The sequence below is a fragment of the Sorangium sp. So ce1153 genome (assembly GCF_051521595.1).
Classification (GTDB): domain Bacteria; phylum Myxococcota_A; class Polyangia; order Polyangiales; family Polyangiaceae; genus Sorangium.
The window spans coordinates 7995345-8050719 of record NZ_CP150361.1 but is presented as its reverse complement, the minus strand read 5'-3'; the positions used below and the strand labels follow the sequence as shown (position 1 = coordinate 8050719).

Genomic DNA, 55375 nt, shown 5'->3' with positions numbered 1-55375 from the left:
GCTGCTGCAGCTCGCGCCGGCGTGGCAGGCGGATCCGCTGCCGGTCCACCTGGTCTATCCGCACGCCCGCTTCTATCCGGCCCGGCTGCGGCGCTTCGTCGAGGCGATGCGGGAGTCCGTGCCGGAGGTGGTCGACGGCGCGGCGGGGCGGGGCGGGTGAACGCCCGGCGCACCGGCCAGGGCTGACCGTCGAGCTGGCGGCGCTTGCGCACAGGTGAACCGCGGGCCTCCAGGCGCGGCGAGATCAGCCCGCGGGGCGACGCGATGTGTGCTCATTCGTTTACAGACCTGCCTGCGAGGTGACACGATCCCTTCAGACGACGGGCTCCGCGGCGGCAGACCCGCGGCGGACCGGTCAGCGGACGCAAGGAGCCGCAGTCCAGCTCGGCGCCGCTTCGGACGGGGCCCATTCGCGCGGGTCTCGCTGCAGAACGCCAGATGCCTCAGGTAAGACAGCATGATCTACACACTCCCGAGCTACATTCCCGGTATTGCGGTTGCCATCGCGGTGATTGCCGTGTTGGTCGGTGCGCTCCTGCTGTGGGGGCGCAAGCCGCTGAGATTCGCCTTGATCGCATTCTTGGTTGCTGCGATAGCGGGTGGCATCTTCGCGCCGATGCTCGCGATGGATCGAGTCGTTCTCGACGACCAGAAGCTGGAGCAGACCACAGGCTTCTGGTTCGCGCCGACCGTGAAGGGATTTCGTCTCGCTGATGTCGCGTTCGTCGCGATTGGCACCGCCCGTGGTAGAAAGAACCGCGTGGTTGAGGTGTGGATCGTGAAGATGAAGAACGGCGAAACGCGAGAGATCGACCCTGGCGACCTCTGGGAGATGAACGGTGAGGACATCGTTCGGCGCCTGAGAGAAAAAGGGATCGAAGTCCGGCGATGAGAGGTGCGTCGGCCGGAGAGGCCTCGCCGCGGTTCGACGGCGGTCCGCCCGCCTCCCCGCCTCCCTGCGTACTCTCTCTTTCCATGTCTCCCGCCCAACAAGCCGCTGCTCGCGGCGGTGCTGCGCGCCGCGGCAGACCGGCAGTACGCTCGGCTGTCTCGAGAACAAAGTCAGCGCTATTCACACCTCGTTCATCCTCGAGCACATATAGTGTGCTACGGAGCTTCGCGAACGAAGGGCAGCGGCCCCTGACTACAACAAGCCGTGCGCGCTTGTCGGGAAAGTGAGCTCATGTCTGATAAGCTATCCGATGAAGAGATTTGCGCCATCGCGGCTGACCATGTTCGTTGCCAGTATGGTCTTTCCCACTTCCCGCTGCCGATTTGGACGCTCACCGTGCCGGACGGCATCTATTTCGATGTTGCGCCCAAAGACTCGTTCGGCGATGGTGGATTTTTCGTGAGCCGAGCCGGTGGAGAGATCTGCCAGTTTGGTTCCGGACATCAGTCATTCCGGGGCATCAAGTATTGGCTTCGTCGCTTCGCGGAAGGGTGGCGACCTGGGTTTTATTATCTCGCCCTCAAGCCCCAAGGAAAGCGGGTGAAGCTCTCGAAGCTGCTCCGCAGGGCGGGCGTGGCGTTCCGCGTTCGGATGGTCCCCGGCGGCAGCATGTGGACCTGGGCGCCGCTGGTCGACGGAACGGAGTTTCTGGCCAAGCTTCAAGAGTCTACCGCCGTGCTGCTTCGCGCCGAAGTCCTGGACGAGCTGCGCTCCGAGCTTCTCGGAGGACTGCTGAAGGGGTGTCGGTTCACCCATCTGGGTGAATTTCGGCTCGTCCCTTTGCCCGAGCGCACCTTCCTGGAACGCGTACACTCGGCCGAAGAGGCCGACGTCGCCACGTACGGGGGCTTCTGGGTTTATCTGCCGACGGAGATGGAACGACGGATCGCGAACCCGGACAGCGAAACCGGATGAGCTCGAGGAGCACGATCATGGCCTCGATCCTCAGTGGAAGCCCGACGGTCTCGTCGCGATGGCGTCCGGCGGACCGCGGCGCAGCGCGCGCTCGGCCGGCTCGCGGCGCAGGCACCGACCCCGCCGGGGCTCCTGGGGGCCACGTCGCGGCTTCTGTCGCGCGCCCGCGATGCCCACCCGCGATGGATGATATACCGGCGCGATGAGCCGCCGGGTCACCAGCGAAGGTACCGGGACCCTCCAGATCCACTTCGCCTTCGACCGCAGGCTGGTGGAGGTCGTGAAGTTGCTCCCCGCCCGCCGCTGGAATCCCGGACAGAAATCCTGGGGGGTCCCGGAGGCGCACGTGGTCGCGGTGGTGGACAGGCTGCACCTCGAGGGGTTCGCCTTCTGCGAGGTGACGCTGCGCCTCTACCGGGAACGCGGCGGCGCCCTCGCGCTCGACGTCCTCGCCGTCGCCGAAGCGCGCGTCACGTCGCTCCGCGCCGCCGAGCCCATCCGAGCCGACGGGCCGCGCGACATGGATGCCCGGCCGCGCTCAGCAGCGCCCGCGTCCGACTTCACCGTCTCGCAGCTCAACGGAAAGGTCCGCGCCGCGCTCGAGGCAGCGTTCCCGGCCCCGATCTGGCTGGTCGGGGAGGTCTGCAGCTACAACCGGTCCGCCCACAAGAGCACCGTCGGCTTCGAGCTCGTCGAGCGCGACGCTCACGGAAAGCCGATCGCCGAGATCAAGGCGACCCTCTTCGAGCGCGCGCGCGGCGAGATCGAGCGGCGGCTCGCCGCGGCGGGCAATCCGTTCCAGCTCGAGGACGAGATCCAGATCCGCGTGCGCGGGCGCGTGGAGCTGTACGTCCCGTGGGGCTCGTACAGGTTCATGATCGAGGAGCTCGACGTGGACTACACGCTCGGGGAGGCCGCCCGGCGGAGGGAGGAGATCCGCCGCCGGCTCGCCGAGGAAGGGCTCCTCGAGCGGAACCGCTCGCTGCCGTTCCCCGCGCTGCCCCTCCGCGTGGGCCTCGTGACCAGCCTGGGCTCGGACGCCTACAACGACGTGCTCGGCACGTTCAAGGAGTCAGGCTTCGCGTTCCGCGTCGTGGCGCACGGGGTGCGGGTCCAGGGACGGCAGACGGAGCCCTCGGTCCTGAACGCCCTCGACTGGTTCCGGGCGCACGCCGCGGATTTCGACGTGGTGCTGATCTGCCGCGGCGGCGGCTCGCGCACCGACCTCGCCTGGTTCGACTCGGAGCCGATCGCCCGGGCCGTCGCCACGTTCCCGCTCCCCGTGGTGGTCGGGATCGGCCACGAGCGAGACCTCTCCGCGCTCGACTTCGTGGGCTGGCGCGAGAAGACCCCGACCGCCGCGGCGGCATCCCTCGTCCAGCGGGTCTCGGAAGCGAGGGATACCGTCGAATCCTCCCTCCTGAGCATCCTCGACCAGAGCCGGCGGGCCCTCCGGTCCGCCTCGTCGGACCTCACCCGCCGGGCGGCCCGGGTCCCGCGCACCGCGTCGCTGCTCATCGCGCGCCGAGCGGGCCAGCTCCAGGAAGCGGTCCGCCAGCTCCGCCAGGGAGCGAGGCGCGACCTCGACGCCGCTTCGCACCACGTCGACGAGATGGCCACGCTCCTCGGCCCGCGCTCCTCCCGGAGGCTCGCGCTCGAATCCGAGCGCGTCACGTCGCGCGAGCGGCGCCTGCGCCTCCTCGACCCGCGCCGCGTGGTCGAGCGTGGATACGCGATCCTGCGCACGCAGGAGGGGACGGTGCTCACCGACGCGGCACGCGCACCCCAGGGGACGACGCTCGTGGCCGAGCTGAAGCGGGGCGTGCTGCGGCTTCGCTCGGACGGGTCGGAGGAGACATAGGGTCATGGCAAAAGCGAAGCGCGTGACGAAGGAGCTGTCCGACGGGGGCACGGCAAGGCCGCAGCCCGCCACGAACGAGCGCTCCTATGGCGAGGCCTCGTCGCGCCTCGAGGAGATCTTGCAGGCCATCGAGGAAGGTCAGGTGGACATCGATGAGCTCTCGGCGCTCGTGAAGGAGGCCGCGGATCTGGTGACGCTCTGCCGCCAGAAGATCCATGCCGCGGAGGTCCAGGTGAAGACCATCACCGAGCAGCTCGAGCGCGAGGCCCCGGTCGCCACAGACGAGGACGACGAGGACGACGAGGACGACGAGGACGACGAGGAAGCGGAGGACGAGTAGACGGGCGCGGGGGACCCCGCGATGGTTTCCGTGGTGACGTCATGCGTCGCTACATGGCCCTCGCCTTGTGACGGGGGGGACGGGCGAAAGCGCGCCAGAGCGCCTCCGCCTCACTCCGTGGTGCAGTCGGGCGCCGAGCTCGGGTCGGCCACCCACGCCGCGAGGCGCGCGGTTCCGGCGTCGCCCCACGCATCGTGCGCGAGCTGGTTGAGCCGGCACCACTCATGACGCGTCTGTCGGACAGCGAGCGACTTCGCCGCGAGGTGCTGCTCCACGCGATCGGTCAAGGAGGTCTTGTCCTTGCTGAGCTCGTCGTGGGTCATCGCCACCGGGGGCGGACAGAAGTCGCCTGACTCGTAGTCGACCGTGCCCGAGACGAGCCCATAGGCGGTCGTCCGCCGCTCGCGCACGGTCACGATCGCGTACTCCGGGTACGGCGCGTCGTCGTCCCGAGTCACCGCCTTCTCCCTGGGCTTGGGGCCCTGCACGACGATGAAGCCCGTCGACCGCACCGCGGAGTACGGCCTGAGCGCGGGGAAGGGCGTGAGCGACTGGTCCACGAGGACGTCGCCGCCGAGCTCGACCCAGTTCGAGTGTGCATAGAAGTCCTGCACCGCATGAATCGAATGGGAGAACGCCAGCATGGCCAGGGCATCTCCGTTCAGCAACGCGACGCGCGGGTCCAGCGCCTTCACGGCCTCGGCTTGCTTCCTGGCGACGAAGGCGGCGCCTCCGCTGAAGTTGCAGTCATCGAAGTGGGCCTCATTGTTGAAGTGGTACGTGGCGTCCGTCGACACGTTGCCGATCGTCAAGGCTTTGATCACTTCAGGCTTCAGGAACGACAGCGCGGTGCCGGTGATCTCTTCGTGGTTCGGCTCGCCCGGCGTCGTCGAAAACGCATCGGCGCTCTCTTCGAGCGCCTCGGCTGTCCCTGTTCCAGGCTCGCCGGCGCAGCCGAGCATCAGCGAGAACCCCATGACTCCCAGTACGAAGGCGGTGTGTCGATGCATGTCTTGCAGCATGTCTTTCACAACTGCAAAGCGCGATCCAGGCGTGCGAGCTGAGCGTCGGTTGCGAGAAACGCGCGCGAGGAGCTCGCGTGAACGCGCTGGCGCGCGTGAACGCGCTGGCGCGCGTGAACGCGCTGGCGCGCGTGAACGCGCTGGCGCGCGTGAACGCGCTGGCGCGCGTGAACGCGCTGGCGCGCGTGAACGCGCTGGCGCGCGTGAACGCGCTGGCGCGTGTGAACGCGCTGGCGCGCGATGCGCGCACCTCATCAACCGACATTCCCTTCCATGCGCGACCTGCACGCGCGCCCCACTGCGGCATTCCGCCACGCGCCTCCGCGAGAACGCGTGTTGGCCAAGGCACCTTCCGGACAGCCTGTCTGGCGCTCTGGCGCTCTGGCGAGAGCGAGCTCCGGGCGAGGCTCGGTGGGGTGCGTACTCGCGCGCACCCGGGGAGTCGATGTCCGGACGTCAGCGGCGGCGGGCCGCGAACCTGACCATGAGCCCTTCAGGCTTCATCGTGAATCCGAGGAGCTCCTTGACGGGCTGCGCCGGGTCGACCAGCGACACATCGAGATCGCGCGCGACCATGGCGCCCACCATGGCGCTCTCGAGCAGCGAGAGCGCGCGCCCGGGGCAGACGCGCGGGCCGCTGCCGAAGGCGAGCGCCGCGCGCGGGTCGTGCTTGCCGGCGCTCGTCGGCCGCGGGGTCAGCCACCGCTCGGGCAGGAACGAGCTCGCGTCGTGGAAGCTCTCGTCCTTCAGGCCGACCTGCCGCGTGAGCAGGATCATCCGCGCCCCCGCGCCGAGCCGGAGCGGGCCGAGCGCCGCCTCCGCGCAGGCCTCGATGAACAGGAGCGGCGCGGCGGACCTCAGGCGGAGCGTCTCGTGCGCGACCGCCCCGATGTACCGCAGCCGCTGCGCGTGCTCCGGGGTCCCGGGCAGGTCCGTGTCGCCGAGCTCGGCGTCGGCCTCGGCCCGCATGCGCGCCTGCACGTCCGGGCGCAGGGCCATGAAGTGGAGCATCCAGGCCATCGTGTCGGCCGTCGTGTCCTCCCCGGCGAGCAGCACCGTGAGCACGTTGCCGAGCACCTCCTGGTCCGACAGCCGCGCCTTCGGGTCCTCCGCGTCGCGCGCCACGAGCATCGCCTCCAGCAGCGAGCGGGGCGCAGCGGCCCGCGCCGGGTCCCGGTCGAGCTCCGCGCGGGCCGTCCGGAGCATGTCCAGCATCCGCTGGCGCACCGCGGAGAGCGCCTGATCGAGGGCCCTGTCGGCGGGCAGCTTGACGTGCCGCCAGTAAGGAAACGGCGCGAAGATGCGGCGGTTGACCGCCGCGAAGATCGTCTCGAGCTGGCGCGACAGGGGGTCCGCTCCGCGCTCGATGAGGTTGATGTCCATGCCGAACGCCACCGCGCTGGTGACATCCACCGTGTAGCGCGCCAGGTCTCGCCGCGCGTCGACAGGCTCTCCCCGCGCGGCCGCCGCGCGCCAGCGCTCCCGCAGCCGGCGGGTGATCGTGGCGAGCGTGCCGTGGCTCTCGCGCAGCTGCGCGGCGGTGAACGCGCTCATCACGAGCCGCCGCTGCCGTGTCCACTGGTCGCCCTCGGCGGAGAAGACGCCACCGAAGCCGAGCTCCTCGACGATCTCCTGAAGCGGGCTCCAGCGCCGGAACTCCTTCGGCCGCTCGCGGAGGATGCGCTGGACGAGCTCGAGGTTGCTGACGACGACGACCGGCGTGCGGCCTATCCAGAACGCGTAGAGATCACCATACTTGCGGCTCCAGTCCTCGAGCGTGAGGTGGAACTGCGTCGGCCGGATCTCGAGGATGTTGCCGAGGAATGGCAGCCTCCGCGGCCCTGGCAGCGTCGACAGGTCGCGCGCGCCCCCTGCCGGGGCGACTTCTGCTCTAACGGTCTCCATGGTCTCCTCTCCAGAGGGCGATGGCGGCCAGCGCTGGCGCCGCCGCGGATCGCGGGGGAAAGGTAGCTCGACTCGGGAGGCCGCGATCGACAGAAGATCGGCGCGCGAGGAGATCGCGGGTCCTCGACGTCTCCCGGTCGCGCGTCGCGCGTCGCGCGTCGCGCGTCGCGCGCCGCGTCCGGGCGACGATCTTGCTTCCACCCGGCCGCGCCGACAGGGGGAATTGCCATGCGAGCACCGCACGCGGGCCGGCGGGTGCTAAACACCTCCCCGTGACCTCACCGCTCCTCTCTCCTTTCTCCTTCCCGAACGGCCTCACCGCCAGGAACCGCGTCTGGCTCGCCCCGCTCACGAACCAGCAGAGCCACGACGACGGCTCCCTGAGCGAGGACGAGCTGCGCTGGCTCTCCTACCGCGCGCGAGGCGGCTTCGGCGTCGTCGAGACCTGCGCCGCACACGTCGCCGAGGAAGGCAAGGCCTGGCCGGGCGAGCTCGGCATCTTCGCCGACCGGCTCTTGCCCGGCCTGCGCCGGCTCGCGGTCGAGCTCGCCACCCCCGGCGCGCTCGGCCTTGTCCAGCTCTTCCACGGCGGCCTCCGGGCCGATCCCAAGCTGTCCGGCGTGCCCACCTGGAGCGCCAGCGCCGTCGCCGAGCCGGACCTCCCCGTCCCGCGCGCCGCCACCGAGCAGGACATTCTCCTCGTCATCGACCGCTTCCGCGACGCCGCGGCGCGGGCGCTCGCCGCCGGCTTCGCGGGCGTCGAGCTGCACGGCGCCCACGGCTACCTCCTCGGCCAGTTCCTTTCCGCCACCCAGAACCGCCGCACGGATCGCTGGGGCGGCGCGTGGGAGAACCGGGCGCGCCTCCTGCGCGAGACCCTGCGGGCCGTCCGCGCCGCGGTGCCCGCTTCCTTCGTCGTCGGCGTGCGCCTGTCGCCCGAGGACTTCGGCCAGGCCCAGGGGCTCGATCTCGACGAGAACCTCGAGCTCGCCCGCTGGCTCGCCGAGGACGGCGCCGACTTCCTCCACCTCTCGCTGTGGAGGTCGAGCAAGCCCTCGCAGAAGCGCCCGGACAAGCACCCGCTGCCGCTGTTCCGCGAGGCGGTGGGGCCGAGCCTGCCGCTCGTCGTCGCCGGCGGCGTCTGGACGCGCGCCGAGGCCGAAGCGCTCCTCGACATGGGCGCCACCGCGGTCGCGCTGGGGCGCGCCGCCATCGCGAACCCCGACTGGCCGCAGCGGATCGCCGACCCCGCCTGGGAGCCGCGGCGGCCGCCGCTCACGCGCGCCGAGCTGTACGAGCGCGGCATCTCGGAGACGTTCGCCGTGTACCTGCGCAGATGGAAAGGCTTCGTGGCCGACTGACGGCCACGCGCCGGCGCACCCCCCCCAGGGCAGCGCTACGGCAAGCCGAAAGCGAACAGCGTGTTGCCCGGCGTGCCGATGCCGAAGCTCTCGTAGCCGCTCCCCCAGTACACCGTGCCGCGCGCCACCGCCGGCCCGGCGCTGACGGAGCCGTCGGCCGGATGGCTCCAGAGGAGGGCGCCCGTCGCGGTGCTCAGCGCGTGTACGTTGCCGCTCATCGAGCCGGCATAGAGCACGCCGTTCGCGACCGTGAGCGGCCCCCGGGCCTGCGCGCCCGGCGTGGGATCGGGCGTCTGCCACACGATGTCGCCCGTGGCCGCGTCGAGCGCGCTCCACGATCCCCACGAGATCACCTGCCCGGAGGGCTCCAGCGTGTACTCGACCTGACCGTTGTTGCCGATCGGCACATAGATCTGGGTGTCGTCCACGGCGACTCCCCACATGATGCCGCCGAGCTCCCCGCCGGGGCCGACCAGCGTGCTCCACACCACGCTCCCGTCGTCCCTGTCGAGCGCCCAGAAGATACCGCTCTTCTGGCCGGCGCCGACCAGATCGCGGCGACCTGCCCCCGCGCCGGCCGTGAACAGCGTGGCGCCCGTGCCGAAGTCGTAGTCCGGGCCCGCCGGATCAGGGCACCAGTTGCCGCCGAAGTAGCAGGCTCCCGTCCAGGCGTCGAAGCCCTGGAGCCGCCGCGCCCACTTCAGCTCGCCTGTGTCCATGTCGAGCGCGAGGACGGCGTCGATGTAGTTGTCCTCCGGGAGGCAGGCCTCGACGGCGAGGGGGTCGTCGCCGGCGGCCTCCACGCACGCGCTCACGGCCGGCGGCACCGTGTAGTTGTTGCCGGTGGTGACGTACACCGTGCGCCGCTTGAGGTCGAGCGCGGGCGCGCCACCCCAGACGGCGCCGCCGGTGTAGCCCTGGGGGACCAGGTAGCGCTGCCAGAGAATCTCCCCGGTCACCGCGTCGAGCGCGACGACGCTGCCGCGGAAGGAGCAGCACGGATACGCGTTGTCCGCCGCGAAGAGCTCCTCGCGCGAGGAGACGCCGACGTACACGCGGCCGCCGTGCACGACGGGAGACTGCGTGATGATCGCCGCGGGGTGCGGGTCGAGCTGCGTCTTCCACAGGAGGGCGCCGGTGCGGCTGTCCACTGCGACCATGTGCGCGCCGGCCTGGGTGCCGACGAACAGCATGTGTCCGTGGAGCGCGGGGCTCGTGCGCGAGACGGCGCCGGCTGTGCCCGTGAGGCCGGAGATCGTTGTCGTCCAGAGCGGGAGCCCGGTGTCGGCGTCGAGCTTGTAGAGGTTGCCGCCCCCGTCCGGAAAGTAGATGGCGCCGCTGTCGACGGCTGGCGTCGCGGGGACGTTGCCGCTCGTCGTGAAGGCCCACTTCACGGACAGCGACGCGACGTTCGCTGGCCCGATGTCGTTCTCGCCGCGCGCGTGGTGCGTGTTGGCGAGATCCCAGCCGTAGACGGTCCAGCGCCCGGCGCCCATGCCCCTGGCCTCGGGGCCCTGGACGGCGTGGAACGCGGCGAGACAAGCGGCGGCCGCGATCGCGGACCGCACCCAGAAAGTGCGCTTCATGATGAATCCTCCTGGGGCATCGAGTGCAGCGGCGATCGGCGACCCGAAACGTCAGCTCCGTTGCGTCTGCGACACGAGGCCCCGAGGATAAATCGCGCGGAATCGAGGAGCGCGTCAACGGGATAGAGGAGCGACCATCGCGGGTCTGGGTCGCGGGCCGACGCTGCGCTGCTGCCGGTGCGAGGCCGACCACCGCACCTCGCCGGCACCGATGGAAGTTCCAGAGCTGGTCACCACATCGAGGTCCGCTCGAGGTCCGCTCCGGGCACCCCGAGCGGTCGGGCACGAGCGCGGGATAGCACCCGGGGCTGGGCGAACGTGGGGAAAAGGAGCATGATGAGGACAACCATGAACGCCATCAAGGTCGAAACCACGATTGACGAAGCCGTGGCCCGCGCGATCCCCGCCCTACGTCCGCTCCTCGGGAAACACGTCGAGCTCATCGCGCTCGATGCTGCGTCCACACCCGCGCCGGAGCACAAGCTGACCGTCGACGAGCTCCTGGCCTCGCGCATCAAGCTGCCGCCGGGGGTCGGCCCGCTTTCCCTGGAGGATATGGAGCGCGCCATCGCTGAGGGAGCGCTCGGGCGATGAAGTCGTTTGACACGAACGTCGTCGTTCGCCTCCTCGTCGAGGACGACCCGGCACAGTGCGAGCGGGCCGGGAGCGCCTTCCGGCAAGCTGTTGCGGAGGGGGGCGTGTTCCTCTCGGCGACGGTCCTGGTCGAGGTTGCCTGGGTCCTTCGGGTCGCCTGCAAGCAAGATCGCGCGACCATCGCGGCAGCGCTTCGCAAGCTCGTTCATGCCGCAGGGGTGACGGTCGAACACGATGCGATCGTCCGTCGAGCGATCGCCGACTTCGAGGGGGGGCCAGCCGATTTCTCTGACTACTTCATCCGTGAGTCGTCCCGCGAAGCGAGCGCTCTCCCGGTGCTGACGTTCGATGAGCGTTTCGCACGCGGTACCGATGTGGAGCTGGTGCCGGATAAGTGATTCGCCGGCGCCACGGTTTGAAGCATGAACCCCGTCATCTCTCAGGCTCCTCTGAGCGGAGAGCCTCGCTCGGCCGCCGCGCGCTATCGTCACGGGCGAGCTGCGCCAGGCCGGGTCGGCGGCCCTCCCTGGAGCGCCGCCTCGACGGTCAGGGCGTGGTTCAGGAGGGCCGCCGCCATCATGCCGGCCGACGACGCGACGATGGCGGCCTGGAGCGGCGTCGCCGCGTCGCCCGCGACGTGGACGCCAGGCATCGAGCTCTGCTTCTGGTCGTCGACGCGCACGAAGCCTTGCTCGTCGAGGGCGAGCCCGAGCCGCTCGACCAGGGGCGCGGGCCGCTGCCGCGGGTGCATGAAGAGCATGCGCCGCGCGAGCCGAGCGCCATCCTCGAGCTCCACCGCTTCGAGCTGCGTCTCGCCGAGGAGGCGCCGGATGCGGCGCGGCTCGACGCGGACCCCGGCCTGCGAGAGGCGACTGATGACGTCGGGCGGCAGGTCCGCGCCCTCGGAGAAGACGACGAGATCGTCGGTCCAGCCCGTGAGCAGCAGGGCCCACTCGGCGAGCTTGGCGGAAGGCGCGAGGACCCCCCACGGGAGCCCGCGGACCTCCCAGCCGTGGCAATAGGGGCACTGGGCGATGCTGTGTCCCCACAGGCCGCGGGCGCCAGGGATGTCGGGCACCTCGTCGACGACGCCGACGGTGAGGAGCACCCGCCGGGTGAGGTGCTCGGCGCCGTCGTCGGTCCGGACGCGCAGGAGCTCTCCTTCCCGTGCTACGTCGACCACGGCCGCGTCGCGCAGCGACACGGAGGGATAGGCGTCGAGCTGCTCGCGGGCGATGCGCCGGAACTCGCGCGGAGGCGTCCCGTCGCGCGTCACGAAGTTATGGACCTGGTCGGCGGCCGCGTTGCGCGGGGCGCCGCTGTCGCAGAGCAGGACTTGCTTGCGGCCCCGTCCGAGGGTGAGCGCCGCGCTGAGCCCCGCGGGGCCACCTCCCACGATCACGACATCCTGGTTCATTCGGTCATTGCTCCGCTCTGGCCATCGCTCCCGCTCACCCGCCGTCGGCCTCCGCTGCCCCATGCAGCCGGTGGCCAGCTGCGCTCCCACGGAGAGAGCGCTCCAGGCCAGAAGGCCTCGGCGAGTGCGGGAGACCGCCGCTACACGCGTCCTCGACACCCCTTCAGGATGGCGACGGGCGAGACGGCGGGGAATGGCGGGGATTTCGATCGGTCTGGCGAGGCTTTCGCCTGGCCACGGACAGCCAGACGTCTGGCCACGGACAGCCAGACGTCTGGCCACGGACAGCCAGACGCCTGGCCACGGACAGCCAGACGTCTGGCCACCGACCGCCGTCACGTCCCGCAGAACGTGTACTGCACGCGCTCTTCCGGCTGCGGGGGCTCGCTCAGGTGAGCGAACTCCGGCTGATCGTCATACGGCCGCGAGAGCACCTGCACGAGCGCCTCGAACGGCCCGAAGTCGTCGCGGAGAACGGCAGCCTGGATGAGCTCTTCAATCCGGTGATTGCGCGGGATGAACGCCGGATTCACGCCCCGCATCGCGCTCGCGCGCGCCTCGGGCGCGACGTCCTCCCGGGCCAGCCGCCGGCGCCACGCCTCGGCCCAGTCGCGGAAGGCGCCGGGCTCCTCGAACAGCGACGCCACCTGCGCGTCCGCCGCGGGGTCGGCCGCGGAGGCGCAGAGCCCGCGAAAGAAGACCGTGTAATCGACGCGGTTCGACCCGAGGCGATCCAGCAGATCGGCGGCGAGGGCGAGGTCCTCGTCCTCCTCGCGCACGAGCCCCAGCTTGGCGCGGAGGACGCGCTCGTGCGCCTCCACGAAAAGGCCGGTGAAGCTCTGCACGCGCTCGGTCGCCACGCGGACAGCCTCCTTCTCGTCGCCGGCCAGGAGCGGCAAGAGCGCCTCGGCGAGCCGCGCCATGTTCCATTGCGCGATGCCCGGCTGGTTCCCGAACGCATAGCGGCCGCCCCGATCGATCGAGCTGAACTTCTTCTCGGGATCGTACTCGTCGAGGAACGCGCAAGGCCCATAGTCGATGGTCTCGCCGGAGATCGACGTGTTGTCGGTGTTCATCACGCCATGCACGAAGCCGACGCCGAGCCAGCGCGCGACGAGGGCCGCCTGCGCCGCGATGACGCGATCGAGCAGCGCCAGCGCGTCGTTCCCGCTCCCCACCGCCTCGGGGTAGTGCCGCGCGAGCGCGTACGAGGCGAGCGTGGCCAGCGCCTCGCGATCGCCCCGCGCGGCGAAGAACTGGAACGTGCCCACGCGGATGTGGCTCGCGGCCACGCGCGTGAGCACCGCGCCCGGGAGCACCTCCTCGCGATAGACCGGCTCGCCCGTCGTCACGGCGGCGAGCGCGCGCGTCGTCGGCACGCCGAGCGCCGCCATCGCCTCGCTCACGACGTACTCGCGCAGCACCGGCCCGAGCGCGGCGCGCCCGTCGCCGCCGCGGGAGAAGGGCGTCCGCCCCGCGCCCTTGAGCTGGATGTCGCGCCGCTTGCCGTCCTTGCCGACGACCTCGCCGAGCAGGATGGCCCGGCCGTCCCCGAGCTGGCTCACGAAGCTGCCGAACTGGTGCCCCGCATACGCGAGCGCGATCGACTCCGCGCCCTCGGGCAGCGTGTTGCCCGCGAGCACCTGCGCCCCGTCCGCCGAGGCGAGCCGATCCGCGTCGAGCCCGAGCAGCTCCGCGAGCGCGCGGTTGACCTTCACGACGCGCGGCTCGCGGACCCTGGCGGGGGAGACGCGCGCGTGGAAGCGGTCCGGGAGCCGGGCATAGGTGTTGTCGAAAGCGAAATTCATCCGTGAACCTCGTGGCGCGGGGGATCCAGCAGCATCGTGCGAGCGGACGTTTTACATCAACATCGCTCCGCGCGCCCGCGCCGCCCGGCAATCGAGAGATCCATCGAACGAGCGCAGCTGCCTCCCGCCCCGGTCACTCGTACCACGTCGGCACGATCGAGCGGACCTCGGGCAGCGCGGCGATGCGGCAGACCTTGTCCCACGCCGCTTCCTCGAGCGCGCCATGGCGCTCGGTACACTCGGCGTCTCCGGTGGGGAAGAGGTAGAGCGTCTCCGCCGGCACATCGCAGCTGGCGCGCCCCCTGCCCGAGCTCGCCTCGACCGTCGGCGCGATGTCGCGCACGCGGGCGAGGAGCGCGTCGTCGCCCGCCGGCAGGCAGAACTCCACGGATCCATCGTTCACGCACCCCGTTTCCCTGGTGAAGGCGAGCTTCTCGCCCGGGCACGACGCCGCGGACGGCAGCGGCCCCTCGACAGAGCCCTCGCCGGGCGTGGACGGCGGCGCGGACGTGCAGCTCGACAGGCACGCTGCCAGTAAACAAGAGATGGAGAATTGTCGCATGGAGCTCCCTCGGGGGCTCCAGCATGCCACGCGCGCGCGGCGCCGGCAGGTGAGTTCGCTGCCTGCCGTGCTCGCTGCCCGCCGGGACAGCGCGTCGCGCCGAGCGCCTGGCCTGGAGCGCGCCGGGCCCACCGCCTCGGCTCGCTCGCAGGACGCGCCCGGCACGCCGCGCGCGGCGAGGCTCGTGAAGGCCCGCCGGCGCGGCGGTCGTCGCCGAGGGCCGGGTGTGTCTGGTAGAGTGCGCGCAGAGGTGCCTGTGCTCAAGCTGCCGAAAGATCTCGTCGCCGATCCGCGCCATGACGCGGTGTCCGACCTCCTCACGAAACACGCAGGTCTGCTGTGGGAGAGCGGTCGGAACCAGGTGGCGACTCTCCCGATGACCGACGCGCTGGCCGCGGAGCTCCGCGGCGCGCTCGCGGCCGAGCACGCCTGTCACGGCCTCGAGCTCATCGCCGAGAGGCTCGCCGGCGAGCAGAAGGGGCTGGACGCCGCGGCCAGGAGGGCCCCGGAGAGCCCGCAGAACGCCCGCGCGTCTCGCATCCTCTTTCTGGCCAACGACGGCAGCACCCGCTTCTATCGCGACTGCGACGCGCTCCTCTCCCGCTACCCGCAGCGCCTCCTCGCCTGCCGGCTCGACATCGCCGGCGAGGCGCTGGGCGAGAAGCTCACGGGGAGCGCGAGGATGATCCGGAGCGTGCTTGTCCTCGACAAGAAGGTCGCCGCCAGGGCGCTGCTCGCCCTGCTCCCGCCGGACTGAAGGGGGCCCCTCCGATCACTCCCGCTGCGCCTGCCCGCGGCCGGTCTTCGCCTGCAGCTCGTCGATGCGCTTCGACGCCTCCGCCTTGGTGAGGCCCGGGTCGAACTCCACGCCTGCCTCCTGAGAGAGCGTCTGGAGATACGAGGCCTGCGCGCCGGTCATCGGCTCGTCGCCCGTCTTCCAGTGCTCCGGGTCCTTGCGCGTGTTCTCCACGCCGGCAGCGCCCTTCGCGCCCCCGGAGACGCCCGTGGCGCCCCGCAGCTCGTCGATCTTCTCGGACGCCTCCGCCTTGGTCAGGTCGTCGGGAACCTCTTCGCCCTGCTGCTCCGCGAGCGTGTGCAGGTACGAGGCCTGCGCGCCGGTCATCGGCTCGTCGCCCGTCTTCCAGTCCCGCGGGTCCTTCTGGGCGTTCGACGGCCGCTGCTCGTCCGGCCGACCCGCGGCGCTGGGGCCGGCCGCCTGCTGGTCTTGCTTCGCGCTCATATCCAGCTTCCTAATCCCAGGAGACCGCGTGGCAAGCCCGCGACGACCGACCACGCCGCGCGCGGGGCTCGAGGCGCGCTCCACAGGCGCCGCGAGCGGCTCGAGCCCAGGGAGCCCGCGTGAGCGCACCTTGTGGGAGGGAGGGACGCCGGCGACGCGATGATGTCAGAGCGCGGGCGCCGGGGCCGGGTGAAGATGCGCGCCATGGAGATGCACCAGGTCCGCTACTTCCTGGCGGTCACCGAGACGCGCAGCTTCACCCGCGCGGCGGAGCGCTGCGCGATCTCGCAGCCGGCGCTCACCGCGGCGATCAAGAAGCTGGAGGAGGAGCTCGGCGGCGCGCTCCTCCTCCGCGAGCGCGGCGGCGCGAAGCTGACGGCGCTCGGGCAGCACGTGCTGCCTCGCTTCCAGCGGCTCCACGACGAGACGCAGGCGGTGCAGGTGATCGCGGACAACCACCGGCGCCTCAAGCAGGTCCCGCTCCGCGTCGGCGTCCTGTGCACCATCGGGCCGGCGCGGCTCGCGCGGGCGCTCGCGGCGTTCCGCGTCGCGGCGCCGGGGGTGGAGCTGGAGATCTCGGTGGCCGTGCAGGCCGAGCTCCTGCGGCGCCTGGAGGAGGCCGAGGTCGACGTCGTCATCACGAGCCTCGGCGGCGCCGTCCCTGCGTCGTTTGTCGTCACCCCGATCTACGACGAGCGGTACGTCGTCGTCCTCCCGCCAGGCCATCGCCTCGAGGCGCGCGAGGCGCTCCGGCTCGAGGATCTGCGAGGAGAGCCGTACCTCGACCGGCTCGCCTGCGAGATGCGCGAGTCGGTGACGGCCGCGTGCGCGGCGCGCGATGTAGCGCTGTACGCGGCGTACCGGACCGAACGCGAGGACTGGGTCCAGAGCCTCGTCCACGCGGGCCTCGGCTTCGCCTTCATGCCGGAGCACTCGGTGCTGCTCTCCGACGCCCCCCGGCGGCCGCTCGTCGACCCGGCGCTCCAGCGCACGATCGCGCTGGTCCGCTCGGGGGATCGCACGCCGACGTCGGCGCTCCAGCTGTTCTGGGACACGCTGCTCGCGCGCGCTGCCCGCCCTGATGGGCGGGCCGGCGACGCGCCGCCGCCAAGGCGCCGTCCCGGGGGCGGCGTCAGGGCTTCGCGGCGATGATGTCGACGCGCTCGATGACGGGCGCCGCCGCGAGCAGCTCGGGCGCCTTCGCCATCAGCGCGGCGGCGATGGGGCCCTCGAGGTGCGCCTTGCGGCCTTCCTCGCCGGCGAAGGTGTCGAAGACACCGAACGTCGACGGGCCGAGCCGCAGGGCGAACCAGTGGATTGTCCGCTGCTCCTCGACGGCGAGGGCGATGGCGCCGCGGAGGAAGGCCTCGACCTCGTCCTCCTTGCCGGGCTTCGCCTCGATCCGAACCAGGAGAGAGCGGGTCACGGCAGGGATGTGGGTGGTCGTCATGAGAGTCTCCTTTTCCGGCGGCGCAGGGCGCGCCGCGCTTCGTGAGGAGTGTTGTGACGGCGGCCGGGTCGCATCACCAATCGACGTTCTGGATGGATCCATCCGCGGCGTCGATGACCGGCCCGCAGCGCCCGCGCGGCGCGGCTGGCCTCAGTGACAGGCCCTCTTGAGCCCGGAGTACATGACGTCTTGCTGGCAGAGGAGATTGCAGCTGCCGACCGGGCCTGGCTCACCGCACGCGACGTCCAGCAGGTACACGTTGGAGGCGTCCCGACATGGCCCGCCGGCCTCGCAGCGGACAGCGGGGATCTGCGGCTCCTCCTCACCGCTGCAGTCGTAGTCGAAGCCGCCGCCCGGGCGGATGGGCTTGTCGTGGAACGTGTTGGGCTGGTCGGGGTGGACGTCCGCGTTGTCGTCGTTGCAGTCGGTGCCGTCCTCGCACTCGGTCGACAGGTAGCCGTCGCCGTCCACGTCGCAGTCGACGCCCCCGCCGCCGCCTGTGCCCGAGGCCGAGTCCGAGGTCGCCCCGCCGCTCCCGCCGCCGCCCGAGCTCGAGGTCGCCTCGCCGCTCCCGCCGCTCCCGCCGCTCCCGCCGCCGCCCGAGGTCGCCGTGCCCCCGCCGCCCGCCGCGTCCGACGACGCGGTGGCGCTCGCGCCGCCACCTCCAGCGCTCGACGGATCGGTGAAGACCACGTCCGGGAAGCTGCACGCCGCGCTCAGCGCGGCAGTCGCAGCGGGCACGGCGACAAGCGCGAGACACCGATGGCGCAAGGGCATCCTCGCATTGGATGGCATCGCTCCCCCCCGCGTCAACCGTCCGCCGAGCTGTGGAGTCCGACAGTCAGGTCACGGCCCCCTCAGGTACCGTGGGGAAGTGTCGCAGGTGCTCTGCCCGCTCTGCCAGGCGCGCCCGAGGCCCCCCGGCGGCTGGTGCGGTGATCAGCGGCGAGCAGGACCGCCCGCTGTCTCCAGCGCTCGAGAGCGCCGCGCTGGGCTTGCGCGCTCGGCTCGCCGGCGGCGGGGCCCCCGGCAGCCGGTCAGACGCTGCCGCTCACCTTCGCGGTACGGGTGCTCCCGTCGAGCGACGATTCGATGACGTACGACGCTCCCTGGTAGGCGATGCTCCCGTCGTCACTCAGGTTTCCGCCGCGCAGCACGTTGGCGGCGCTCTCGTACAGGAGGAAGGAGGCACGGCCGGTGGGCAGCTCGCTGCGGAGCGTCCAGGTGCCCTCGTCGCCGGCCGACTCGATCACGAGGTGCTGCGGAGCGCCGGACGCGTTGACGAGCACGCCAAGCGTCGAGCCGCTCCGGTCGCGCGACGTGGCGCGGAAGCTGAGCAGGGCGGCGGTGGTGAGCAACAGGGCGGAGGCGACTGGCTTCTGGGATATGGACATGGCGGGACGAATGACTCCGTGAATGGCCTTTGCGTGCGGCCCGGGTGATGTGTCGTTCCGGGGCGGCCTGGCGGCCGCGCTCTCGTGGAGCACGGCGCTCAAGGACCGAGGCCGGAAATCGAGCTCTTCGGCTGCCAGACGAGCCCGTTGTACTTCCGGGGGCACCCCGAGCGGTCCAGCCGCTGAAACGTCTCGCCCGTCCTGAGGTGCCGCTGCCTGTCGCGATCGAACGGGCCGCGCTGGCCGCTCGCCGGCTCGTACGTGACATCGCTCCTCCCATGGACCTGGAACCGCCAGCAGAGCCGCTGCTCCACGCCGTCCACCACCCGAGACAAGCTCTCCTTCATGGTCTGTACCTCTCTGCGCCGGGCGCGCGCGCCGGCGGCGCGGGAGCAACGGGCGCGGCGTGACCGGCGCTCGAGCCCGGTAGCGCCTCAAAGGCGACGGTTGCCGCGCCTGACCGATACGCCAGGCGGCATCGCCAACAACTTCACTGTGTGTACGCAAATGTATAGCAGAAAAAGGGGCGGCGACACCACGTTTATCAGCGAAGAACGCGCGATTTCGCTGGTGCGGCGGTTTTCCTCGGTGTTGCTCCCCGGACTTCGCGAGAAATCTCGCGTTCGGGCAGGGGCGCTCAGCCCTCGACCCCGGCGGCCCCTGTGTCCAGGCGGGCGACCTGGCGCCGCTCGGGCATCTGCACGATGCCCATCCAGGCGAACACGCGGATGACCTGGTACGCCGGGTCGATCTCGAACCAGCGCACGGCGAAGTTCGGGCTCTGCGCGTACTTGTGGTGATTGTTCTGGAAGAGCTCGCCCAGCGTCACGAGATCGAGGGCCAGGGTGTTGCGCGAGTCGTCATCGCTGTTGAACGTGCGGTAACCGTAGCGGTGGCCGCACCAGTTCACGATGGCGCCGTGGAGCGGGCCCATCGTCCAGTGGAGCGGGACGAAGAGGAACTGCCACCACTGCGTGGCGAACGCGATGTAGAAGAGCGCGTAGCCCGTCCCCCAGGCGAGGCGGCTGAACCACGAGTTGCCGATGCGGTCGAGCGTGGGCCACTCGGGGTAGCCGCCGAGAAAGCGCGGCTCCACCTCGGCCGTGCCGTCGCAGATGGCGTCGTAGCGCTTCGCGGTCGACAGCATCATCGAGGCTGGTTCCGCGTAGTAACGCGGGGAGTGCGGGTCCTTCGGCGTGTCGCTGTACGCGTGGTGCATGCGGTGCAAGATCGCGTACGCCCGGGGCACAAGGTATGAGGAGCCCTGCGTGACGTAGGTGGTGAAATGGAAGATCCGTTCCCAGCGCTTCGACATCGTGAACATGCGATGCGAGGCGTACCGGTGCAGGAAGAAGGTCTGGAAAAAGACCGATAGTGTGGAGTGGGCGATCAGGATGACGACGAATTCCATGACCCTTTCATACTTCGATCGTGTTCGGGAACACGGTCAGCGCACGGTCACGATTCGAGAGCGTGGATCCTCGCTTTGGGCGTGAGTACGTCCCATGTCGCTCGATTCCGTTGGAGACGAGCCGATCATCGGCCTGAAACAGGAGGCTCGTGAAAACCAAAAGAGGCCTTCTCGCGGCGCTGCGTCGCTCCTGCCCGCCATCGCGGTCGCGTGGGCTGGTTCGAGGCGTGGATGGGCGGTGTCCGGCAGGCCGGACGCCGCGGCCCTGGCCGCTCCCGGCGCGCCGGAAGCCGGATCGCTCGCCGGCGTGGCGTCCGCGCGGGGATCTGGGTATGGAGGCGCATGCCGCGCATCCTCTCTCCGGGGCGGAACTTCTGGTGCGAGCGACCGGTGCGAAACGCCGGGCTGCTCATCGACGGCTCCGATTACTACCGGACCTTCTACGACGCCGCGCGACGGGCGCGCCGCTACATCCTGCTCTCGGGCTGGCAGTTCGACAGCGACGCCTGCCTGCTCCGCGGGGAGGACGCGGAGGGCGCGCCCGAGCCGGTGACGCTGCTCAAGTTCCTGGACAGCCTGTGCGAGCGCACGCCCGAGCTTCAGATTTACATCCTCGCCTGGGACTTCCACGTGGTCTTCGCGATCGAGCGCGAGTGGCTCCAGAAGATCGTCTTCGAGTGGACGACGAGCGAGCGGCTGCGCTTCCGCTTCGACAGCAACCATGTCGACAAGGGCTGTCATCACCAGAAGTTCGCCGTCATCGACGGCGAGCTCTCGTTCCTCGGGGGGCTCGACCTCTGCAACGACCGCTGGGACACGCGGCGGCACCTGGAGAAGAACCCGCTCCGCCTCAGCCGCGGCGAGCCGCACAAGCCGTTCCACGACGTCCAGGCCTACCTCCACGGCCGAGAGGTCAGCGAGAGCCTGGCGGAGCTCTTCACGGCGCGCTGGAGCGCCGCCTGCGGTGAGCCGATCGAGCTCCCCGCGGCCGAGGGGTCGACGTTCGGCGACGACTACGCGCCGGAGAGCGCGGCGCCGCTCGCGTCGGGGCGCGTCGCGCTGAGCCGGACCGACCCGCGCGGCGCGCCCACCGCGACGGAGGGCTGCCGCGAGATCTGCGACCTCTACATCGACGCGATCGCCGGCGCGGAGCGATCGATCTACATCGAGACGCAGTACTTCAGCTCGCGCGAGGTGAGCGAGGCGCTGATGAAGCGCCTGCGCCGGGGCGGCGGGGCGCCGCTCCAGGTCGTCATCGTGCTCAACATGCGCGCGGAGACGCTGAAGGAAGAGGTCGCGGTCGGGCTCGCGCAGGCGAAAGTCATCGACGACCTCCGCAAGGCGGCGGAGGGGACCGGCAACGCGCTCGGCATCTATTACACGGTGCCGGCGCACGAGGGCGAGGGCGACCCCCCGCGCGCCACCTATATCCACTCCAAGGTGATGATCGTCGACGATCGCTTGTTGACCGTGGGCTCGGCCAACCTCACGAACCGGAGCTGCGCTGTCGACACCGAGCTCAATGCGTCCTTCGAGACGGACGACCCTGGCGACGCGCTCGGCCGCTCGATCTGCGCGGCGCGGCTGGGCCTGATGGCCGAGCACCTCGGGGTCGACGATCTCTCCTGCGGCGCGGACCTCGTGGCGGAGCTCGACGACCGCGCGACCCGGCGCGACGGCCGGCTGCGGATCCACCCGTCGCCGGACGAGACGCAGCGGGCGGCGCTCGCGGTGGTCGACCCGCAGGCGCTGCCGTTCGACCCGGATGCGATCGAGGACGAGGAGGATGATCGCACGAACTTCGCCCACGGGCTCGGCGCCCTGTGGCGGCGGCTCGTGAGCCACCGCGACGACAGGAAGTAGGCTGCGGCGGGGAACGACCTGATCTCCACGTGACGCGCCGCGGACCGCAGGGCGATTGCGACGCCGTCGACGCCAGGTGGCGTGTGTTATCGGGCGGCGGAGCCGCTCGCGTATCCAGTCGGGGCCATCCGCTGTTTCGGGGCGGTCGCGCGTGCCTCTTTCACGCGGCGCAGGCAGGCTTCCAGGTCGGTTCGGGCTGTTGCCTCATCCGCGCCAACGAGCGCCATCCTCCGCTCGATTGGCATGCAATAGGCGGTCGCGGTCCACAGCCTCGGGTCATCGCCGCCCTGGAGCGGCTCGAGGTCGTTCCACACGCTCACCACCGCTTTACCTGACGCGGTTTCGACGGACGCGGTGGCGATGCGCTTGCCATCGGGGCTGAACGCCCCGGCGGTGACCCCGGAATCGGCGTCGGTCAGGACCAGTGGCTCGCCCGAGCCGTCGGCGTTCCATACCCGCACTGTTTCGTTTGACGCGGTGAAGATGCGTTTGCCGTCAAAGCTGAACGCGATGTGTTTGTAACTTCCAAAGACGCCGCGGTCATCGTCGGAAGAGACCGCCACGTCGGTGATCCGTGAATCGGAGCCGTTCAGGACCAGGGGCTCGCCGGTGCCGTCGGCATTCCATACCCGCACCCGGTTGTCATCGGACACGGTGGCGATGCGTTTGCCATCGGGACTGAATGCCACGGCGTTGCCTGGGGGACTGTTGCCGGGGAGGACCAGGGGGTCGCCCGTGCCATCGGCATTCCATACCCGCACCGCCCTGTCACCGGAAAAATCGGATACGGTGGCGATCCGCTTGCCGTCGCGGCTGAACGCATACCTGCGACCCCGAAGCCTCAAGGGCTCGCCCGTACCGTCCGCGTTTCTCACCTCCACAATACCGTCGAGCTTGAGCAGGAACGTGGTGACGATGCGCTCGCCGTCAGGGCTGAACGCTACCGAAGAGTTCAGATCCTCCTCGTAACCCCGGAGGACCAGGGGCTCGTCCTTGCCGTCGGCATTCCAAAACCGCGCGGTATTGTCGAACGATGCGGTGACGATGCGCTTGCCGTCAGGGCTGAACGCCGCCGACGTGACCGAGTCCTCGTGCCGTAGGACCAGGGGTTCGCCTTTGCCATCGGCATTCCACACCCGCACGGTCTTGTCGAACGATACGGTGACGATGCGCTTGCCGTCAGGGCTGAACGCCGCCGACGTGACCGAATCCTCGTGCCCCCGAAGGACCAGGGGCTCGCCGTTTCCGTCGGCATTCCACACCCGTGCGGTCTTGTCGAACGATGTGGTGACGATGCGCTTGCCGTCAGGGCTGAAAGCCACCGATCGGACCGAATCCTCGAACCCTCGAAGGACCAGGGGCTCGCTCCTGTCCTCCGCGTTCCACACCCGTGCGGTATTGTCGAACGATGCGGTGACGATGCGCTTGCCGTCAGGGCTGAACGCCGCCGACATGACCGGATTCTCGTGCCCCCGAAGGACCAGGGGCTCGCCCTTGCCGTCGGCATTCCACACCCGTGCGGTCTTGTCGTCTGATGCGGTGACGATGCGCTTGCTGTCAGGGCTGAACGCCGCCGACGTGACCGGATTCTCGTGCCCCCGAAGGACCAGGGGCTCGCCCTTGCCGTCGGCATTCCACACCCGTGCGGTCTTGTCGTCTGATGCGGTGACGATGCGCTTGCCGTCAGGGCTGAACGCCGCCGACGTGACCGAATCCTCGTGCCCCCGAAGGACCAGGGGCTCGCCCTTGCCATCGGCATTCCACACCCGCGCGGTCTTGTCCAACGATGCGGTGATGATGCGCTTGCCGTCAGGGCTGAACGCCGCCGACAGGAACAAACTATCCTGCCCCCGAAGGACCAGGGACTCGCCCTTGCCGTCGACATTCCACACCCGTGCGGTATTGTCGAACGATGCGGTGATGATGCGCTTGCCGTCAGGGCTGAACGCCGCCGACACGACAGCCTCCTTGTGACCCCGAAGGACCAGGGGCTCGCCCTTGCCGTCGGCATTCCACACCCGCGCGGTCTTGTCGAACGATGCGGTGATGATGCGCTTGCCGTCAGGGCTGAACGCCGCCGAAATGATCCGATCCTCGTGCCCCCGGAGGACAAGGGCCTCGTCGTTGCCCTCCGAGTTCCACACGCGCACGGCCCCGTCGTCACAAACGGTAATGATGCGCGTGCCGTCAGGGCTATAGCTGGCATCCCAAACGGATCCCGGATGGCTGAACACCTCGCGAGCGACCCCGCCGTAGAGCGCCGAACGGGTGAGGCTGGCCCACCCTCGCGGCATGTCGGGCGGCTCGATCTCTCGCAGGAGCGCAAGCGCACTGGTCGGATCCGCCTGCAACTCGCGCGCCGCGGCCATACGGGTGGCGTTGCGCGCTCGCCGGGCACCGGCTATCGCACTGGCCGCCTCCAGGTCCGCACGCCTCGCCTGTTGCGCGGCGTGCGTGGCCTCCAGGTCGGCGCGCTTGGCCTGCCGGCCGGCAAGAATCGCCAGGTACGACACCATGTTAGTAGCCACCCCGATCCGCAGATTTCTGCCCCTCACCTCGTGACGCCTGGGGGCGAGCGCGGGCGGCCGGGAAGTTCGTCAGCGCGAGGCGCGGCGGTAGAGATCGCGCCCGAGCGGCGCGCCGGAAAAGAAGAAGGCCCTGGGTAGCGACCAGGGCCTTCCGGGGATCGGCGACAGACCGATGTTCGGCCTGTCTCGCACGACCCAGGCAGCGAGGGCAACTTCCCGGCGCGCTGGTCCGGGGACTCGTGCAAGACAGCTTCCGGCTCGCGCGCTGCGGGCTCTGCGCCGCGATCTTCTTTGTCTGCGGCCGGTGTGATCGAGGGCAGCTCTACTGCGGCAGCGCCTGCCGCGACGCGGCTCGCCACCGGGCGCAACGCGCGGCTCGGCTGCGGCACCAGCGCTCCCACGAGGGGCGCCTCGATCACCGTGATCGCCAGCGGGCCTACCGCGCCCGACAGGGCCGGCGCGTGATGGATAGGGGTTCCGACAACTTGCCCGCATCCGCCAGCGTGTGCCCGCGGACCGGCGCGCCGACGTCGAAGGACGACGTGGCCGCCGCCGGCCCGCAGGAGTCGATGGATGGACGAGCTCGTGATGACGATCTCCGCGACGCCGCAGGAGACGCGGGTGCTGCTGACGCAGGGGCCCGACGAGGTGATGAAGGCCCGGCTGCGATCGGTGGCCACGCCGGCGCATCGGTTTGCCGGGCCAATGCTGTGCGAGTCGATGGCGCTCTGGCACGACCAGAGGGTCCGTGCTGTCGTTTCTGCGGAGTCCGAGGACATCTTGTTCGCGCTGGGGTTGTGCGACGGCCTCGGCGTCGCGCGCGCGACGCTGCACTACGTCGTCGAGCCTCTCTTCATGGACGCCCCGCCCCGCCGCGGGCAACGCCTGCCGGGACTCGGTAATTTCCGTGGCGAGCATCGCCTTCGCAGGAGCCTCGGTCGATGACGATCGACGAGGCCAAGGAGGCGGAGATCCGCCGCCTGCACTTCGCCGAGCACTGGAAGATCGGCACCATCGCGACGCAGCTCGGCCTGCACCACGACGCGGTCGAGCGCGTGCTCGGCCTGGGTAAGGGGGCGCGCTCGCGGCCCGTCGTTCGCGGCGCGGAGGCCGCGGTGAGCGAGGTGCCTTTGCCGCTGCGCGGCTACGAGGCCTTCGTCATCGAGACGCTGACACAGTATCCTCGGCTCCGCGCCACGCGCCTGTACGACATGCTGGTGGAGCGCGGCTACGAGGGCAGTGTGCGCACGGTGCGACGGCATGTCCGACTCGTGCGCCCGGCGCCGAAGAGCGAGGTGTTCCTCCGCGTCGAGCCGCTCATCGCCGAGCAGGCCCAGGTCGACTGGGCTTACGTCGGCAAGCTGCGCGTCGCGGGCGGCACGCGCCAGCTCTGGGCCTTCGTCATGGTCCTGTCGTACTCGCGCGCGATCTGGGGCGAGCTCGTGCTCGACCTGTCAGCGAGCTCGCTCCGCCGCTCGCTCGTGCGCGCGTGCTGCTACTTTGGCGGCGCGACGAGACAATGGCTCTTCGACAACCCCAAGACCGTTGTCCTCGAGCGCCACGGCGACGCCGTGCGCTTCCACCCGGACCTGCTCGCGCTCGCCGGTCAGCTCCGCGTCGCGCCGCGGCTCTGCGCCGTGCGCAAACCGCAGCAAAAGGGCAAGGTCGAGCGAGCGATCCGCTTCCTGCGCGACCGCTTCTTCGCCGCGCGCACGATTCGTGATCTCGACCGTGGCAACGCCGAGCTGCTCGTCTTCCTCGACGAGATCGCCAACGTGCGTCCGCACCCGCGATGGCCTGAGCGGCGCGTCGACCAGGTGCTCGCGGAGGAGAGGACGCGGCTGCTCGCGCTGCCCGATCCGCTGCCGGAGACGGACCTCGTCGAGCCCGTGCCCGTCGACAAGACCGCCTTCGTGCACTTCGACGGAAACCGCTATTCGGCGCCGTCGATCCACCACGGCAAGACGCTGATGCTCGTCGCCAATGACACCACCGTGCGGCTCTCGGACGGCGGCACGGAGCTCGCGCGGCACGTGCGCTGCTGGGGACGGCACCAGAGCATCGAGGCGCCCGAGCACCGTGCCGAGCTGCTCGACCACAAGCGCGCCGCGCGCGAGGCCAAGGGGCGCGATCGGCTCGGCGTCGCGATCCCCGGCTTCGAGATCCTGCAAGAGCGCTGGGTGGAGGCCGGTCGCAACGTCGGCTTCATGACCGCCAAGGCCCTGCGCCTTCTCGACCTGTACGGCGTCGAGATCCTCGGCGCTGCGGCGCGCGAGGCTATCGCCCGCGGCACGCACGATCCCGGTGCCCTCGCCGTGCTCTGCGAGGAGCGCCGCCGCGCCGCCGATGCCCCTGTCCCCGTCGACATCGACCTCGGAGCCCATGTCCCCGATCGCGACGTGGTTCCCCATGACCTGGAGTCTTATGATGCCCAACGATGACGTCGCTGAGCTGGTTCGCTCCCTCGGCGTACGCGTGTCGCGCGAGGCGCTGCTCGCGCTGATCGCGCATGCCACCACGGCGCGCCTGTCGCCGGTGCAGACGTTCGAGGAGCTCGCCGCCATCGCCCACCGCGAGCGCGCCGAGCGCAACCTCGCCGCGCGCGCCAAGGCAGCGACCATCGGCACCTTCAAGCCCCTCGAGCGCTTCGACTGGAACCACCCGCGCACGATCCAGCGTGAGCTCGTCGAGGAGCTCATGACCCTCGACTTCGTCGCCAAGGGGCACAACGTCCTGCTCCGGGGTCCGAGCGGCGTCGGCAAGACGATGCTCGCCCAGAACCTCGGCATGCTCGCGCTCCAGCGCGGCCACACCGTACGCTTCACGACGCTGTCGGCCGCCCTCGCGGATCTGCTCAAGCAGGAGTCACTACCGGCCCTCGAGCGACGGCTGCGGAAATACACCGCCCCGTCGCTGCTCATTCTGGACGAGATCGGCTATCTGCCGTGCAGCCGTCAGTCCGCCGATCTGCTCTACAACATCATCAGCCGCAGGCACGAGAGCCGATCGCTCGTGCTGACGACGAATCTGCCGTTCAAGCAGTGGAGCACGGTCTTTCCGGGCGCAGCGTGCGTCTCAGCGCTGATCGACCGCTTCGTCCAGCACTGCCACATCCTCGACATCGACGCCGACTCGTGGCGGCAGAAGGAGTCGCTGGCCATGAGCGAGGCGCGACCCAAGCCGAGACCGGAGACCGCCGAGCCGTCTGCCCCGGCAGCAGCGAAGAAGCGCTGACCCGGCCGACGCCACGTCAGATTCCCGCGGCGCCCGGGGTCAGGTTTCCGCGGGTGCCGCGGTCATTTTTCTGCGGACGCGAGGGTCACGTTTACGCGGATCTCCGTGGTTAGATTCCTGCGGATCTCCGAGGCCATCTACAACACCATGACCGCGATCGCCGTGAGCGCGGCGATAGTACCCGTGGCGAGCCGCCAGCGAAGGCGGCGCGCGCGCTCGGCGAACGCCGCGACCGCGAGCAGATAGCCCTCCTCGCGCTTGCCGAGCCCGACGCGCCACTCGGCCCCCAGCGCAGCGCGGCGGCGCTCGTGCCACGCCCGGGCGTCCTCCGCGGCGCGGTCGCGCCAGAGCAGCCCCTCGACCCTGCCGCTCGCCTCCCATGGCTGGGCCGCGGCGCGCAGCCGGGCCAGGAACTGCGCGTCGTGCTCGCTCTCGGCGAGCCACTGCCCGAGCTTCGCCCATCGCTCGATCAGGGACTCGTGGACAAGCTCCACCGTCGCGCCCTCGCGCTCGCCGCCGGTCTCGATGAGCAGGAGCCGCGCGCCGGCCAGGTGCTGGACGACCTGCGCTATCGCATCGCCGCCGCTACCCGCGCCGTCCTGCGCGATCTCGCGGAGCTCGTCGAGGCTCACCACCGCGCGCGTACGCTCGGGCGTGACCAGACGCAGGAGCACCGCCCGGGCCAGCCGCTGCTCGCGCGTCGGCAGCGCCGAGAGCACTGCGTCCGCGTGGGCGGACAGGGCACCGGCCACCCCGCCGAGCTGGTCATAGCTCTCCCGCGTGAGGACCCGGCGCTCGCGATCCCGCGCCTCCCACAGCGTCGTGGCGGTGAACTGCAAGAGCGGCAAGGGGCTGCGCGTGCTCTCCAGCGTGCCCAGCATGTGCTCGACGATCTCCGCGGTCTCGTAGCGAGCTCCGGCCGCCTCGACCGGCCGCATCAGGGCTTCGCGCAGGCCGTCGCGCCCCATCGGCGGAAGGAACCAGAGCCCGCGGGACACGTCGTTGCTGAAGGTGCGGTCCTCGGCAAGGCGATCGAGGAAGTCGGAGCGGATGGCGAGCAAGACGCGCAGGGGCGATGAGGCGTCGTCGGCCGCGCCCTCCAGACAGGCGAGGAACGCCGCTCGCTCCTCGGGCGCGGCGCCGAGCGTGTAAAGCTCCTCGAGCTGATCGACGAAGAGCAGGATACGGTGCCCCGGTCCCTGACGGCGACAGCGCGCGCGCAGCCGCGCGCCCAGACAGCCCGGCTGAGCGCGCAGGGGGGGAACGAGCCGGTGATGATCGGAGAGCTCGGGCGAGCCCCCCGTCGCGCCCGACGTCGTGGATGCCGTCTCTGCGACCTGCAGGAGCACGTCGGCGAGCGCGCACAGCGGACGGCGCCCAGGGCGCAGGACGAACGCTTCCCAGCGTCCCTCCGATGCGTGCTTCAAGGCCGGAATCACGCCCGCGCGCACGAGCGACGACTTGCCCGCCCCGGAGGGGCCGGCGATGGCCAGGAGCGGCTGGTTGCGCAGCCTCGCCGCCATCGCGGCGATATCGCGATCCCGGCCGAAGAAGCGCGCAGCGTCCGCCTCCTGGAAGGCGGACAGGCCGGCGAACGGGCTCTCGTCCTCGCCGAGCTCGAGCGGCTTCCGGCTGGGCAGGAGCGCCTCGAGCTCGGCGAGCAACTCCCTGGCCGAGCCGATGCGCTCGTCGTTCCTCTTCTTCAAGCAACGGTCGACGAGCGCGCCCAGCGCACCCAGCTCCGGGCAGATCGCGCTCAGGCTGGGCATGGGAGCATCGAGGTCCACGACGTCCGATAGCCGCGCGAACGAGAATGGGCTCAGCGGGTGCTTCCCTGTGAGCAGCTCGTACAGCATGACGCCGACAGCCCAGAGGTCGGCGCGAGGATCGATGCCCTCGCCCAGCAGTTGTTCGGGCGACATGTACGGGGGCGTGCCGCGGGGCGCGCTCTTCACGGGCTGAGGGCCCCGGGCGTGCGCCGCCCGCGAGCCCGTGATCCTGGCCTCCATCTGCTTCGCGATGCCGAAATCCAGCACCTTGATGCATCCGGCGTCATCCAGGAGGATGTTCTCGGGCTTGAGATCGCGGTGCACGATCCCAAGCGCATGCGCACAGACCAGCGCGCGGGCGACAGGAATCATGAGCTCGATCACGGCGTTGGGCGCTGGCGGGCCGGGCCGCGCGCGAGGACCAGGCGCCTCGGCCGCGCTCTGGTGCTCGCGCTCGGTCATCCATCTGCGCAGCGTGTGCCCCTTGATGTACTCGAGCACGAGGTAGGGATATCCACGGACCTCGCCCACCTCGTAGATGACCACGATGTTCTCGTGCCGGCAGCGCGCCGTCGCCCTCGCTTCGGCGAGGAATCGCTCGATCCCGCGCCCGCTGTACTCGAGGAGGAGCTTGATCGCGACCAGGCGACCGAGCCTCGGATCGCGGGCCAGGAACACGACCCCCATACCACCCTGGCCCAGCTTGCGGAGGAGCTCGTAGTGATGGATCGTGCCGCCCACGGCCGGTGGCTTGGCGTTCACGATGAGCTCCGCTGGCGGCGTTTCGGCCTCCGGGGAAGCGGGCGTGACTTCATGCGCTCGCTCGCCAGGCATCGGGGCGGCAGCGCCGTCAGCGAAAGGGGGGTGGGCGAACGCGAGCGTGCGCGTGCGCTCTTCGACAGAAGCTCCAGCCGACTCCAGGCACGCCGGCGGCCGCGGCGCCGGAGCCCCGGCTTCCCGGTTGCCCTCATCCCGCACCTCCCGGACCTCCGCTCCCGTCATCCCTGCGCCGCTGGGCGCGTCGGGCTCGATGAGGACCTCCCGGCGGAGTCCATCCACCTGACATGTATCGAGCTCGCGCAGGAGGCCGCCGGCCGTGACGACCCGCGCCGCGATGTCCTCTGTCGTCGCGCGCCGCAGGATCGCGCCGAGCGGGTGCGCGAGCAGCGCGGCAGGGATCCGCGCAGGCTCGCGGCCCTCCCGCTGAGCTCCTTCTGCCTCCGGCGCGCTGCTGCGGCCCGGACGCCTGCCCGTGAGACACTCGAGAAACACGAGCCCCCAGGAGTACAGGTCCGAGCGCGCCGTCGGTGGGAAGCCCCGGAGCTGCTCCGGCGCTGCGTAATCCTGCAAGTCCAGGGACGCCTCGCTGCCCCGGGCGAGCGCGCCCTGCTGGCCGGCGCGCGCGCTGGCGGCGAGCGCGCCGAAGCCGAAGTCGAGCACCACCGCGTTCCTCGGCGCTCCCGCGGGCACCACCATGACGTGGGTCGGCCGGAGGTCCCCGTGGACGATGCCGTGCTGGTGCGCGCAGCCCAGCGCATCCAGGATCCGCAGCATCAGGTGCCGCGCCTCTGGCGGCTCGAGCGCGCCCTGCTCGGACAGCAGCTCGGCCAGGCTCTGCCCGGGCACGAAATCGAAGACGGCATACAGACGCTCCTCGTCCGCCCAGCCGGACTCGATCAGCCGGACGATGCTCGGATGCTGGAGGCGCGCGCAGACGCCCACATCTCGCAAAAAACGGACGCCTTTGCGCCGCACCAGGGCCGCGGGGCCTCCGTCCCGAACCAGGCGCACGACTTCCAGGACAATCGGCTGACCGCTCTCGACCTGCCGCCCTTTGTAGATGTCGGCAATGCTGCCCTCCCGAAGGAACGAGAGGATTTCGTAGCGGCTCTGGAACACCGTTCCTGGAGCGAGGATCTCCCGGTTCATCGCGGTCCCTCCGGTCGCTGCGGCGTCGCGCGGCAGCTTCGGGTGAACGTCCTGCATCATGGGGGGAAGCGGGGACCCTGAAGGTCGAGCCCGCATTGGCCTGCCGAGAGGGCTCGGCGATGTGGCCAGCCCGATGCTCGGGCAGTCAGCTTTGCTGCTCCGCCCATCCATGAGGTGCGCCCCGCCCGTCGTCCAACGCCGGCGTGCTGCCAGCGCGGCGGGAATCGCGCGCGGCACCGGACGGGCAAGATGGCGGCGCTACGAGCTCAGGTGCCGTCTCAGCCCGCGCGAGGGGCGGTCATCCTTCCCCACCACCGCATGCCGCACGAGGCAGGATTGGCATGGTGGCGCCGCTCCACCGTCGAACCGCCTCCTGAGGACCGATCTCGGTGATGGAGGGGCGGTCGAACCGCCTCCTGAGGACCGATCTCGGTGATGGAGGGGCGGTCGAACCGCCTCCTGAGGACCGATCTCGGTGATGGAGGGGCGGTCGAACCGGTGGTGTATTGGACGCCGGGCGTGCTAGCGGGTCTAAGTCACTCCGTGCGCCCGGTCTCACCCACTACGATATATTGGATAGAAGGTAGCGCCCGGCGACGCTTGGGAAAGATCGTCGCCGGGCGCCGTCCTCTACTTCCGCGGCGGCATGGCGCGTCGCGCCAACTCGGCGTTGCGGATCATTGCATCCAGAACTGCCTTGTTGGGAAGCGCCGCGAACTGAGCGGCGGCCGACTTGAGGTATGCCGCCTGGGCTCTGCCAGCGACGCTGTCGAGCTCCAGCGCCTTGTAGTTCCTGAGAAACTCTTCCGCGTTGATTGCCATGTGGCGCCTCCTGATAGGCGCACTTCTCCATTGACGCGGGTACCAAAGTATGAAATCACCTTGGGCGTAACGCCGCAGTGCGTTTCCGCGCGGTCTGAGTCCGTGCGCCGCGGGGCCGGCCTGGTGACACAGGCGCGGCCCCGTTTCTTTCTTCGCCAACTCACTGCCATCCATTGGGACGCTCGCGCAAGCGCCGGTGGATCCAATTTTATCCAGTTGGCAATCTGGCTCACATCTAGAGCACCTACGTCGTTTTCAGTGGACAAAGTACGCGAATCGTGCTCGGCCACGCCAACGCCGGCCCTCGAGAGTGACAGAGAACGTCCTACTCTTCTCTGGAACCCCGAGAAACGCAGTGGTTTCGTGTTACTTTCAGGGCACAAAGCAAAGCGCCCCGCCCTCGGCTGCAACCGGGAGCGGGGCCGCGAAACATCCGGCGGTGGGCCCGCCGAACGCGCATCGCACCGCGAGCATGGGCCAACGCCGGGGGAAAGGCAAGCCGTGCCCGCACCTCTCTCCCTGGAGACGCGCGTCCGCGTCATCTCTGCGCTCTGCGAAGGCAACTCACTGCGCGCGACTGCGCGCATGGTCGGGATCGATAAGAACACTGCGATGACGCTGGCGCTCCGCGTCGGCGAGGGCTGCCTCCGCCTGCACAACCGGATGATGCGCGAGATCGCCGCGCACGTGGTCCAGGTCGACGAACAGTGGAGCTTCGTCCAGAAGAAGCAGTCTCGCGTGCAGCCCGACGAGCCGGAGGAGCGCGGAGACGCATACCTGTACGTCGCGCTGGACGCGAATACGAAGCTCGCGATCTCGTTTCACGTCGGCAAACGAGACGACGCGAACACCCACCTCTTCATCGAAGATCTGAGATCGCGCTTGTCCGTCGTTCCGCACATCACGAGCGATGGATGGCAATCGTACCCAACCGCCATTGGCCAGAATTTCAAGGGCTCCGTCGATTACGGTCAGTGCGTCAAGAACTTCTCTAAAGGCGGGTCGCAGCGCCCCGATTATCGGTACGAGCCTCCGCGCGACCCGTTCATCACGAAGAAACCGATCTTCGGCGCGCCGCGCGATGAACTCCTGTCGACTTCCTACGTGGAGCGGTTCAACCTGACCACGCGCCACACGGTCGGCCGCACGCGCCGGCTCTGCCTCGCCTTCAGCAAGACGCTGCGCGGGCACTGCGCCGCGGTGGCACTGGGGATCTGCTACTACAACCTGGTCAAGATCCACGGCTCGCTTGGGACGACGCCGGCCGTCGCGGCGAGGGTCGTCCAGAGCCCGTGGACGCTCGCGGAGCTCGTGACCACTGCGCTCGCGGAAGGCGAGATCGCGCCGCCCGAGCCGCAGCCGCTCAAACTTCAGGTGCGGCCGGGCGCCGAGGAGAAGCCCGCCCGGGAGCTCCCGGGCGGGCGCGGGTTCCTTCGTCTCGTTTGAAAGGAGTTAGCTATGGAGATCAGGCTCGTCGACGTGGAGAACTGCGGAGGCATAACCGTTACGGTGACCGGTGAACTTCTGACGAACAGAGTCGTAGAAGTGAGGGTCCTGGAGTACGCGGGGCGCCCTGGCGACGACCCGCCTACCGCTTCCGATGACGTCGCCGACAAGAGCTCAGTAGCCAGCTAACAGCGCGGTAGCGACAGTAGATTATTGGTCCATTTCCTATCGGCATAGGTTCGCAAGTGCGGATACGGCTTGTCCACGACTCCGACGATTGCGGTGTTCTTGCCGTCTGTCACCTTGGCCACGTTATCCACGTTCTTCTTGTTGATCCATTCCACCATCTCTTCGGTGGTGCTAATACCGGTCTTGTAGGTGGCCTTGTTCAACCACTTGACGTGAGTAATGTGCTCGTGTCCTGTCCCACCGGACAGGCGTATGTGCGTGATGTAAACCGTCGTCATAGCGGCCTTCTCCATGGAATGCCGCTGGCGGCTCGGGCTTGACAGGGTCGCAAGCATGAGCGATCCTGCCCCTACGAGGTCTGGGCCCGGCTTTCAGCGGCGCTGTTGAACGGGAGCAGACGAAAGGGAGCCCTGGAGGTTGTAGCGACCTCCAGGGCTTCCGCCTGCGTGGGAGCCGACTAGGTCGCCCCAACGGCATCTAGGGTGCCGATGGTTCCGCGGCGCCGTCAACGGCCATAACTCACATGGCGGTGAGTCGCGCTGTTCTGCGCCGCCGGCGATGCCGGCTAACCCATCGAAATCATTAGATTGCTGTGATGGTCCGCCGCGGATCCATGGGTGGTCATATGATCCACCACACGCGGTGTGCGGCACAATGCGACGTTCGTGTCAACGGCTTTGTTGGCCGCGTTTCCGGAGCAGCACGGCCAGCGCTGCGCGGGCGATGCGCAGGCGGGACGCCACGGTGTGCGGGTTCAGGCCGCGACGCCGCGCGTACTCGGTCAGCGGCTCGGGCTCGTCCACCGCGAGCAGCGCCTCGAGCAGCCAGAGGGGCAGATCGGCCAGCGCCTCCAGCGTCTCCCGCGCCTCGACCTGGGCGTGCAGGCTTGGCCCGGCGAGCTCCCGGAGCAGGCCCAGGGGCTCCGCCTGGAGCACGGCGCGGCGGACCCATGCGTTGCCGAAGTAGTGCGAGACCTTCCGCCACGCGATCCCGTGGATCCAGCCGCGCAGCGCCTTCCGCGGCTCGTCCGCGGGGTCCGGCCGGTACATGCCGCGCTCGATCGAGCGCCACGCGCCGATCGTGATGTCCTGCTCCACGTCTGGCCGGTCGCGCGCGGGCACGCCGCTGGCGATGAGCACCGCCAGTACGATCGACCGCTCGGCAAGGATCGCCTGGACCGGCGGGCGCTGGCTGGGATGTCGTGCGGTCGGCTGGCTCTTCGCCCCCTTCCGCGGGCGCCTCACCCGCTCCTCCCGCACGTCGGGCAGGGGTCGACGGCTACCGGCCGGTCCAGCAGGCGCTCTACCGTGGTGCCCGCGGCGCGCGCAGCCTTCGCGGCGAGGCCGTGCGTCGTACTCGGATGCGATCCGTAGACGAAGTTGGTGATGGTCGTCTTGGGGACGGCCATGGCGGCAGCCAGGCATGCCCAGCTTCCGAACAGGCCGCGCAGGTTGCGCAGGGCGGCACGGAGGCGCATGGCCTCGGCGTCGGTCAAGGACGTGGATCGGGGGCGGCGGCGCGCAGGCGCACCGCTCCCTTGGCCCGCGGACGGCGGGCAGACTAGGGTCAACATGTCGGACCTCGGTGACTCGGGGTTCGGCCAAGACCCCCGGGCGCCGGCAAGCGTCGCGGGGGTCACTACTTCGGCCAGAGCCTACGGACGGATCACGAGGTCTCAACAGATATCGTCATTTCAGACACGATATCTTCGGGTCTAGGACACTCGCCGTTTCAAGGCTGCAATTGCAGACACTACCGTCGAACCGCCTCCCGAGGACCGATCTCGGTCGCGGAGGGGCGGTCGAACCGCCTCCTGAGGACCGATCTCGGTCGTGGAGGGCGGTCGAACCGCCTCCTGAGGACCGATCTCGGTCGTGGAGGGCGGTCGAACTTTTAGATGCACGGATACGTTGTTGAACAGAGTGGCTCTCCACGGAGGTCGGATCGCATAGAGGATGTTGCCTGACGAGTCCGCGGACCTCTGGTCGCCCTCCAGACGTCGCTCGCAGAGCAGCTCGTGCGCCTGCACGACGAGGGCGAAGACTGCGGCGGTTTCGTGTAGGCTGCGCCCGCATCGATCTGGTAGGCAGGCGTCTCACCATCGAGACGAGGCGATCCTCGTGGAGGGAACAGCATGACGATGAATCGAATGAGACCGTGGCTCGGGTTGACGATGACGGCGTGGCTCGCGTGCGCCTGCGGCGGCGCGCAGGCCGTCGATGCGCCTCCTGCGGGAGGGCCGCCGCCAGCGACGGCGGAGGCGCCCGCGCCGGCCGCCCCCGCGCCGGCCCCGGCGGCCACGCCCGGGCCCGCCGGCGGCGAGGCCGCGAGCACAAAGCCCGCTCCGTTCTCCAGGGCGCCGTTCGGCAACGCCGACGGCAAGGAGGTCGCCCTCTTCACGCTCACGAACGCGAACGGCCTCGTCGCGAAGGTGATGACCTACGGCGCGACGGTCACCGAGCTCCACGTCCCCGACAAGGCAGGGAAGCTCGACGACATCGTCCTCGGCTACGACAACCTCGACGGGTACCTGAAGAACAGCCCGTTCTTCGGGGCGACGATCGGCCGCGTCGCGAACCGCATCAAGAACGCGCAGTTCCAGCTCGAGGGCAAGACGTACAAGCTCTCCGCGAACAACGGCCCCAATACGCTGCACGGCGGCAAGAAGGGCTGGGACAAGGTCGTCTGGGACGGGGAAGCGACCGAGACGCCGGACGGCCCCTCGCTCAAGCTCACGTACGTGTCGAAGGACGGGGAAGAGGGGTTCCCCGGCACCGTCAACGCGACGACGATCTACACGCTCACCAACAAGAACGAGCTCAGGATCGAGATGTCGGCCACGACCGACAAGACGACGATCGTCAACATGGCCCACCACAGCTACTGGAACCTCGGAGGGCACGGCTCGGGCTCCGTCGTCGATCAGGAGCTGACGCTGCACGCCGACAGCCAGACGCCGTTCGACGCCACGCTCGTGCCCTCCGGGCAGATCAAGCCGGTGAAGGGGACGCCGCTCGACTTCACCGCGGCGAAGCCGATCGGCAAGGACATGAAAGCCCTGGGCGGCAAGCCGCTCGGCTACGACCACAACCTCGTCGTCAACGGCGACCCGCACAAGCTCCGCGAGGTGGCGCGCGCGAAGGACCCGAAGAGCGGCCGGGTGATGACGGTCGAGGCCGACCAGCCCGGGGTGCAGTTCTACACCGCCAATCACCTCGACGGGTCGATCAAGGGCAAGGGCGCCGTCTACAACCAGCATGGCGGCTTCTGCCTCGAGCCGCAGAAGTTCCCGAACTCGATCAACGTCCCGGCCTGGAAGGACGAGGTCATCCTCAAGCCCGGGCAGCGCTACGCCCAGACGGTCGTGTTCCGGTTCACGGCCGAGTAGCCCTTCCGCTCCTGCGCTGGCGCCGCCGCGGCTGCGGGCCACTGCCGCTCGACGACGCCTGACGCGGCGCGATCGGTGGTAGCCTGCGGCGGCGGCGCCTGGCGCTGTCCAGAGGGAGGAGCAGATGGCAGATTCGTCGATGGAGACGCGGGTCACCGAGGTGGGCGAGGGGATTTACCAGCTTCACACCCCGGTGGGGACCGGCAAGACCGCCTTCTCCTTCAACCAGTACCTCCTGGTCGACGACGCGCCGCTGCTCTTCCACACCGGCTCGCGTCGCCTCTTTCCGGCGGTGCGCGCGGCGATCGCGCGGGTGATGCCGGTCGAGCGGCTGCGCTACGTGGCGTTCTCCCACTGCGAGTCGGACGAGTGCGGCGCGATGAACGAGCTGCTCGACGCCGCCCCGGAGGCGGCGCCCGTGTGCGGGCGCATCGCCGCGATGGTCGACGCGGACATGTTCGATCGCGCGCCGCGGGCGCTCCAGGAAGGCGAGGTCCTCGATCTGGGCAAGCGCCGGGTGCGCTGGCTCGACGCGCCCCACCTGCCGCACGGCTGGGAGTGCGGCTACCTGTTCGAGGAGTCCACCGCGACGCTGCTCTGCGGCGACCTGTTCACGCAGCCCGGCGCCGGCCACCCCGCGCTCACGCGCGACGACATCCTCGGGCCGAGCGAGGCCATGCGCCGGGCGATGGACTACTACGCGCACGGCCCCGACGCGCCCCGGCTCCTCGAGAAGCTCGCGGCGACGTCCCCCCGCCTGCTCGCGTGCATGCACGGCCAGGCGTACGAGGGCGACGGGGCCGCGCTCCTGCGCGAGCTCTCCCGCGCGCTCTCCGGCACCGCGTGAGCGGCGCTCACTGCTGAGCCTGTTCTCCCTGGCGCTCTCGCGGGTCAGCGCGGAGCTGTCGACAGTCGCCGTGAACGCGGAAGGAGGCGCGCGCATCCAAGCGGCTACACGTGGGAGGACACATGCGTGATCTTCGTAACTTCATCGGCATCGCCCTTGGATCGCTCCTGTCGTTGTCGGCCGCTGCCGCTCATGCCGAGATAACCATCGGCGAAATCCAGGCGCTGGGCGGCACCTACCAGTCGAGCTCCGAGCTAGCCAACCCCGGGAACACGCTGGCCTTGCGCGTCAGCGCTGCCGCTTCCGACGGAGTCTACCTGGTCGAGGCGGAGCTCGAGGGGGTGACGATCGAGCTCACACCGGGGAGCAGCGCAAACATCTTCGAGGGGACGTTCGACGTCAGCGGCCTTGCCTACGGCCCTCACGACCTGACGGTGCGCGTGTACGATGTGCTGGGCGACGCGGTGACGGCGGAGAGGACCGTGCACAGGTACGCGCCTCCGATCTGGCGGCTGGCGAGCCACCGCCCGAACAGCGTGGTCTCCTCCGCGAATCCAAGGATATACCTGCAGTGCATCGGGACAGGGCCCTATGACTGCAAGGAGTTTTGCGTCTATATCCGGAGCCAGAAGCGTAATCTGGGAGGACCCGGGTGCCTGGGTCGCCCGGTGAACGCACCGCCAGGGCCGTTGCAGTTCGTGGCGGTCCCTTCCTACCCGGTCCAGCCGGGTGAGGTGCTCACGGTCAGCCTCTACGGCAGGCTCAACGTCGGTTCCGAGTTCTCGCAGACCCTCGGACCGCTCTACGTCGAGACGAGCCCGAAGCTCACCGCGGTCCAGACCGCGCCAGGCGCCATCCTCGACTTCGACGCGGCGCGGATCCTGTTCATCGATCGCCAGCAGCTCGGCGTCCTCGACCGCGCGACGCAGGCGATCACGTGGATCGCGACGCTCCCGCCTGATCCTGCGGGGAGCGTCCCGACCTATGGAGTCCTGACGCCGTCCGGCGCCGCGGTCCAGTCGGCGACCGGCCGCGTGTTCGCGTGGCACGACGGGACGTGGCGCCGGATCGCGTCGGACGGCCGGCTCGACGCGGTGAACGGCGACGCGCTGGTGTGGACGACGAACAGCGACGACAGGGGCTATGTGCACCGGCTGTCGACGAACACCAACACGAGCATCTGGAACCGGCCGGGGAGCGCGTCGCCGTTCCAGTCCGACATCTCGGCCTCCGGCGACGTCTACTACGGCACGTACGAGGAGCCCTGGATCCGCAGGCTGGGCGTGAGCCGCCTCGGCGACCACCCGGGCAACCTGCAGCGGCCGATCACCGACGGGATCAACGTCGCCGGCCGGTGGTGGAACGGGCGCGTGAGCTCGAGCTACCTGTTCACGGCGGGCGGAGAGGAGGTGTTCCTCGGCGACTCGATCTCCGGCAACTCCGCGGGGCTGCTCCTGCACGCGGGATACGCCGGCTTCCTGCGGAGCGACGGGGCCGTGAACCAGGTGTGGGTGCGCACCCCGGAAGGCGAGCAGCACCAGCTGAGCGATCTCGCTACATCGAGCCTGTTCGACCAGCAGCGGCTCCGGGTCGGCCACGACGGCATCAGCGACGACGGCGAGGTGCTGTTCCTCAACGGAGGGAAGCGGTACATCGGCCGGCCCGGCGCCGAGCCCGAGCAGATCAGCAGCGATCTCGGGCACGGGCGCTGGCTGGACGGGAGCTTCTACGTGACCATCGGCAACGCGCTGTTCCAGGTCGCGAGCGCGGAGGCCGGCGCGCCGCCCCCCGCGGCGTCGCGCGAGGCGCTGCGGGCTGCAGCGGTGGCGGACCTCGAGGGGTACGAGGAGCTCGCCGGCGCGCCGGTCGTGGTCGAGGCGCTGCCCATCGACGGCGAGGCGCTGCGCGACGCCGGAGAGGCGGTCGAGCCGGCGCCGGCGGCGCTGCTGGACCTGCACGAGCCCGACGCCCTGCCGGCGCTGTCGGGCGACGAGCCGGCCTCGGACCTCGCCGGCGACGCGTCGAGCGGCGATGTGCCGGCGGCCCTCGGGTGCAGCGCTGGCGGCGCGACCCCGCCGGCGAGCGGCGTCGCCGCGTTCGCCGCGTTCGCCGCGGCGATCGCCGGCCTCGCCTTCGCGCGGCGCGGCCGCCGGCGAGCGTAGACACCGTGTCGCGCCGGCGAGCGTGGACGCCGCGTCGCCGCCAGCGAGCGTGGACGCCGCGTCGCCGCCGGCGCGTACACGCTGGTCTGGTGTCCGACGGAGACAGGGCCTATCGGCCGCTCCGGGGGCTCTCTCTGTCTCCCTCCCAAAGCCGTATTCCGTCATCCGCCGACGTCGTGCCGGCCTGGGCTCTCTGCTAGCTTCGAGCCGAGATCATCCTTGACCGTGCTCTGGCTTCGGAGGTGTCCATGTCCTCGTGTTCACGCGCGCTCACGCCCGCGCTCGCCGCGCTCGGCGTCGCTGCCCTCCTCTCGCTCCCCCGGGAGGCGCACGCCGACGAGAACGTCACTTTCTCGGGCGGGCTCTCGATGTCGCTCTCGTTCGGCCAGAAGGTCGCCTTCGGCCTTGGCGTGGACCTGCGCGCGACGGCCCTCTTCGAGGAAAGCTGGGGCAGCCCGGCGAGCAAGGGACTCGGTCCGTTCGCTCAGGCGACGTTGCTCAATTTCGAGGCCGGCCGCTTCGCGATCGGCGTCCACGGCGGCAGCGAGATCGTCAGGAACTACGATGATGTCGTGTGCACCATCGACGGGGAGCTCGGCTGGACGTACCGCAGCCGCTACAGCGACGAGCTCCCGGGGCAGCACGGGCTCCACGTCGGCGTCGTCAGCACGCTGTTCAGCCCGGTAGGCCTGGATCTCTTCGCGCGCGCGGCCATCCCGCTGTCCAGCGAGCCGTTCGTCCCCGAGGGGACCCTGGGCATGGGCCTCCGCTTCCTTCCGCCCTTCGGGGAACAGACCCGTGCCATCGATGGCAGGCCGCTGCGCACGGCCGAGGGGGTCGTGCTCCCGCCCGCGATCGCGCTGGGCCCCGCTGCCCCGCGCCCGGCGCGGCTCGACCGCGCGACGCGGGCAGCGCTCGCGGGCGCGTGGCTGGACAGCGCGCGGGCCGAGTGCGGCTCGATCCCTGCGTTCCTCGCGCTCGCGCGGGATCTCGCGGCGGCGGGCGCGCCTGCGTCGCTGGTAGGGCGGGCGCTCGCCGCGCTGGGCGACGAGGTCCGCCACACGGCGCGGTGCGCCGCGATCGCGAGCTCGCTCGCGGGGTGGCGCCTCTCGCCGGCGCTGCTCCCGCCGCCCGCGGCGCGCGACGCCGACCGGCGGGCGGCGCTCGTGCGGATGGCGCTCGAGGCGTGGCACGACGGCTGTCTCGGCGAGGGCGCGGCGGCGGCGCGGGCGCGGCGCTCGCTCGCGGGGGCGTCCGACGCGGGGGTGCGGGCGGCGCTCGCGGAGATCGCGCGCGACGAGGCGCAGCACGCCGAGCTCGGGTGGCGCGTGCTCGCCTATTGCCTGGCCGAGGGCGGGCGCGAGGTGCGGGAGGCGGTCGGCGACGCGATGACCGGGCCGGCGCCCGCGCCGCCCGGGGACCTCGCGGAGGTCGACGGCGAGCCGAGGGAGACGCAGGCCTTCGGGCAGCTCCCGCGCGCGCAGGCCGACTCGGCCTGGGACGAGACCTGGACGGCGGCGCGGCGCGACGGGGAGCGGCTGCTCACCGCGGCGTGAGCGGCTGATGCGGTGCTCGCACGCGCCGATCACGGCGATGTCGAGGCAGCGCTACGCGCGCCTGTCGCTCGCCGCGGGCGCCGCGCCGAGCCGGCTCAGGTAAGGCGTGCCCGTAGCCTCGAGGCGACATACCCAGGGATGAGCAGCGTCGTACGCGACCGCGCCGCCGATGGACACAGGCGGAGCGTCCCCCAGGCTCGGCAGCGCATCGAGGATCGACTCGCCCCCAGGATGCCAGCGGAAGGCCCATCGACTCATCTCGGAGGGCTTCTCCGGGCGCTCCTCGCACTCGATGATGCGTCCCTGGCCGTGCCGCGCCCACTCCAGCAGTCGCTTCGGCACGTACAGGTCCCCGAGGTGTGCGAGCCAGGCGTGCAAGCCCAGGTTCTCTCTCAGCGCGTTGGTGAACACCCTGGTGGAGGTGATCCACTCATGAGAAACCTGCCTCAGGAGGAGCTCGTCAAAGCGCGACAGCGTCAGCTTGCCGCCAGCTTGCCTGGGAAAATGGCCGGCGAGGTAGCGGCCGAGGTTTGCCAGCTGCGGGTGGAGCGTGCTGCCCGAGGCACAGAACCGGGCGAGGGCGACGGGGGAGCGGCGACACCACAATCTCCAGAGCGTGGCGGCGAGCGCGATCTCGAGCTCCGAACATTGCTTCATCGGCGGATTGCCTCGCAACGCCTCCGCGACGTCGAAGTAGATCTCCTCCGCGGGATCCGCGCCTTGTGGAGAGGGCACGGTGAAGCCCGGTCTCAGATCGATGACAAAGATCAGGCGCCTTCGCTCCGCGCCGGCGGCGCAGATCCTACAGAAGCTCAGCAGACCGCTGACCGTCGGCGGCAGCACCACGCAGAGCGGTGCGCCGTCGGGCCGAGCGAGCTCCTGGTTGAGCTTCGCGGAGGGCTGTCGCCCCCAGTAGCGAGCGCGTACGGCACGATGACGCCCGAGGGTCGCGCTCGACGGGCCAAGAAGGAGGTTGTCGTCCTCGACGACGACCGGAGACACGAGCTTCTGGAGCTCCGATTGGGCGATCCTGCCCATGGCGACATGGACCATGCCCTGCGTCGAGCGGCTCATCATCGAAACCCGCACGAGCTGCAGTTGCACGCCGGTGGATAGGGTACGTCCGAGAGGCAGGCGGTGAAGCAGCTCTTGCACGCGCTGCTCCCGTGCACGTCGCACCCAGGAAAGCCTCGGATGCAGCTTCCGCCGATGTCCTCGCAGTCAGCGTACATGTCGTAGCAGTCCTTGGATGGCGAGCACCCCGCCATCAGCGCGAGCGACTCGCTCTCGACGTCCTCCCCCTCGCCACCTTCGCCGCCTCTAAGGTAATCCCCAGCTCCTACTGACCCTGCTGGAATTCCAGCGCCAGCGCCCCCCGGCTCCACCGTCTCACAGTCATACTGCAAGTCACACGCCGGCGCGAGCACCGTCACGAGCGCGCCCCACAGCACGAGGGCGCTCGCCCCCGCCGCCAACCGATGTCCCATGTGTCCCCCCAAGCCGCTTCGGTTGCGCTCGTCCGTACTCCCGGTTCCAACGCGGCGTCAAGTGGTAAGGAGGCACACGACGGCTGTGCCGGCAGCCGCCAGGCTCTGCCGCTGTCGGCGCCGGGAGCGACGGCGCGCTGAGGCGCACGTCGCCGAGCATCACGAGGAGAAGGGCCCGGAAGGAGCGCGCTACCGCGCGACGCGATGTGCGGGAGTCGTCAAGGGGCCTTTACGCGCAGGAAGGGCGCCTCGTTGCAGCGCGCGCACGCCTGGGTCGGGTCGGCGCGAAAGGTCCAGTGGACATGGAACTTCCCCCCCGGCGACACGAGCGATGGCGGCGGCGTGTAAGTGAGGACTGCGAGCCGCGATGCATCGAGCGCGATTACTTCGAAGGTGACGGAACCATTCGACTTCACCACGCCCAGGCGCGCGGCGTCAGGACGAGAACCCCCAGGGTACCACCGCGCCACGCACCGTCCTCGTGGTCGCGGCGCCCGAGTAGACATGGGCGTGAATATGGCTCTGGTGGCGCTCGCACCAGAGGTCCGCTCCGCCGCTCCGGTTGCGCGCCGCGAGGCAATCCGGGCAGGGCGGCTCGATCTCCGGCACGCGCCAGGAGTCATCGTGGTGCTTCTCCCGGACGACGCAGACAGGACACCCCGCGGTCCGCATGACGCGCTCGGCGACCGAGCCGAGCAGGGCGCGCGCGACGCCGGTGCGCCCGTGCGTGCCCATCACGATGAGATCCGCGTCGACGTGCGCCGCGAGCCAGACGATCTCGCGGGCCGGGTCGCCCGTGAGCAGGTGCGTGACCACGCGCTGGACGTGCGCGGGCCGCGACGGCACCGCGAACTCGTTCACAGCGGTGGTCGCGAGCTCCTGGAGCCGGGCCGCGGCGTCGGAGGCGCTCGAGGTCTGGGCGAGGCCCTGCAAGCCCAGCATTTCCCGGCGGCTGTCCGCCACCGCCACGACATGGACCTCGCCGCCCGTCTCCTCCGCGTTCGCCAGCCACAGCGCGCGCAAGAGGACGCCGCGGCTCGCCGGCGAGAGATCGACCGCCGCCAGGACGTTGAACGGCCTCGCGCCGCTCGAGGTATTCGATTCCATAGGTTTCCTCCCGAGATGTTCCTCGCCGCGGACACGCAACGTCCGTGCCTCTCGCCGCCCTCCGCGCTGGAGCGCCAGCAAGCTGGGCAGCGCGGCCAGGAGCGCACCGGATGCGCGCGTCCGCGCAGCCGGTGCGTGGATGTCTCGAGGCGTCGAATCGGAGCTTCAGCCGGCGAGCCGCACGCCGGCCGCCCGGAGCGGCCGTCGAGCCCCCGCCGCCCGGTCACCCGCGCTCAGCCCGCCGCCGGGCCTGCCTTCCGCTGCGCGCTGTCGCAGACCCAGCGGACCACGCCGGGGATCACCCCCTGCGCGATCGCGCTCACGCGCGAGCCGACGTCGGGGTAGATCTCGAATCGACCGCGCGCCATGCCGTCGGCCATGCTGCGCGCCACCGCGTCCGGCTCCAGCGTCTTCACGTTGCCCGCGATGGCCTTGGTCTCCGCGGGCTTGTACTGGTTCTCGAACGCGAGCTGCGGCGTGTCGGTGTCGGGCGGCATGCACACGCTCACCCGGACGCCGTGCGGCCACATCTCCGCGCGGAGCGCCTGCGAGAGGCCGATCAGGGCGAACTTGCTCGCGGCGTACGGCGTGTAGCCGTAGATGCCGATCACCCCCGCCAGCGACGAGACGTTGAGCACGTGGCCGCTGCCGCGCGCCACCATCGCCGGCAACACCGCCTTGCACAGGTGGACGGCGCCGAAGAAGTTCACGTCCATCATGCTCCGGAACTCCTCGATCGGCAGCTCGAGGAAGCGCCCCGGCATCACGGCGCCCGCGTTGTTCACGAGGTGATCGATCGGGCGCTCGGCCAGCCGCGACTCCATCGCCCGCGCCACCTCGTCCGCCCGGCTGATGTCGAGCTCGAGGACGTCGACGCGCGCGGACGGGTGCTCGCGCCGGATGCCCACCGCGGCCTCGTCGAGGAGGGCGCGGCGCCGCGCGACGAGCGTCACCGCGGCGCCGTAGCCCGCGACGAGCCGCGCGAACGAGAGCCCGATGCCGCTCGATCCACCGGTGACGAGAACGCTCTTGCCCTGGAAATAAGTTCGGGTGTCCATCGAGGGCGGACGCTACCCCAGGACCACGCCCGGCGCGAGGCGCTCGTGCGGGGACCGTCGACCAGGCGCGTTCAGTCCTCGCGTCGCTTCTTCCTCGTCTTCTTCACGGCGTCTCGCAGCAGGGGCCCGGCGGCGGAGCCGATGGTCTCGACCGCGAGCATCGCCGCCGCGGCCGACACCGCCTTGACCGCCTTTCGAAGGGCACGGCGGGTCTTCTTCTTCATGACGGCTGCGAGAGCTCGACCTCCGGGTGCGCTCTCCCGGAGATGCCATTGGCCAGCCTGGACACGCCCAGCGAGCTCGCCCAGCCCTTCACCTTGCTGGTCACCGTATCCCCGGCGCTGGTCAGATAGCCTCTCGCTCTCGAACCGTAGAGTCCGGCGGTGAACGCCGCGGCGAGGCTCGTCACCGCCGCCACAGGCTTGATGACCTTCCGACCAAGCTTGTTGAGCTTCTTCTTTTGCTTCTTGGACAGCTTCGTCTTCATGCGGTTCAGTCCAGCACGCTGCATGCCATGGCATTCGAGTCCAGGCGACCGTAACAGGCACGACGAGCCGTCGTGACATACGCCCCGCGGTTCGGGGCATTTTGACTCACCGTGGTCAAAATGCCCTTCCCACCGCGGCGTCCTGATCGACATGGGAGCGCATGGGTCGGCGAGCGCGCGCGATGCCGCCCATGAACCCGCCCGCTCGTGCGCGTGCGCGGCCGCCGCTGCCGCTGCCGTGCACCGACCCCACCGGCCCGCCGGCGGCGCCCCGGCCCGCGCCCGCCCACGGCAGGCCAGGCGAGCCGGCGGCGCTGGCGCGAGTCGGACGCTGGCGCCGCGAGCCGGACGTGGCGCCGCGAGCCCGGCGCTGGCGCCGCGCGCGGGCCCGCTCGACCGGCGCCGCCACGACGCTATGTTGTTGGTCAACTCACAGAACTGACCGTGGCCGCGGCCAGGCGGCCGCGCCGCCGCGCCCGGCCGCTCCGGGCGGAGTCGCTGGCGATCGGCGCCGAGTTCGTTTACTCACCGTTGTAAGCAAGCTCATGCGAGGTCTCAGGTAACACGGGGAGCCGAGATGCGCGTGGGAGATGTCATCGACCGTCGCTTCCAGATCGAGCGCCTCGCCAGCTCCGGGGGGATGGGCGACGTGTACCTCGCCCGCGATCTGGCCACGAACGAGCCGGTGGCGCTCAAGGTCCTGCAGCGCCGGGGGCTCCAGGAGGCGGTCCGGTTCGCGCGCGAGGCGGAGGCGCTCGAGGCGCTCACCGCGCTGCGGCACCCGGGGATCGTGCGCTACATCGCGCACGGCGCGACCGACGCGGGGCAGCCCTACCTCGCGATGCAGTGGCTCACCGGCGAGACGCTGACCGAGCGCCTCGCCCGCAAGCCGCTCACGATCGCCGAGAGCGTCGCGCTCGCCACGACCATCGCCTCCACGCTCGGCGCCATCCACCGCGCCGGCATCGTCCACCGCGACCTCAAGCCGAGCAACCTGCTCCTCGTCGGCAGCGCGGTCGAGGGCGTCACGCTCCTCGACTTCGGCGTGGTGCGCCTCGGCGCCATCGACCGGCACCTCACCATGCCCGGCACGATGGTCGGCACGCCCGGCTACATGGCGCCCGAGCAGGCCCGCAGCGAGCCCAACATCGACGCCCGCGCCGACGTCTTCTCGCTCGGCTGCGTGCTCTTCAAGTGCCTCACCGGGCGCTCGGCGTTCCAGGGCGCCGACGGGCTGTCGGTGCTCATCAAGGTGATCCTCGAGGACCCGCCGCGGCTCCGCGAGCTCCGCGGGGACATCCCCGAGGCGCTCGACGACCTCGTCGCGCGCATGCTCGCGAAGCCGCCGCAGGAGCGGCCCCGCGACGGCGACGCGGTCGCGGCCGAGCTCCGCGCGCTCGACGACCTGGGCGCGGGCGCGGTGAGCAGCCGCCCCATGAACACCGTGCGCGGCAGCGAGATCACCACGAACGAGCGCAAGATGATGTGCCTCGTGCTCGCGCGCGACGTGACCGGCGACGCGGAGGCGACGCGCTCGCAGGAGGAGGACCTCGAGCGCAGCAAGGCGCTGATCGCCGTCGCCGAGCGCTACCAGGGCGAGCTCGAGATCCTGGAGTCCCGCTCGCCGCTCATCGTGCTCAACGCCGGCGGCGCCCCGACCGATCTCGCGGCGCAGGCCGCGCGCTGCGCCCTCGCGCTGAACGCGCTGCTCGGCTGCGTGCCCGTCGCGCTCGTCACCGGCCGCGCGGAGATCTCCGCGCGCCTGCCGGTCGGCGAGCTGATCGACCGCGCGGTCCACCTGCTGCCGCCCGCGCGGGCGCCGGCCGGCGCGGACGCCGTCCGCATGGACGAGGTGACCGCGGGGCTCCTGGGCTCGCGGTTCGACATCACCCGCGACCCGAGCGGCATCCGCCTCCACGGCGAGCGCGAGGCGCTCGCCACCACGCCGCCCCTGCTCGGCAGGCCGACGCCGTGCGTCGGGCGCGACCGCGAGCTGGCGCTGCTCGACGCCGCGTTCTCGCACTGCGTCGAGGAGTCGACGCCGAGCGCCGTGCTCGTGACGGCGCCCGCGGGCGCCGGCAAGTCGCGCCTCCGCACCGAGCTGATCCGGCGGCTCCGCGACCGCGGCGACGAGGTCGAGGTGTGGATCGGGCGCGGCGACCCGATCAGCGCCGGCTCGGCGTTCGCCCTGCTCGCCCCGGCGCTCCGGCGCGCGATCGGCCTGTTCGACGGCGAGCCGAACGAGGCGCGGCAGCGCAAGATCCGCGCGCGCGTCGAGCGGTACGGCCGGGGCGACTCCGCGCGCACGGCGGCGTTCCTCGGCGAGCTCATCGGCGTGCCGTTCCCCGACGGCGACAGCGTGCAGCTCATGGCGGCGCGGCGCAGCCCGGTGCTGATGAGCGACCAGATCCGCCTCGCCTGGGAGGAGCTGCTCCGGGCCGAGTGCTCGGCGCGGCCGGTGCTCCTCGTGCTCGAGGACCTGCACTGGGGCGACCTGCCGAGCGTGATGCTGGTCGACTCGGCGCTCCGCAACCTCGGCGACCAGCGGCTCATGGTGCTCGCGCTCGGCCGGCCCGAGGTGCGCGAGCTCTTCCCGAAGCTCTGGGCGGGGCGCGGCGTGCACGAGGTGCAGCTCTCGGGGCTGCCGCGCCGCGCGAGCGAGCGGCTCGTGCGGCAGGTGCTCGGCGAGGAGGTCACGCCGGAGCTGCTCGCGATGATCGTCGACCGCGCCGACGGCAACGCGTTCTACCTGGAGGAGCAGATCCGCGCGGTCGCCGACGGCAAGGGCGCCGACCTGCCCGAGACGGTGCTGGCGATGGTGCAGGCGCGCATCGAGGCGCTCGACATCGAGGCGCGGCGCGTGCTGCGCGCGGCGAGCATCTACGGCCAGACCTTCTGGCAGGGCGGCGTCTCGGCGCTCGTCGGCGGGGCGCCTGTGGCGCTGAAGCTGGTCGAGCTCGAGCAGCGCGAGGTCATCGCCCGGCGCGGCGAGGGGAGCCTGCCCGGCGAGGTCGAGTACAGCTTCCAGCACGCGATCGTCCGCGAGGCGGCGTACGGGATGCTGACGGAGGGCGACCGGCGGCTCGGGCACCGGCTCGCCGGCGACTGGCTCTCGCGCGCGGGCGCGGCGGACGCGATGGCGCTGGCGGAGCACTTCGAGCGCGGCGGCGAGCTGTCGCGGTCGGCGGCCGCCTACTGCCGCGCGGCCGAGCAGGCGCTGCGGGCGCAGGACCTCGCCGCCGCGGTCGAGCGCGCCGAGCGCGGGATCGCGTGCGGCCCCACCGCGCACACGTTCGGCGCGCTGCGGCTCGTCGAGGCGGAGGCGCACGTCTGGCGCGGGGAGCTCGCGCTCGCGGAGCAGCGGGGGATCGAGGCGGTGGACCGGCTGCCGGCCGGCTCGGCGGCGTGGTTCTCGGCGATCAAGCAGGTCGCCGTCGCCGCGGGCAAGCTGGGCGGCTTCGACCGGGTGGAGCGCTGGATGAGCGCGGCGCAGGCCGCCGAGGCGGCGGCGGAGGGCGCGCTCGTGGCGAAGCACATGTGCCTCGGCGAGGGCGCGCTGCTCCTCGTGTTCGGGGGGCGCTACGCGTTCGCCGACGCGCTGATCGAGGCGATCGAGGGCGACAGGACCGACCTCGCGGAGCGGGAGGCCGAGGTGATGGCGCGGCTGCACGAGGCGCGGTCGATCCGGGCGCTCGTGAACGGCGACCCAGGCGCCTGCCTCGTGGGGCTCTCGGCGGCGCTGGCGGCGTTCGAGCGCGCCGGCGACCGCGGCAACGCCTGCGCGGTGCGCATGAACGTGGGCTACATGCACGCGGAGCTCGGCGACTTCGAGGGCGCGGAGGAGGTGCTGCGCAGCGCGCTGGCGAGCGCGGAGCGGATGGGGCTGCACGAGCTGGCGGCATCGACGCTGAGCAACCTGGGGCACGTCCTCGGCTACCGGGGGCAGATCGAGGAGGCGCAGCGCACCGAGCGGGAGGCGATCGCGCTGTCGCAGCGGCTCGGGGATCCGCGGACGGAGGGGAGCGCGCGGACGTACCTCGCGCGGATCGCGCTGATCGCGCGGGATTTCGAGGGGGCGGAGCGGGAGGCGCGGACGGCGGCGGAGATCCTGCAGAGCGCGCCGCCGCTGCGCGCGGCGGCGGTGGCGGCGCGCGCGAGGGCGCTGCTCGGGCTGGGGAGGTTCGACGAGGGGCTGTCGGCGGCGGGGGAGGCGGTCTCGATGCTGGAGGCGATCGGGGCGATCGAGGAGGGAGAGTCGTCGGTGCGGCTCGTCTACGCGGAGGCGCTGGCGGCGAACGGGATGGAGGCGGACTGCGCGGCGGCGATCGAGGCGGCGAGGGAGAGGTTGCTGGAGAGGGCGGGGAAGATCAGCGATCCGGTGTGGAGGGAGAGGTTTCTCACGCTGCCGGATAACCAGCGGACGCTCGCGATGGCGGAGAGGTGGCTGGAGCACCGGACGGTTTGAGGGGCCGCGCGAGGTGTGAGCCGGGGGCGGGACGAGACGCCGCGGAAGAGAGATTTGAACCACAGAGGCACAGAGGGCACAGAGAAGAGAAAATTCTGGTTCTCTCCTCTGTGCCCTCTGTGCCTCTGTGGTTTTTTCTCCGGCCGTCAGGGCGGGCGGTGCGCCGGGCGCCCTGCGGGGAATGGACGGCGGGAGCTCAGCCGTCGCTGGGCTCGGCCGGGAGGCCGGCGTTCTTCCGGATCGTCGCGAGCAGCCGGTCCATCGCCTCGCGGTAGCTCTTCTGGGCCGCGGCGATGCGCTCGTCCATCGTCTCGTCGATCTGCTTCGCCTGGGTCGCGGACGAGTCGAGCATCGCCTTGCTGCGGCCGAGCTCCTCGATGCGCGCTTCCGACGCCTTCGTCTCCTCGTCGGTGCGCTTGCCCGAGGACTGGAACGCGCGCTCGGCCTCCACGGACGCGTCGATCGACGCCTTCACCGACTCGATCTCCTCGAGCATCCGGCGGAGCCGGAGCTTGTGCTCGACCATGTCGATGTGCACGACGTAGCTCGCGAAGCTCACGGCGTCGGCCTGCTTCTCGAGCGCCGCGGCGTTCTCCTTGCCGAGCGAGGCGCGGTAGCGGTCGATGCGGCGGTGCGCCTCGTTGCGGTCGCGCACGTACTTCTCGAGCTGGCGCTCGACGCCCTCCTCGAGCGCGTGCGAGGTGGCGCCGGTGACGTCGACGTCGCAGCCCTTCTGCTTGGCGACGTACTGCGCGGCGCCGCTCACCTTGCGGGTGAGGTCCTCCTTGTTGTCGTTGAAGAACGCCACGGCGCCGTCCACCGCCCGCACGCGCTCCACGTAGTCGTAGCTGCGGCCAGCCGCGTCCGCCTGCGCGGTGACGTCGAGGACCACCTTCCAGTCCGGCTCCTTGAGCTGGTCCGGGTAGCCCTGGAACTGCTCGGTGACGCGCTTCGCGACCTCCTCGCGCTCGCTGAAGGACGTGGCCGTGGCCTGCAGCTCGGCCGGGTAACGCTCCGCATAGCCGCTCTGCGGGGCCGAGGAGGCGATCTCGGGTTCCGGCTTGGGAGCGCTGCAACCAAGCGCGAAGAGGTGGCCGGCGAGGAAGAGCGCGCTGGTGAGGAGGCGGGTTCGGTTCATGACCGGCACGCCTATACCCCAACTCCGCCCCGGCCGGTCGCGCTCTGCGTTCGCCGCAGCGCGGCTCGATGCGCTCGAGGAGCGATGCGTCATGGGCGCGGACACGCGCGCGTCGCCAGCCGAACCTCCGAGCGGCCGAGACATTCCCGCGCGAGCGCGTGATCTCGGAGCTCGAGCGAACCAGGCTCTCGTGCGACCGGCGACCCGGCGGCGGAGCGGGCGGAGGGCGCCGGCGGCGGCGCGCGCCGGCACCTCACGTGCTGCACGCGGAGCGCCGGAGCGCGCGTGTGCGGGAGGTGCACTGCGCGCGTCCTGGCGAGGGAGGGGAACCATGGGGCGCGATGACGAGGAGCGGCGCGAGCCGCAGGCGCAGGGCAAGGGTCGCATCGACGAGGTCGATCAATCGAGGGGGATCTTCCGGCTCGACGGGCCGCATCCCAGGGACGCCGAGCTGCGCGCGCCGGGAACGCTCGGCGGAGGGCCTTACGAGGAGTCGGGGCGCGGCGGCCCGGCGGGCTCGCTCGAGCCGCGGGAGCCCGGCGTCGCGGGCGCGGGCGCGGCGGCTCCGCCCGAGGAGGCGCAGGCGCCGGACGGCGACGCGGCCGAGGAGGCGCCGCCGGTGGGCGCGCTGCCGCAGCACGAGGAGCGGAGCACGGAGGAGCGCGGGGCCGCGGGGCCGCGCTAGCGGGGGCGCGGCGGGGCGCGCCTCAGGCGCTCACCGCGGGGCCGCGGCGCTCGCGACGCCGAGGGCGACGTACTTGCTGAGGGTGCCGACCACGCCCATCTTGGCGCGGAAGTTCTGCATGAGCCGGTCGGGCAGGACCAGCTCGTCGAGCAGGAAGCCGCTGAACGCGGACAGGGCGCCCGTGAGCGCGCCGCTGCGCTGCCCCGACGCGTCGAGCGCCTTCTCGTAGCCGATGCCCCACGCGAGCATCCCCCCGGCGAGCACCGCGATGCCGGCCGGCGTCACGACCGGATCGAACCGGTCGCTCACGCGGCGCCCCCCGATCCCGACCGCCGTCGCCATGGCGTTCATGGAGGCCCAGGGCGACCCGCGCTTGAGCGTGGACGCTGCCATCATCGTGCACATCGTCGCCGCCGTCATCACGGCGCCGGTCCGCAGCCCGCGCGTGACGATCTCGCTCATCGGCGTCGCCTTCGGGGTCGCCTGCTGAGCGCGCTGCGCCGGCGCGGGCGGCGTCGCCTCGGGAGACCGGGGCGTGGCCGCCGGCGGCAGCGCGGTCGCTTCAGGCGGCAGGGCCGTCGCCTCGGGCGGCAGGGCCGTCGCCGCGGCAGGGGAAGACATGCCTTCGGACGGGGGGACCAGCGCCTCGGGCTGGTCTGCAACCGCGCCCTCCTGGCGGCCGACGTGGAGGTAATCCTCGCGCCCATCGTGGTACGTGTAGGGGACCGGCCTGGGACCCTGGTGCTCCGGCTCCGACGGGCCTGCAGCGTGTTCCGGGTTCATTCGGTTATCCATCTGGCACCTTTCAGCATTTCTTTGAAACGGTTGAGCCGGGGCATGTGCCAACTCCATGCCAGGCTCGCTCCGGCCAGTCGACAGGGCCGCGACGGCGCCGGGACAGTCCTCTCCCGTTCTCGCGTTGCGCCGACGCCTGGTAGCTGAACCACCGAGCCTCAACCAGCCGGGCGATCTGTCCCGAGCGCCGGCACTCCGTGGTTTGGCCCTCGCATGGTTGCGCCGCCGGAGGAGCTGATGAGCACAGCGCGCCCGTTCGAGAGGAATATCCCCATGCGGACATCACGCGCCGTGAAGACGGCGGGCGTGCTCTTCGGCATGGGCGCCGGCGGATTGATCGATGGGATCCTGTTCCATCAGCTCCTCCAGTGGCACCACCTGATCTGCTTCAGCTGCCATCCGGGCGCGACCATCGAGGACGTGCGGAGGAACATCTTCGCCGACGGGCTGTTCAGCGTCGTCGCATTCAGCCTCACCGTGGCAGGAGTCAGCAAGCTCTGGAGCGTGCTGCGCACAGGCGAGGTCCGGCTCCCAGGACGGATCTTCCCGGGCGCCGCCGCCGTGGGCTGGGGCGTGTTCAACCTCGTCGAGGGGGTGATCGACCATCACCTCCTCCAGATTCACCACGTCCGCCCGGGGCCGGGTCAGCTGGGCTGGGACCTCGCGTTCCTCGCGTCCGGCGCCTTGCTCGTGCTGGGCGGCCTGCGATTGATGCGCGAGGCGAGCCTCGGCGCGCCGGCTCGGCTGTCAGCGCGCTAGGGCGCGGTCGCGTCGAGCGACGCCGTGGTGCTCCCCGACGGAACACGGCTGCCCGCGGGCGGAGAGGCCGTGTCGAGCGACGCCGTGTCGGCGCCCAGGACCGGCTCGGCCGCGTCGGTCGCCGCGATGGCCGATCACCCGGACACGCCCCCCTCTCCCTCGGGCCAGGCCAGCTGGACGAGCCGGCGCAGCAGGGACAGCGAGGGGGCGCGCGAGCCCGCCGCGGACGACGGGAAGGCGCAGGTCAGCTGGATCGCCCCGAACGGCGCCCGCCTCGCGATGAGCAGCTCGCAGTGGCCGTTGAACACCGCCGGCTCCCGGGGCGAGGCGAGCGTGTCCAGCGACAGCCCCTCCGGCAGCTCGGCGAGCGCCTGCTGAATGTCGTCGAGCTGCTCGGGGGCGAGCGCGAGCCGCCGCGCGCGCGGCTCGCCCGGGCAGCCCCCGCCGGCGCGGACGAGCGCGTGCCCCGCGGCCTGCGCGCGGAACGGGGCCGCCGAGGACGGCGGCAGCGAGAGCTCGACCTTGACCCAGCGGCGCCCTCCGCCGGCCGGCGCGATGCCCTCGAGCACGAGCAGCCAGTCGGGAGCCGCCGGCCGGCGCGCCATGGCGCGCGCTGCCCAGCGCCGCACCGCCTCGCGGCCCACCCACGGCGAGAGCCCCGCGTGCCAGTCGCGGAACGCGAGCTCCTCGCGGTACGCCGCGCCCGGCAGCCACCCCCTGACCGCCCCGAGCGACTCCCAGACGGCGAGCCCCGCCGCGAACGCCGGGCCCACGCTGATGCACTGGACCAGCCCCGGAATGCACGCGGCGGCCGCGGCGAGCACGGCGCCCCCCGCGGCGGTCGACGCGATGACCTGCACCGCGCCGAGCCCGAGCTCCCACGGGTGGCTGCTCTGGCACTGCTGCCGCAGCTCGACGGTGCTCAGCTCGCTGGGGTCGCGCACGTCGCTGGCCGCTCTGGTCATATGCACGTCGCCGCCGCGCTCGGACCGCGGGCGAGCCCCGCCAGCATACCGCGATCCGGCGGCGCGCGCCCTCAATCCGCCTCGCCGCCGGGCGCGGCGATGGCGCCGACGGTGGCCCTCGTCGCGCGCAGGTAGTCGCCCGGGGACACGAGGATCTGCGTGCCGCGCACGCCGGCCGAGACGGAGACGACATCGAAGAGCTCGATCGTCTCGTCGGCGTAGACCGGATAGGCCTTCTTCGCGCCGAGCGCCGTGACCCCGCCGCGCACGTAGCCCGTGAGCGGCTGGACCTCCTTGAGGGACACCGTGTCGACCTTGCGATCGCCGGTGAGCCTCGCCATCGCCTTCAGGTCGAGCTGCGCGTTGCCCGGCACGACCGCGAAGCAGACGCCGTGGCGGTCGCCGCGCGCCACGAGCGTCTTCCACACCTGCTCCGGCGGCAGGCCGATCTTCCTGGCGACCGTGCTCGCCGTGAGGTCGCTCGGGTCGACCTCGTAGGTGCGCAGCTCGTACTGGATGCCGAGGCTGTCGAGGATGCGCGCCGCGTTCGTCTTCATGGGCCGGGGCATGCTATACGACCCGGCTGCGCCGATGACGACCGAGAAGAAGGTCCCCGAGGGCCGGCTGAACCGCTTCGTCCGGCTCGCGGGGCTCGGCGCGCGCGCGGGGACTGCCCACCTGCTCTCGCGGCGGGGCGACGCCGCCGCGGAGGCCGCGGCGCACGTCGCCGAGGTGCTGGGCACGATGCGCGGGCTCGCCGCCAAGGTCGGCCAGATGGCGAGCTACGTCGACGGCTTCGTCCCCGAGCCCCAGCGCGAGGCCTACGAGGCCGCGCTGCGCTCGCTGCGCGCGGCGGCGCCGACGTCCTCGCCCGCGGC

52 protein-coding genes and 2 pseudogenes (2 of these 54 only partly in view) are annotated in these 55375 nt (G+C 70.9%); 25 read left to right on the top strand and 29 right to left on the bottom strand.

The window, feature by feature from the left end; all coding sequences use genetic code 11:
• The 5 genes from WME85_RS28980 to xseB form a co-directional block, all read left to right on the top strand.
• Positions 1 to 160: the final stretch of a LysR family transcriptional regulator gene (locus WME85_RS28980; protein ID WP_437825801.1), read on the top strand. It extends 740 nt beyond the left edge of the window; the window shows 160 of its 900 coding nt (coding positions 741–900); its start codon lies beyond the left edge, outside the window; it ends in the stop codon at positions 158 to 160.
• A gap of 297 nt (positions 161 to 457) precedes the next feature.
• Entirely contained in the window at positions 458 to 892 is a 435-nt protein-coding gene (locus WME85_RS28975) for a hypothetical protein (RefSeq protein WP_437825800.1), read from the top strand.
• A gap of 291 nt (positions 893 to 1183) precedes the next feature.
• The gene (locus WME85_RS28970) at positions 1184 to 1867 is read left to right on the top strand and encodes a hypothetical protein (protein WP_437825798.1); all 684 of its coding nucleotides are present in this window, start codon (positions 1184 to 1186) and stop codon (positions 1865 to 1867) included.
• A 202-nt stretch (positions 1868 to 2069) separates the two neighbouring features.
• Positions 2070 to 3728, top strand: coding sequence for an exodeoxyribonuclease VII large subunit (gene xseA, locus WME85_RS28965; protein ID WP_437825796.1), 1659 nt, complete (start codon positions 2070 to 2072; stop codon positions 3726 to 3728).
• A 4-nt stretch (positions 3729 to 3732) separates the two neighbouring features.
• Positions 3733 to 4068 carry an exodeoxyribonuclease VII small subunit gene (gene xseB / locus WME85_RS28960; RefSeq protein WP_437825794.1) on the top strand — a complete coding sequence of 112 codons (336 nt, stop codon included), beginning with the start codon at positions 3733 to 3735 and terminating at the stop codon, positions 4066 to 4068.
• A 110-nt stretch (positions 4069 to 4178) separates the two neighbouring features.
• Here the strand turns inward: xseB and WME85_RS28955 are convergent, their stop codons facing one another.
• Entirely contained in the window at positions 4179 to 5078 is a 900-nt protein-coding gene (locus WME85_RS28955) for a hypothetical protein (RefSeq protein ID WP_437825792.1), read from the bottom strand.
• 89 nt (positions 5079 to 5167) lie between these two features.
• Between WME85_RS28955 and WME85_RS28950 the strand changes: the two genes are divergently transcribed.
• Positions 5168 to 5572: a hypothetical protein gene (locus WME85_RS28950; RefSeq protein WP_437825790.1), complete on the top strand. Its 405-nt coding sequence runs from the start codon at positions 5168 to 5170 to the stop codon at positions 5570 to 5572.
• On the opposite strand, the gene WME85_RS28945 is transcribed toward WME85_RS28950, so the two are convergent.
• The gene (locus WME85_RS28945; RefSeq protein ID WP_437825789.1) at positions 5547 to 6995 is read right to left on the bottom strand and encodes a cytochrome P450; all 1449 of its coding nucleotides are present in this window, start codon (positions 6993 to 6995) and stop codon (positions 5547 to 5549) included. The two genes, WME85_RS28950 and WME85_RS28945, sit on opposite strands and share 26 nt — an antisense overlap.
• A gap of 272 nt (positions 6996 to 7267) precedes the next feature.
• On the opposite strand from WME85_RS28945, the gene WME85_RS28940 reads away from it, so the two are divergent.
• Positions 7268 to 8356 carry a HisA/HisF-related TIM barrel protein gene (locus WME85_RS28940; RefSeq protein ID WP_437825787.1) on the top strand — a complete coding sequence of 363 codons (1089 nt, stop codon included), beginning with the start codon at positions 7268 to 7270 and terminating at the stop codon, positions 8354 to 8356.
• A 35-nt stretch (positions 8357 to 8391) separates the two neighbouring features.
• Here the strand turns inward: WME85_RS28940 and WME85_RS28935 are convergent, their stop codons facing one another.
• A complete protein-coding gene (locus WME85_RS28935; RefSeq protein WP_437825785.1) occupies positions 8392 to 9942 on the bottom strand; it encodes an outer membrane protein assembly factor BamB family protein in 1551 nt (516 codons plus the stop codon).
• 348 nt (positions 9943 to 10290) lie between these two features.
• Between WME85_RS28935 and WME85_RS28930 the strand changes: the two genes are divergently transcribed.
• Positions 10291 to 10536: a hypothetical protein gene (locus WME85_RS28930; RefSeq protein WP_437825783.1), complete on the top strand. Its 246-nt coding sequence runs from the start codon at positions 10291 to 10293 to the stop codon at positions 10534 to 10536.
• A complete protein-coding gene (locus WME85_RS28925) occupies positions 10533 to 10934 on the top strand; it encodes a PIN domain-containing protein (RefSeq protein WP_437825781.1) in 402 nt (133 codons plus the stop codon). The genes WME85_RS28930 and WME85_RS28925 overlap by 4 nt, the downstream gene beginning before the upstream one ends.
• A gap of 89 nt (positions 10935 to 11023) precedes the next feature.
• Here WME85_RS28925 and WME85_RS28920 read toward each other — a convergent pair whose 3' ends face one another.
• The 3 genes from WME85_RS28920 to WME85_RS28910 form a co-directional block, all read right to left on the bottom strand.
• The gene (locus WME85_RS28920) at positions 11024 to 11953 is read right to left on the bottom strand and encodes an NAD(P)/FAD-dependent oxidoreductase (protein WP_437825779.1); all 930 of its coding nucleotides are present in this window, start codon (positions 11951 to 11953) and stop codon (positions 11024 to 11026) included.
• A gap of 335 nt (positions 11954 to 12288) precedes the next feature.
• The gene (locus tag WME85_RS28915; RefSeq protein ID WP_437825777.1) at positions 12289 to 13761 is read right to left on the bottom strand and encodes a protein adenylyltransferase SelO; all 1473 of its coding nucleotides are present in this window, start codon (positions 13759 to 13761) and stop codon (positions 12289 to 12291) included.
• Positions 13762 to 13894: 133 nt separating this feature from the next.
• Positions 13895 to 14323, bottom strand: a complete 429-nt coding sequence (locus WME85_RS28910) for a hypothetical protein (protein WP_437825775.1) — start codon at positions 14321 to 14323, stop codon at positions 13895 to 13897.
• A gap of 250 nt (positions 14324 to 14573) precedes the next feature.
• Between WME85_RS28910 and WME85_RS28905 the strand changes: the two genes are divergently transcribed.
• The gene (locus WME85_RS28905; RefSeq protein ID WP_437825773.1) at positions 14574 to 15080 is read left to right on the top strand and encodes a hypothetical protein; all 507 of its coding nucleotides are present in this window, start codon (positions 14574 to 14576) and stop codon (positions 15078 to 15080) included.
• A gap of 15 nt (positions 15081 to 15095) precedes the next feature.
• Here the strand turns inward: WME85_RS28905 and WME85_RS28900 are convergent, their stop codons facing one another.
• Complete coding sequence (locus tag WME85_RS28900; RefSeq protein ID WP_437312254.1) at positions 15096 to 15293, bottom strand: DUF3072 domain-containing protein; 198 nt, start codon at positions 15291 to 15293, stop codon at positions 15096 to 15098.
• Between the two features lie 30 nt (positions 15294 to 15323).
• Positions 15324 to 15494: pseudogene (locus WME85_RS28895) on the bottom strand (DUF3072 domain-containing protein); the annotation flags it as partial.
• Between the two features lie 273 nt (positions 15495 to 15767).
• Here WME85_RS28895 and WME85_RS28890 point away from each other — a divergent pair.
• Positions 15768 to 16715 carry a LysR family transcriptional regulator gene (locus WME85_RS28890; RefSeq protein WP_437825772.1) on the top strand — a complete coding sequence of 316 codons (948 nt, stop codon included), beginning with the start codon at positions 15768 to 15770 and terminating at the stop codon, positions 16713 to 16715.
• On the opposite strand, the gene WME85_RS28885 is transcribed toward WME85_RS28890, so the two are convergent.
• The 5 genes from WME85_RS28885 to WME85_RS28865 form a co-directional block, all read right to left on the bottom strand.
• On the bottom strand, positions 16696 to 17013 hold the full coding sequence (locus WME85_RS28885) for a putative quinol monooxygenase (RefSeq protein WP_437825770.1): 318 nt from the start codon (positions 17011 to 17013) through the stop codon (positions 16696 to 16698). The genes WME85_RS28890 and WME85_RS28885 overlap by 20 nt on opposite strands.
• A gap of 150 nt (positions 17014 to 17163) precedes the next feature.
• On the bottom strand, positions 17164 to 17754 hold the full coding sequence (locus WME85_RS28880; protein ID WP_437825768.1) for a hypothetical protein: 591 nt from the start codon (positions 17752 to 17754) through the stop codon (positions 17164 to 17166).
• 296 nt (positions 17755 to 18050) lie between these two features.
• Positions 18051 to 18407, bottom strand: coding sequence for a hypothetical protein (locus WME85_RS28875; RefSeq protein ID WP_437825766.1), 357 nt, complete (start codon positions 18405 to 18407; stop codon positions 18051 to 18053).
• Positions 18408 to 18505: 98 nt separating this feature from the next.
• Positions 18506 to 18754: a hypothetical protein gene (locus tag WME85_RS28870; RefSeq protein WP_437825764.1), complete on the bottom strand. Its 249-nt coding sequence runs from the start codon at positions 18752 to 18754 to the stop codon at positions 18506 to 18508.
• Positions 18755 to 19044: 290 nt separating this feature from the next.
• The gene (locus tag WME85_RS28865) at positions 19045 to 19818 is read right to left on the bottom strand and encodes an acyl-CoA desaturase (protein ID WP_437825763.1); all 774 of its coding nucleotides are present in this window, start codon (positions 19816 to 19818) and stop codon (positions 19045 to 19047) included.
• A 342-nt stretch (positions 19819 to 20160) separates the two neighbouring features.
• Here WME85_RS28865 and WME85_RS28860 point away from each other — a divergent pair, with 342 nt between their 5' ends.
• Positions 20161 to 21681 carry a phospholipase D-like domain-containing protein gene (locus tag WME85_RS28860; protein ID WP_437825761.1) on the top strand — a complete coding sequence of 507 codons (1521 nt, stop codon included), beginning with the start codon at positions 20161 to 20163 and terminating at the stop codon, positions 21679 to 21681.
• A gap of 86 nt (positions 21682 to 21767) precedes the next feature.
• Here the strand turns inward: WME85_RS28860 and WME85_RS28855 are convergent, their stop codons facing one another.
• On the bottom strand, positions 21768 to 24194 hold the full coding sequence (locus tag WME85_RS28855; protein WP_437842375.1) for a hypothetical protein: 2427 nt from the start codon (positions 24192 to 24194) through the stop codon (positions 21768 to 21770).
• A 588-nt stretch (positions 24195 to 24782) separates the two neighbouring features.
• On the opposite strand from WME85_RS28855, the gene WME85_RS28850 reads away from it, so the two are divergent.
• The 3 genes from WME85_RS28850 to istB are packed head-to-tail and all read left to right on the top strand — an operon-like array spanning position 24783 to position 27443.
• Positions 24783 to 25154, top strand: a complete 372-nt coding sequence (locus tag WME85_RS28850; protein ID WP_437307435.1) for a hypothetical protein — start codon at positions 24783 to 24785, stop codon at positions 25152 to 25154.
• Positions 25151 to 26650, top strand: a complete 1500-nt coding sequence (gene istA / locus WME85_RS28845; RefSeq protein WP_437825759.1) for an IS21 family transposase — start codon at positions 25151 to 25153, stop codon at positions 26648 to 26650. Before WME85_RS28850 ends, istA begins: the two co-directional genes overlap by 4 nt.
• Positions 26619 to 27443, top strand: a complete 825-nt coding sequence (istB, locus tag WME85_RS28840) for an IS21-like element helper ATPase IstB (protein ID WP_437825757.1) — start codon at positions 26619 to 26621, stop codon at positions 27441 to 27443. Before istA ends, istB begins: the two co-directional genes overlap by 32 nt.
• Positions 27444 to 27586: 143 nt before the next feature.
• Here the strand turns inward: istB and WME85_RS28835 are convergent.
• Positions 27587 to 31141, bottom strand: a pseudogene (locus tag WME85_RS28835) (serine/threonine-protein kinase); the annotation flags it as partial.
• Positions 31142 to 31771: 630 nt separating this feature from the next.
• Positions 31772 to 31963: a hypothetical protein gene (locus WME85_RS28830; RefSeq protein ID WP_437825755.1), complete on the bottom strand. Its 192-nt coding sequence runs from the start codon at positions 31961 to 31963 to the stop codon at positions 31772 to 31774.
• 501 nt (positions 31964 to 32464) lie between these two features.
• Here WME85_RS28830 and WME85_RS28825 point away from each other — a divergent pair.
• Together WME85_RS28825 and WME85_RS28820 are read left to right on the top strand one after the other, a co-directional pair.
• Entirely contained in the window at positions 32465 to 33409 is a 945-nt protein-coding gene (locus WME85_RS28825; protein ID WP_437825753.1) for an IS1 family transposase, read from the top strand.
• 12 nt (positions 33410 to 33421) lie between these two features.
• A complete protein-coding gene (locus WME85_RS28820; RefSeq protein WP_437825751.1) occupies positions 33422 to 33598 on the top strand; it encodes a hypothetical protein in 177 nt (58 codons plus the stop codon).
• On the opposite strand, the gene WME85_RS28815 is transcribed toward WME85_RS28820, so the two are convergent.
• The 3 genes from WME85_RS28815 to WME85_RS28805 form a co-directional block, all read right to left on the bottom strand.
• Complete coding sequence (locus WME85_RS28815; RefSeq protein WP_437825750.1) at positions 33595 to 33933, bottom strand: DUF3892 domain-containing protein; 339 nt, start codon at positions 33931 to 33933, stop codon at positions 33595 to 33597. The two genes, WME85_RS28820 and WME85_RS28815, sit on opposite strands and share 4 nt — an antisense overlap.
• Before the next feature lie 333 nt (positions 33934 to 34266).
• Entirely contained in the window at positions 34267 to 34842 is a 576-nt protein-coding gene (locus WME85_RS28810; RefSeq protein WP_437825748.1) for a sigma-70 family RNA polymerase sigma factor, read from the bottom strand.
• On the bottom strand, positions 34839 to 35093 hold the full coding sequence (locus WME85_RS28805) for a transcriptional regulator (RefSeq protein WP_437825746.1): 255 nt from the start codon (positions 35091 to 35093) through the stop codon (positions 34839 to 34841). Before WME85_RS28805 ends, WME85_RS28810 begins: the two co-directional genes overlap by 4 nt.
• Positions 35094 to 35732: 639 nt before the next feature.
• Between WME85_RS28805 and WME85_RS28800 the strand changes: the two genes are divergently transcribed.
• The 4 genes from WME85_RS28800 (at position 35733) to WME85_RS28785 (ending at position 41551) form a co-directional block, all read left to right on the top strand.
• The gene (locus WME85_RS28800) at positions 35733 to 36986 is read left to right on the top strand and encodes an aldose epimerase family protein (protein ID WP_437825744.1); all 1254 of its coding nucleotides are present in this window, start codon (positions 35733 to 35735) and stop codon (positions 36984 to 36986) included.
• Between the two features lie 124 nt (positions 36987 to 37110).
• The gene (locus tag WME85_RS28795; protein ID WP_437825742.1) at positions 37111 to 37833 is read left to right on the top strand and encodes an MBL fold metallo-hydrolase; all 723 of its coding nucleotides are present in this window, start codon (positions 37111 to 37113) and stop codon (positions 37831 to 37833) included.
• 122 nt (positions 37834 to 37955) lie between these two features.
• Complete coding sequence (locus WME85_RS28790) at positions 37956 to 39995, top strand: hypothetical protein (RefSeq protein WP_437825740.1); 2040 nt, start codon at positions 37956 to 37958, stop codon at positions 39993 to 39995.
• Between the two features lie 248 nt (positions 39996 to 40243).
• Positions 40244 to 41551: a hypothetical protein gene (locus WME85_RS28785; protein ID WP_437825739.1), complete on the top strand. Its 1308-nt coding sequence runs from the start codon at positions 40244 to 40246 to the stop codon at positions 41549 to 41551.
• Between the two features lie 51 nt (positions 41552 to 41602).
• Here the strand turns inward: WME85_RS28785 and WME85_RS28780 are convergent, their stop codons facing one another.
• The 6 genes from WME85_RS28780 to WME85_RS28755 all read right to left on the bottom strand — a co-directional run bounded on the left by WME85_RS28780 (position 41603) and on the right by WME85_RS28755 (position 45714).
• Positions 41603 to 42628: a hypothetical protein gene (locus tag WME85_RS28780; RefSeq protein WP_437825737.1), complete on the bottom strand. Its 1026-nt coding sequence runs from the start codon at positions 42626 to 42628 to the stop codon at positions 41603 to 41605.
• Positions 42625 to 43038, bottom strand: coding sequence for a hypothetical protein (locus tag WME85_RS28775; RefSeq protein WP_437825735.1), 414 nt, complete (start codon positions 43036 to 43038; stop codon positions 42625 to 42627). The genes WME85_RS28780 and WME85_RS28775 overlap by 4 nt, the downstream gene beginning before the upstream one ends.
• Positions 43039 to 43473: 435 nt before the next feature.
• A complete protein-coding gene (locus WME85_RS28770) occupies positions 43474 to 44145 on the bottom strand; it encodes a universal stress protein (protein WP_437825733.1) in 672 nt (223 codons plus the stop codon).
• A 233-nt stretch (positions 44146 to 44378) separates the two neighbouring features.
• A complete protein-coding gene (locus WME85_RS28765; protein WP_437825732.1) occupies positions 44379 to 45203 on the bottom strand; it encodes an SDR family oxidoreductase in 825 nt (274 codons plus the stop codon).
• 71 nt (positions 45204 to 45274) lie between these two features.
• A complete protein-coding gene (locus WME85_RS28760) occupies positions 45275 to 45427 on the bottom strand; it encodes a hypothetical protein (RefSeq protein WP_437825730.1) in 153 nt (50 codons plus the stop codon).
• Positions 45424 to 45714 (bottom strand): hypothetical protein, encoded by a 291-nt coding sequence (locus WME85_RS28755; RefSeq protein WP_437825728.1) that lies wholly within the window; start codon positions 45712 to 45714, stop codon positions 45424 to 45426. Before WME85_RS28755 ends, WME85_RS28760 begins: the two co-directional genes overlap by 4 nt.
• Before the next feature lie 553 nt (positions 45715 to 46267).
• On the opposite strand from WME85_RS28755, the gene WME85_RS28750 reads away from it, so the two are divergent.
• Positions 46268 to 50155 (top strand): serine/threonine-protein kinase, encoded by a 3888-nt coding sequence (locus tag WME85_RS28750; RefSeq protein ID WP_437825726.1) that lies wholly within the window; start codon positions 46268 to 46270, stop codon positions 50153 to 50155.
• A gap of 196 nt (positions 50156 to 50351) precedes the next feature.
• Here WME85_RS28750 and WME85_RS28745 read toward each other — a convergent pair whose 3' ends face one another.
• Entirely contained in the window at positions 50352 to 51293 is a 942-nt protein-coding gene (locus WME85_RS28745) for a hypothetical protein (protein WP_437825724.1), read from the bottom strand.
• 331 nt (positions 51294 to 51624) lie between these two features.
• Here WME85_RS28745 and WME85_RS28740 point away from each other — a divergent pair, with 331 nt between their 5' ends.
• Positions 51625 to 51978: a hypothetical protein gene (locus tag WME85_RS28740; protein ID WP_437825723.1), complete on the top strand. Its 354-nt coding sequence runs from the start codon at positions 51625 to 51627 to the stop codon at positions 51976 to 51978.
• Positions 51979 to 52008: 30 nt separating this feature from the next.
• Here WME85_RS28740 and WME85_RS28735 read toward each other — a convergent pair whose 3' ends face one another.
• Entirely contained in the window at positions 52009 to 52761 is a 753-nt protein-coding gene (locus tag WME85_RS28735) for a hypothetical protein (protein ID WP_437825721.1), read from the bottom strand.
• A gap of 285 nt (positions 52762 to 53046) precedes the next feature.
• Between WME85_RS28735 and WME85_RS28730 the strand changes: the two genes are divergently transcribed.
• On the top strand, positions 53047 to 53532 hold the full coding sequence (locus tag WME85_RS28730) for a DUF2243 domain-containing protein (protein ID WP_437825719.1): 486 nt from the start codon (positions 53047 to 53049) through the stop codon (positions 53530 to 53532).
• A 134-nt stretch (positions 53533 to 53666) separates the two neighbouring features.
• Here WME85_RS28730 and WME85_RS28725 read toward each other — a convergent pair whose 3' ends face one another.
• A complete protein-coding gene (locus WME85_RS28725; protein WP_437842374.1) occupies positions 53667 to 54497 on the bottom strand; it encodes a hypothetical protein in 831 nt (276 codons plus the stop codon).
• 71 nt (positions 54498 to 54568) lie between these two features.
• Complete coding sequence (gene ybaK, locus WME85_RS28720; RefSeq protein ID WP_437825717.1) at positions 54569 to 55054, bottom strand: Cys-tRNA(Pro) deacylase; 486 nt, start codon at positions 55052 to 55054, stop codon at positions 54569 to 54571.
• Here ybaK and WME85_RS28715 point away from each other — a divergent pair.
• On the top strand, positions 55032 to 55375 hold the 5' end (the start) of the coding sequence (locus tag WME85_RS28715) for an ABC1 kinase family protein (RefSeq protein WP_437825715.1). 1006 nt of this gene lie beyond the right edge of the window; 344 of the gene's 1350 nt are visible here — the first part of the coding sequence; it begins with the start codon at positions 55032 to 55034; its stop codon lies beyond the right edge, outside the window. The genes ybaK and WME85_RS28715 overlap by 23 nt on opposite strands.

What these genes read in the sequence shown, in the direction of transcription:
- WME85_RS28975 (WP_437825800.1), top strand. Translation starts at nt 458, where the DNA reads ATGATCTACACACTCCCGAGCTACATTCCCGGTATTGCGGTTGCCATC.
- WME85_RS28970 (WP_437825798.1), top strand. Translation starts at nt 1,184, where the DNA reads ATGTCTGATAAGCTATCCGATGAAGAGATTTGCGCCATCGCGGCTGAC.
- xseA (WP_437825796.1), top strand. Translation starts at nt 2,070, where the DNA reads ATGAGCCGCCGGGTCACCAGCGAAGGTACCGGGACCCTCCAGATCCAC.
- xseB (WP_437825794.1), top strand. Translation starts at nt 3,733, where the DNA reads ATGGCAAAAGCGAAGCGCGTGACGAAGGAGCTGTCCGACGGGGGCACG.
- WME85_RS28955 (WP_437825792.1), bottom strand. Translation starts at nt 5,078, where the DNA reads ATGCATCGACACACCGCCTTCGTACTGGGAGTCATGGGGTTCTCGCTG.
- WME85_RS28945 (WP_437825789.1), bottom strand. Translation starts at nt 6,995, where the DNA reads ATGGAGACCGTTAGAGCAGAAGTCGCCCCGGCAGGGGGCGCGCGCGAC.
- WME85_RS28935 (WP_437825785.1), bottom strand. Translation starts at nt 9,942, where the DNA reads ATGAAGCGCACTTTCTGGGTGCGGTCCGCGATCGCGGCCGCCGCTTGT.
- WME85_RS28930 (WP_437825783.1), top strand. Translation starts at nt 10,291, where the DNA reads ATGAACGCCATCAAGGTCGAAACCACGATTGACGAAGCCGTGGCCCGC.
- WME85_RS28925 (WP_437825781.1), top strand. Translation starts at nt 10,533, where the DNA reads ATGAAGTCGTTTGACACGAACGTCGTCGTTCGCCTCCTCGTCGAGGAC.
- WME85_RS28920 (WP_437825779.1), bottom strand. Translation starts at nt 11,953, where the DNA reads ATGAACCAGGATGTCGTGATCGTGGGAGGTGGCCCCGCGGGGCTCAGC.
- WME85_RS28915 (WP_437825777.1), bottom strand. Translation starts at nt 13,761, where the DNA reads ATGAATTTCGCTTTCGACAACACCTATGCCCGGCTCCCGGACCGCTTC.
- WME85_RS28910 (WP_437825775.1), bottom strand. Translation starts at nt 14,323, where the DNA reads ATGCGACAATTCTCCATCTCTTGTTTACTGGCAGCGTGCCTGTCGAGC.
- WME85_RS28890 (WP_437825772.1), top strand. Translation starts at nt 15,768, where the DNA reads ATGGAGATGCACCAGGTCCGCTACTTCCTGGCGGTCACCGAGACGCGC.
- WME85_RS28885 (WP_437825770.1), bottom strand. Translation starts at nt 17,013, where the DNA reads ATGACGACCACCCACATCCCTGCCGTGACCCGCTCTCTCCTGGTTCGG.
- WME85_RS28875 (WP_437825766.1), bottom strand. Translation starts at nt 18,407, where the DNA reads ATGTCCATATCCCAGAAGCCAGTCGCCTCCGCCCTGTTGCTCACCACC.
- WME85_RS28870 (WP_437825764.1), bottom strand. Translation starts at nt 18,754, where the DNA reads ATGAAGGAGAGCTTGTCTCGGGTGGTGGACGGCGTGGAGCAGCGGCTC.
- WME85_RS28865 (WP_437825763.1), bottom strand. Translation starts at nt 19,818, where the DNA reads ATGGAATTCGTCGTCATCCTGATCGCCCACTCCACACTATCGGTCTTT.
- WME85_RS28860 (WP_437825761.1), top strand. Translation starts at nt 20,161, where the DNA reads ATGCCGCGCATCCTCTCTCCGGGGCGGAACTTCTGGTGCGAGCGACCG.
- WME85_RS28850 (WP_437307435.1), top strand. Translation starts at nt 24,783, where the DNA reads ATGGACGAGCTCGTGATGACGATCTCCGCGACGCCGCAGGAGACGCGG.
- istA (WP_437825759.1), top strand. Translation starts at nt 25,151, where the DNA reads ATGACGATCGACGAGGCCAAGGAGGCGGAGATCCGCCGCCTGCACTTC.
- istB (WP_437825757.1), top strand. Translation starts at nt 26,619, where the DNA reads ATGACCTGGAGTCTTATGATGCCCAACGATGACGTCGCTGAGCTGGTT.
- WME85_RS28830 (WP_437825755.1), bottom strand. Translation starts at nt 31,963, where the DNA reads ATGGCAATCAACGCGGAAGAGTTTCTCAGGAACTACAAGGCGCTGGAG.
- WME85_RS28820 (WP_437825751.1), top strand. Translation starts at nt 33,422, where the DNA reads ATGGAGATCAGGCTCGTCGACGTGGAGAACTGCGGAGGCATAACCGTT.
- WME85_RS28815 (WP_437825750.1), bottom strand. Translation starts at nt 33,933, where the DNA reads ATGCTTGCGACCCTGTCAAGCCCGAGCCGCCAGCGGCATTCCATGGAG.
- WME85_RS28800 (WP_437825744.1), top strand. Translation starts at nt 35,733, where the DNA reads ATGACGATGAATCGAATGAGACCGTGGCTCGGGTTGACGATGACGGCG.
- WME85_RS28795 (WP_437825742.1), top strand. Translation starts at nt 37,111, where the DNA reads ATGGCAGATTCGTCGATGGAGACGCGGGTCACCGAGGTGGGCGAGGGG.
- WME85_RS28790 (WP_437825740.1), top strand. Translation starts at nt 37,956, where the DNA reads ATGCGTGATCTTCGTAACTTCATCGGCATCGCCCTTGGATCGCTCCTG.
- WME85_RS28785 (WP_437825739.1), top strand. Translation starts at nt 40,244, where the DNA reads ATGTCCTCGTGTTCACGCGCGCTCACGCCCGCGCTCGCCGCGCTCGGC.
- WME85_RS28780 (WP_437825737.1), bottom strand. Translation starts at nt 42,628, where the DNA reads ATGATGAGCCGCTCGACGCAGGGCATGGTCCATGTCGCCATGGGCAGG.
- WME85_RS28775 (WP_437825735.1), bottom strand. Translation starts at nt 43,038, where the DNA reads ATGGGACATCGGTTGGCGGCGGGGGCGAGCGCCCTCGTGCTGTGGGGC.
- WME85_RS28770 (WP_437825733.1), bottom strand. Translation starts at nt 44,145, where the DNA reads ATGGAATCGAATACCTCGAGCGGCGCGAGGCCGTTCAACGTCCTGGCG.
- WME85_RS28765 (WP_437825732.1), bottom strand. Translation starts at nt 45,203, where the DNA reads ATGGACACCCGAACTTATTTCCAGGGCAAGAGCGTTCTCGTCACCGGT.
- WME85_RS28760 (WP_437825730.1), bottom strand. Translation starts at nt 45,427, where the DNA reads ATGAAGAAGAAGACCCGCCGTGCCCTTCGAAAGGCGGTCAAGGCGGTG.
- WME85_RS28755 (WP_437825728.1), bottom strand. Translation starts at nt 45,714, where the DNA reads ATGCAGCGTGCTGGACTGAACCGCATGAAGACGAAGCTGTCCAAGAAG.
- WME85_RS28750 (WP_437825726.1), top strand. Translation starts at nt 46,268, where the DNA reads ATGCGCGTGGGAGATGTCATCGACCGTCGCTTCCAGATCGAGCGCCTC.
- WME85_RS28745 (WP_437825724.1), bottom strand. Translation starts at nt 51,293, where the DNA reads ATGAACCGAACCCGCCTCCTCACCAGCGCGCTCTTCCTCGCCGGCCAC.
- WME85_RS28740 (WP_437825723.1), top strand. Translation starts at nt 51,625, where the DNA reads ATGGGGCGCGATGACGAGGAGCGGCGCGAGCCGCAGGCGCAGGGCAAG.
- WME85_RS28735 (WP_437825721.1), bottom strand. Translation starts at nt 52,761, where the DNA reads ATGAACCCGGAACACGCTGCAGGCCCGTCGGAGCCGGAGCACCAGGGT.
- WME85_RS28730 (WP_437825719.1), top strand. Translation starts at nt 53,047, where the DNA reads ATGCGGACATCACGCGCCGTGAAGACGGCGGGCGTGCTCTTCGGCATG.
- WME85_RS28725 (WP_437842374.1), bottom strand. Translation starts at nt 54,497, where the DNA reads ATGACCAGAGCGGCCAGCGACGTGCGCGACCCCAGCGAGCTGAGCACC.
- ybaK (WP_437825717.1), bottom strand. Translation starts at nt 55,054, where the DNA reads ATGAAGACGAACGCGGCGCGCATCCTCGACAGCCTCGGCATCCAGTAC.